General features: G+C 26.5%; 52 protein-coding genes, 1 tRNA gene, 2 rRNA genes, 1 pseudogene and 2 riboswitches. Of the genes and pseudogenes, 43 read left to right on the forward strand and 13 right to left on the reverse strand.

Translation table 11 applies throughout. The annotated features are described in order from the left end of the window. The 11 genes and pseudogenes from AC07E4_RS02255 to pepF form a co-directional block, all read left to right on the forward strand. Positions 1 to 93: ribosomal RNA gene (locus AC07E4_RS02255) — 23S ribosomal RNA — on the forward strand; the annotation flags it as partial. Positions 94 to 281: 188 nt separating this feature from the next. Next, positions 282 to 399: ribosomal RNA gene (gene rrf / locus AC07E4_RS02260) — 5S ribosomal RNA — on the forward strand. A gap of 29 nt (positions 400 to 428) precedes the next feature. Next, positions 429 to 504 (forward strand) — tRNA-Lys (locus AC07E4_RS02265). A 589-nt stretch (positions 505 to 1,093) separates the two neighbouring features. Further along, positions 1,094 to 1,459, forward strand: coding sequence for a PH domain-containing protein (locus AC07E4_RS02270; RefSeq protein WP_034440105.1), 366 nt, complete (start codon positions 1,094 to 1,096; stop codon positions 1,457 to 1,459). A gap of 1,383 nt (positions 1,460 to 2,842) precedes the next feature. Next, on the forward strand, positions 2,843 to 4,201 hold the full coding sequence (locus tag AC07E4_RS02275; RefSeq protein ID WP_034440107.1) for a TIGR00366 family protein: 1,359 nt from the start codon (positions 2,843 to 2,845) through the stop codon (positions 4,199 to 4,201). Between the two features lie 156 nt (positions 4,202 to 4,357). Further along, positions 4,358 to 6,517: a cell wall-binding repeat-containing protein gene (locus AC07E4_RS02280; RefSeq protein WP_430830669.1), complete on the forward strand. Its 2,160-nt coding sequence runs from the start codon at positions 4,358 to 4,360 to the stop codon at positions 6,515 to 6,517. Between the two features lie 172 nt (positions 6,518 to 6,689). Continuing rightward, the gene (locus tag AC07E4_RS02285; protein ID WP_478215637.1) at positions 6,690 to 8,867 is read left to right on the forward strand and encodes a cell wall-binding repeat-containing protein; all 2,178 of its coding nucleotides are present in this window, start codon (positions 6,690 to 6,692) and stop codon (positions 8,865 to 8,867) included. Between the two features lie 123 nt (positions 8,868 to 8,990). Beyond that, complete coding sequence (locus tag AC07E4_RS02290) at positions 8,991 to 10,364, forward strand: DUF3298 domain-containing protein (protein ID WP_478215638.1); 1,374 nt, start codon at positions 8,991 to 8,993, stop codon at positions 10,362 to 10,364. A 269-nt stretch (positions 10,365 to 10,633) separates the two neighbouring features. Further along, entirely contained in the window at positions 10,634 to 11,089 is a 456-nt protein-coding gene (locus tag AC07E4_RS02295; RefSeq protein WP_430830671.1) for a hypothetical protein, read from the forward strand. An 86-nt stretch (positions 11,090 to 11,175) separates the two neighbouring features. Continuing rightward, positions 11,176 to 12,111: pseudogene (locus AC07E4_RS02300) on the forward strand (glycoside hydrolase family 25 protein); the annotation flags it as partial. A gap of 751 nt (positions 12,112 to 12,862) precedes the next feature. After that, entirely contained in the window at positions 12,863 to 14,668 is a 1,806-nt protein-coding gene (gene pepF / locus AC07E4_RS02305) for an oligoendopeptidase F (protein WP_430830672.1), read from the forward strand. Between the two features lie 42 nt (positions 14,669 to 14,710). Here the strand turns inward: pepF and AC07E4_RS02310 are convergent, their stop codons facing one another. Then, a complete protein-coding gene (locus tag AC07E4_RS02310; protein ID WP_034440113.1) occupies positions 14,711 to 15,589 on the reverse strand; it encodes a DMT family transporter in 879 nt (292 codons plus the stop codon). A gap of 222 nt (positions 15,590 to 15,811) precedes the next feature. On the opposite strand from AC07E4_RS02310, the gene AC07E4_RS02315 reads away from it, so the two are divergent. From AC07E4_RS02315 to AC07E4_RS02325, 3 genes are all read left to right on the forward strand, one after another. Further along, on the forward strand, positions 15,812 to 16,282 hold the full coding sequence (locus AC07E4_RS02315; protein ID WP_034440114.1) for a hypothetical protein: 471 nt from the start codon (positions 15,812 to 15,814) through the stop codon (positions 16,280 to 16,282). Positions 16,283 to 16,467: 185 nt separating this feature from the next. After that, a complete protein-coding gene (locus AC07E4_RS02320) occupies positions 16,468 to 16,824 on the forward strand; it encodes an ArsR/SmtB family transcription factor (protein ID WP_034440116.1) in 357 nt (118 codons plus the stop codon). Between the two features lie 24 nt (positions 16,825 to 16,848). After that, positions 16,849 to 17,142, forward strand: a complete 294-nt coding sequence (locus AC07E4_RS02325; protein WP_034440118.1) for a hypothetical protein — start codon at positions 16,849 to 16,851, stop codon at positions 17,140 to 17,142. A gap of 34 nt (positions 17,143 to 17,176) precedes the next feature. On the opposite strand, the gene AC07E4_RS02330 is transcribed toward AC07E4_RS02325, so the two are convergent. The 6 genes from AC07E4_RS02330 to hemA all read right to left on the reverse strand — a co-directional run bounded on the left by AC07E4_RS02330 (position 17,177) and on the right by hemA (position 22,306). Continuing rightward, positions 17,177 to 17,656, reverse strand: coding sequence for a CBS domain-containing protein (locus tag AC07E4_RS02330; RefSeq protein ID WP_034440120.1), 480 nt, complete (start codon positions 17,654 to 17,656; stop codon positions 17,177 to 17,179). Positions 17,657 to 17,796: 140 nt separating this feature from the next. Next, positions 17,797 to 18,486 (reverse strand): CbiQ family ECF transporter T component, encoded by a 690-nt coding sequence (locus AC07E4_RS02335; RefSeq protein ID WP_034440122.1) that lies wholly within the window; start codon positions 18,484 to 18,486, stop codon positions 17,797 to 17,799. Continuing rightward, positions 18,471 to 18,749, reverse strand: coding sequence for an energy-coupling factor ABC transporter substrate-binding protein (locus AC07E4_RS02340; protein WP_034440124.1), 279 nt, complete (start codon positions 18,747 to 18,749; stop codon positions 18,471 to 18,473). The genes AC07E4_RS02335 and AC07E4_RS02340 overlap by 16 nt, the downstream gene beginning before the upstream one ends. Position 18,750: 1 nt before the next feature. Further along, positions 18,751 to 19,467: an energy-coupling factor ABC transporter permease gene (locus AC07E4_RS02345; protein WP_034440126.1), complete on the reverse strand. Its 717-nt coding sequence runs from the start codon at positions 19,465 to 19,467 to the stop codon at positions 18,751 to 18,753. A gap of 182 nt (positions 19,468 to 19,649) precedes the next feature. Next, the gene (hemL, locus tag AC07E4_RS02350) at positions 19,650 to 20,933 is read right to left on the reverse strand and encodes a glutamate-1-semialdehyde 2,1-aminomutase (RefSeq protein WP_034440128.1); all 1,284 of its coding nucleotides are present in this window, start codon (positions 20,931 to 20,933) and stop codon (positions 19,650 to 19,652) included. Between the two features lie 146 nt (positions 20,934 to 21,079). After that, entirely contained in the window at positions 21,080 to 22,306 is a 1,227-nt protein-coding gene (gene hemA / locus AC07E4_RS02355) for a glutamyl-tRNA reductase (protein ID WP_034440130.1), read from the reverse strand. 219 nt (positions 22,307 to 22,525) lie between these two features. Then, positions 22,526 to 22,703: riboswitch (cobalamin riboswitch) on the reverse strand. A 398-nt stretch (positions 22,704 to 23,101) separates the two neighbouring features. Between hemA and AC07E4_RS02360 the strand changes: the two genes are divergently transcribed. The 22 genes from AC07E4_RS02360 to AC07E4_RS02465 all read left to right on the forward strand — a co-directional run bounded on the left by AC07E4_RS02360 (position 23,102) and on the right by AC07E4_RS02465 (position 42,910). Continuing rightward, positions 23,102 to 23,623 carry a GNAT family N-acetyltransferase gene (locus AC07E4_RS02360; RefSeq protein WP_478215639.1) on the forward strand — a complete coding sequence of 174 codons (522 nt, stop codon included), beginning with the start codon at positions 23,102 to 23,104 and terminating at the stop codon, positions 23,621 to 23,623. A 53-nt stretch (positions 23,624 to 23,676) separates the two neighbouring features. Then, positions 23,677 to 24,219 carry a phosphodiesterase gene (yfcE, locus tag AC07E4_RS02365; protein WP_478215640.1) on the forward strand — a complete coding sequence of 181 codons (543 nt, stop codon included), beginning with the start codon at positions 23,677 to 23,679 and terminating at the stop codon, positions 24,217 to 24,219. Positions 24,220 to 24,646: 427 nt separating this feature from the next. Next, a riboswitch (cobalamin riboswitch) is annotated at positions 24,647 to 24,830 on the forward strand. A 194-nt stretch (positions 24,831 to 25,024) separates the two neighbouring features. Then, entirely contained in the window at positions 25,025 to 26,524 is a 1,500-nt protein-coding gene (locus AC07E4_RS02370) for a cobyric acid synthase (protein WP_034440134.1), read from the forward strand. A 46-nt stretch (positions 26,525 to 26,570) separates the two neighbouring features. After that, positions 26,571 to 27,587 carry an adenosylcobinamide-phosphate synthase CbiB gene (gene cbiB / locus AC07E4_RS02375; RefSeq protein ID WP_478215670.1) on the forward strand — a complete coding sequence of 339 codons (1,017 nt, stop codon included), beginning with the start codon at positions 26,571 to 26,573 and terminating at the stop codon, positions 27,585 to 27,587. Between the two features lie 30 nt (positions 27,588 to 27,617). After that, positions 27,618 to 28,709, forward strand: coding sequence for a pyridoxal phosphate-dependent aminotransferase (locus tag AC07E4_RS02380; protein ID WP_034440135.1), 1,092 nt, complete (start codon positions 27,618 to 27,620; stop codon positions 28,707 to 28,709). A gap of 15 nt (positions 28,710 to 28,724) precedes the next feature. Beyond that, the gene (locus tag AC07E4_RS02385) at positions 28,725 to 29,357 is read left to right on the forward strand and encodes an NAD(P)-dependent oxidoreductase (protein ID WP_478215641.1); all 633 of its coding nucleotides are present in this window, start codon (positions 28,725 to 28,727) and stop codon (positions 29,355 to 29,357) included. Beyond that, on the forward strand, positions 29,326 to 30,207 hold the full coding sequence (hemC, locus tag AC07E4_RS02390; protein ID WP_034440137.1) for a hydroxymethylbilane synthase: 882 nt from the start codon (positions 29,326 to 29,328) through the stop codon (positions 30,205 to 30,207). The genes AC07E4_RS02385 and hemC overlap by 32 nt, the downstream gene beginning before the upstream one ends. Positions 30,208 to 30,219: 12 nt before the next feature. Beyond that, entirely contained in the window at positions 30,220 to 31,683 is a 1,464-nt protein-coding gene (cobA, locus tag AC07E4_RS02395; RefSeq protein WP_478215642.1) for a uroporphyrinogen-III C-methyltransferase, read from the forward strand. Positions 31,684 to 31,749: 66 nt separating this feature from the next. After that, positions 31,750 to 32,718, forward strand: coding sequence for a porphobilinogen synthase (gene hemB, locus AC07E4_RS02400; protein WP_034440139.1), 969 nt, complete (start codon positions 31,750 to 31,752; stop codon positions 32,716 to 32,718). 11 nt (positions 32,719 to 32,729) lie between these two features. Then, positions 32,730 to 34,055 (forward strand): cobyrinate a,c-diamide synthase, encoded by a 1,326-nt coding sequence (locus AC07E4_RS02405; RefSeq protein ID WP_478215643.1) that lies wholly within the window; start codon positions 32,730 to 32,732, stop codon positions 34,053 to 34,055. 47 nt (positions 34,056 to 34,102) lie between these two features. Then, positions 34,103 to 34,729 (forward strand): precorrin-8X methylmutase, encoded by a 627-nt coding sequence (locus AC07E4_RS02410; RefSeq protein ID WP_034440143.1) that lies wholly within the window; start codon positions 34,103 to 34,105, stop codon positions 34,727 to 34,729. Positions 34,730 to 34,732: 3 nt separating this feature from the next. Next, the gene (cbiD, locus tag AC07E4_RS02415) at positions 34,733 to 35,827 is read left to right on the forward strand and encodes a cobalt-precorrin-5B (C(1))-methyltransferase CbiD (RefSeq protein WP_034440145.1); all 1,095 of its coding nucleotides are present in this window, start codon (positions 34,733 to 34,735) and stop codon (positions 35,825 to 35,827) included. Positions 35,828 to 35,830: 3 nt separating this feature from the next. After that, on the forward strand, positions 35,831 to 36,430 hold the full coding sequence (gene cbiE / locus AC07E4_RS02420; RefSeq protein WP_034440147.1) for a precorrin-6y C5,15-methyltransferase (decarboxylating) subunit CbiE: 600 nt from the start codon (positions 35,831 to 35,833) through the stop codon (positions 36,428 to 36,430). 31 nt (positions 36,431 to 36,461) lie between these two features. Next, positions 36,462 to 37,028 carry a precorrin-6Y C5,15-methyltransferase (decarboxylating) subunit CbiT gene (gene cbiT / locus AC07E4_RS02425; protein ID WP_034440149.1) on the forward strand — a complete coding sequence of 189 codons (567 nt, stop codon included), beginning with the start codon at positions 36,462 to 36,464 and terminating at the stop codon, positions 37,026 to 37,028. A gap of 38 nt (positions 37,029 to 37,066) precedes the next feature. Beyond that, positions 37,067 to 37,750, forward strand: a complete 684-nt coding sequence (locus AC07E4_RS02430; RefSeq protein WP_034440150.1) for a cobalt-factor II C(20)-methyltransferase — start codon at positions 37,067 to 37,069, stop codon at positions 37,748 to 37,750. 105 nt (positions 37,751 to 37,855) lie between these two features. Beyond that, positions 37,856 to 38,632: a precorrin-4 C(11)-methyltransferase gene (gene cobM / locus AC07E4_RS02435; protein WP_478215644.1), complete on the forward strand. Its 777-nt coding sequence runs from the start codon at positions 37,856 to 37,858 to the stop codon at positions 38,630 to 38,632. Then, on the forward strand, positions 38,613 to 39,602 hold the full coding sequence (gene cbiG, locus AC07E4_RS02440) for a cobalt-precorrin 5A hydrolase (RefSeq protein WP_478215645.1): 990 nt from the start codon (positions 38,613 to 38,615) through the stop codon (positions 39,600 to 39,602). The genes cobM and cbiG overlap by 20 nt, the downstream gene beginning before the upstream one ends. Positions 39,603 to 39,620: 18 nt before the next feature. Beyond that, complete coding sequence (gene cobJ, locus AC07E4_RS02445) at positions 39,621 to 40,343, forward strand: precorrin-3B C(17)-methyltransferase (protein ID WP_478215646.1); 723 nt, start codon at positions 39,621 to 39,623, stop codon at positions 40,341 to 40,343. Positions 40,344 to 40,461: 118 nt separating this feature from the next. Then, the gene (locus AC07E4_RS02450; protein WP_478215647.1) at positions 40,462 to 41,235 is read left to right on the forward strand and encodes a cobalt-precorrin-6A reductase; all 774 of its coding nucleotides are present in this window, start codon (positions 40,462 to 40,464) and stop codon (positions 41,233 to 41,235) included. A gap of 114 nt (positions 41,236 to 41,349) precedes the next feature. Next, the gene (locus tag AC07E4_RS02455) at positions 41,350 to 41,853 is read left to right on the forward strand and encodes an ECF transporter S component (protein ID WP_034440158.1); all 504 of its coding nucleotides are present in this window, start codon (positions 41,350 to 41,352) and stop codon (positions 41,851 to 41,853) included. A gap of 20 nt (positions 41,854 to 41,873) precedes the next feature. Next, on the forward strand, positions 41,874 to 42,644 hold the full coding sequence (locus tag AC07E4_RS02460; protein ID WP_478215648.1) for a sirohydrochlorin cobaltochelatase: 771 nt from the start codon (positions 41,874 to 41,876) through the stop codon (positions 42,642 to 42,644). 140 nt (positions 42,645 to 42,784) lie between these two features. Next, positions 42,785 to 42,910 carry a hypothetical protein gene (locus tag AC07E4_RS02465; protein WP_278245495.1) on the forward strand — a complete coding sequence of 42 codons (126 nt, stop codon included), beginning with the start codon at positions 42,785 to 42,787 and terminating at the stop codon, positions 42,908 to 42,910. A 383-nt stretch (positions 42,911 to 43,293) separates the two neighbouring features. Here AC07E4_RS02465 and AC07E4_RS02470 read toward each other — a convergent pair whose 3' ends face one another. After that, positions 43,294 to 43,626: a hypothetical protein gene (locus AC07E4_RS02470; RefSeq protein WP_034440164.1), complete on the reverse strand. Its 333-nt coding sequence runs from the start codon at positions 43,624 to 43,626 to the stop codon at positions 43,294 to 43,296. A 531-nt stretch (positions 43,627 to 44,157) separates the two neighbouring features. On the opposite strand from AC07E4_RS02470, the gene nagB reads away from it, so the two are divergent. After that, the gene (gene nagB, locus AC07E4_RS02475) at positions 44,158 to 44,883 is read left to right on the forward strand and encodes a glucosamine-6-phosphate deaminase (RefSeq protein ID WP_478215649.1); all 726 of its coding nucleotides are present in this window, start codon (positions 44,158 to 44,160) and stop codon (positions 44,881 to 44,883) included. Positions 44,884 to 44,929: 46 nt separating this feature from the next. On the opposite strand, the gene AC07E4_RS02480 is transcribed toward nagB, so the two are convergent. Together AC07E4_RS02480 and AC07E4_RS02485 are read right to left on the reverse strand one after the other, a co-directional pair. Next, positions 44,930 to 46,816, reverse strand: a complete 1,887-nt coding sequence (locus tag AC07E4_RS02480) for a type I glutamate--ammonia ligase (protein ID WP_034440168.1) — start codon at positions 46,814 to 46,816, stop codon at positions 44,930 to 44,932. A 518-nt stretch (positions 46,817 to 47,334) separates the two neighbouring features. Next, complete coding sequence (locus AC07E4_RS02485) at positions 47,335 to 47,880, reverse strand: pyruvate kinase alpha/beta domain-containing protein (protein ID WP_034440170.1); 546 nt, start codon at positions 47,878 to 47,880, stop codon at positions 47,335 to 47,337. Positions 47,881 to 48,244: 364 nt separating this feature from the next. Between AC07E4_RS02485 and AC07E4_RS02490 the strand changes: the two genes are divergently transcribed. From AC07E4_RS02490 to AC07E4_RS02505, 4 genes are all read left to right on the forward strand, one after another. Then, positions 48,245 to 49,939: a M3 family oligoendopeptidase gene (locus AC07E4_RS02490; RefSeq protein WP_034440172.1), complete on the forward strand. Its 1,695-nt coding sequence runs from the start codon at positions 48,245 to 48,247 to the stop codon at positions 49,937 to 49,939. Positions 49,940 to 50,016: 77 nt separating this feature from the next. Further along, positions 50,017 to 50,610 carry a HutD family protein gene (locus AC07E4_RS02495; protein ID WP_051540047.1) on the forward strand — a complete coding sequence of 198 codons (594 nt, stop codon included), beginning with the start codon at positions 50,017 to 50,019 and terminating at the stop codon, positions 50,608 to 50,610. Between the two features lie 537 nt (positions 50,611 to 51,147). After that, positions 51,148 to 51,504, forward strand: coding sequence for a NifB/NifX family molybdenum-iron cluster-binding protein (locus tag AC07E4_RS02500; RefSeq protein WP_034440174.1), 357 nt, complete (start codon positions 51,148 to 51,150; stop codon positions 51,502 to 51,504). A gap of 100 nt (positions 51,505 to 51,604) precedes the next feature. Next, the gene (locus AC07E4_RS02505; RefSeq protein ID WP_478215650.1) at positions 51,605 to 51,949 is read left to right on the forward strand and encodes a RidA family protein; all 345 of its coding nucleotides are present in this window, start codon (positions 51,605 to 51,607) and stop codon (positions 51,947 to 51,949) included. A gap of 31 nt (positions 51,950 to 51,980) precedes the next feature. Here the strand turns inward: AC07E4_RS02505 and AC07E4_RS02510 are convergent, their stop codons facing one another. The 3 genes from AC07E4_RS02510 to trhA form a co-directional block, all read right to left on the reverse strand. Then, positions 51,981 to 52,121, reverse strand: a complete 141-nt coding sequence (locus tag AC07E4_RS02510) for a hypothetical protein (RefSeq protein ID WP_187372125.1) — start codon at positions 52,119 to 52,121, stop codon at positions 51,981 to 51,983. 106 nt (positions 52,122 to 52,227) lie between these two features. Then, a complete protein-coding gene (locus AC07E4_RS02515; protein ID WP_478215651.1) occupies positions 52,228 to 53,097 on the reverse strand; it encodes a DMT family transporter in 870 nt (289 codons plus the stop codon). 103 nt (positions 53,098 to 53,200) lie between these two features. After that, positions 53,201 to 53,845, reverse strand: coding sequence for a PAQR family membrane homeostasis protein TrhA (gene trhA, locus AC07E4_RS02520; protein WP_034440180.1), 645 nt, complete (start codon positions 53,843 to 53,845; stop codon positions 53,201 to 53,203). A 435-nt stretch (positions 53,846 to 54,280) separates the two neighbouring features. Here trhA and AC07E4_RS02525 point away from each other — a divergent pair, with 435 nt between their 5' ends. Then, positions 54,281 to 54,874: a DUF1836 domain-containing protein gene (locus AC07E4_RS02525; protein WP_034440182.1), complete on the forward strand. Its 594-nt coding sequence runs from the start codon at positions 54,281 to 54,283 to the stop codon at positions 54,872 to 54,874. Between the two features lie 849 nt (positions 54,875 to 55,723). Further along, positions 55,724 to 57,511 (forward strand): aminopeptidase P family protein, encoded by a 1,788-nt coding sequence (locus AC07E4_RS02530; protein WP_034440184.1) that lies wholly within the window; start codon positions 55,724 to 55,726, stop codon positions 57,509 to 57,511. Positions 57,512 to 57,671 lie beyond the last annotated feature (160 nt).

A 57,671-nucleotide genomic window follows, 5' to 3' on the forward strand; every position in this document is an offset into this window, starting at 1 on the left:
GACTCCTGGAAGACTACCAGGTTGATAGGTGAGGGGTGTAAGCATGGTAACATGTTCAGCTGACTCATACTAATAAGTCGAGGGCTTGACCTAAAGATAATCACTGTGCAATTTTCAGAGAACAAATTATGTTTTCTAATAATTTCTATATATTATTTATAGAAATGAATTAAAATAAATGGTATGGTTAACATATTATTAGATAATATTAAAAAAACAAATAATCCGTAAAAGTCAACAAGTCAACAAATAAACAAATTTTTTTAGTATTATCGTCTTTATCTGGTGATTATAGTTTTAAGGGTAACACCCCTTTCCATTTCGAACAGGTAGGTTAAGCCTTAAGACGCTGATAGTACTGCATGGGAAGCTGTGTGGGAGGGTAAGTTGTCGCCAGGTAGAATAGGTCAAGGTAACTTGACCATTATGGTTCACTAGCTCAGTCGGTAGAGCACATGACTTTTAATCATGGTGTCCGGGGTTCGATTCCCCGGTGAGCCACCAAAACTCAGCATTTATGCTGAGTTTTTTTGTTGTATAGAAATTTACAGTTTTTAATTGGTTACAATATAGGATTCTAAGTTTGAAGTTTAAATAATACATTTATCAATTGAAAAACTTTTTTATTTCATCAAGGAATAGGACTTATTTAAATAAGTCATGTTTCCTTTACTAACATTATTATCATTTAATATTTGAATAACTTAAAGTTGAGAATTCTAATTAGTTTAATTGAAGATTGAAAATGAATGTAAAAATTAGATTTCCAATTTTAAAGAATGATTTTTTATTAAATTTGCAGAGCAAATTAATTGAAAACAATATAAAAACGTAGTTTTTTTAAATATTAGGAATGAAATGAGTAATATTAACCATAACTGACAATTGTAAATTTTCAATTGTCAACTGGTTCCAAATATAAATATAGTAATAAATTGTAATATCTCTAGTATCATTTGAGAAAGAGATTACTTTGAATTTTAACTTGGAACCCTATATAATATATTTTAAGTATAAAACTTAGTATATAGTATAAAACATTAGGTTAAAACTATATAATCTAAGTATTAAAGAGGGGAGTACGTTTTTTATTATGGGTAGAATAGAAAATTTGTTAAGTTTAGTAAAAGAAAGATTGGAAGATGGGGAAGAGATAATAAATTATGTAGATGGAGCTTTGGAAAGAAATATAAATGGAAAAGGTTCATTAAAAACCGGTATATTAGTTGCAACCAATAAAAAAGTAAGATTTTTAGGAAAAAGATTTTTTAAGGTATATGATGATTTCATTGAATATAAGGATATATATAATGTGGAGATCAATGAAGAAAAACTTGGATATAGAATATTTTTTCATAATAAGAAAAACTCTTGCACAATGAAGTATGTAGAAGGAAAAGACATAAAAGGATTTGTTAATTATATAAAAGATAAAAAAGGAAAAATAAAAAATAAATAGTAGGAATAAGTAGACTTTTTAAAGCATAAATATAAAATATATAAGATATATAACTATAAATAAATCTTATAGAGTATAAGAAATACTATTTAATTTATAGAATTAAATTTTAAATTTTAATATATTATAAATCTAAGTTAATATATTAAAATCACTAAATGCTTTTTTAGAATTCTTATTTTTCCTATAAGTATAGGTCTAAATAATATGATAAAGTAATCATTTTTTATAATAAGAAAGTTAAAAGTATAGGTGAATTTAAAAATAGTTATGTATTAGACCTAGTTAATATTAATAAATTATAATAAGAAATATGAAGACACTACAAGATATTTAATACTTAATATATTTAAAAATATATTGTATTAAATTAAATTTTATTATTAGAATATGTATGAATAAAAGATCCTAAGGTTTATGATGATGTAGAAGACAAAGTTAGAAAAATTATTATTAAATTTATTATTAAATTAGCCATATTAGCTATATATGAAATTGTGTTAAAATTTAGTAGGTTACTCAATAGAAGGAGATTGATCTATTTGAAATGTAGAAAGTTAACATAAGGGAGAAAGGAAGACCTTATACTCCCTTATTTAAACTTTTCAAACTAAGTAAATACATATGAGAAAATAAGCTTTAATTAAAAAATTTTTTAATAGTATTATTCTTTAAAGTTACTAAGGTTTTAATTGAGAATTTAAACTCTAAGTTTTAATCTATATTTTAAAATGGACAATGAATGTAAAAATTTGATTTTCAACTTACTTATTGCAAATATAAAAAATGGGAATAACTTGTAACTCTAGAATTATTATTTGATAAACATATTATTTAAATCTTGAACTTAGAATTGTATAAAAATTAAATATAATCTTAAAATATCACTTTTAAGTGATATTTTTTTATTTTTTAGATATAATATATTTATTTTATAAATTGAGCATAAATAGAAGTATATCATTTGATTTAAAACTTATATATAGTTTAAATATAAATAATAGTAATATATAGAAAATCTTGAATATAGCCATAAACACAGAATAAATCATGTAGATTAATGTTTAGTATATAGTTTATCAATTGATAGTAATACTAAATGAGAGTATAATAAATAAGAATTCAAGTATTATTCTAAATATTTAGAATATAAAATTAACTATATAGTTTAAGTTTTATAAAGATATGTTTTAATAAACATATACTCAAATTCCAAAAGGGGAGATTTTATTTGGAATTCTATAGTTAAATAAGATTATATTAATATATAATTTGGAACTAGTATTTTTATTATTACGAATGTAAAGATTTACATTATGAGTTATATAAATATAGTAGAATTATTATGTACTTATTTACTATTTTTAATTAGGGGGAATCAAAATGTTTAAAAAATTTACAAACGGATGTGTAAAATTGGTACAAAAATATTTACCAGATCCGTTTATTTTTGCAGCGGCACTTACTATTCTTGTATTTATTCTAGGTACAATCATTACAAAACAATCGCCTTTTGCAATGATTCAACATTGGGGAAATGGATTTTGGTCATTATTAGCATTTTCAATGCAAATGGCATTAGTATTAGTATTGGGACATGCTTTAGCAAATGCTCCAGCATTTAATAAATTGCTAAAGAAGTTAGCTAGAATTCCTAAAAATCAATTTCAAGCAATTATATTAGTTACTGTTGTTTCATTAATAGCTTGTTGGGTTAACTGGGGATTTGGTTTAGTTATAGGTGCAATATTTGCAAAAGAAATAGCTAAACAAGTTAAGAAAGTTGACTATAGACTTTTAATAGCTTCAGCTTATTCAGGATTTTTAGTTTGGCATGCTGGACTTTCAGGATCTATACCATTAACAGTATCAGGTGGTGGTGATGCGGTTAAAAAACTTACAATGGGCGTAATTGATAAACCTATACCTACAAGTCAAACACTTTTTAATCCAGCAATGATATGTATTCTAATTGTTTTACTAATAACATTACCACTTGTAAATAGAGCTATGCATCCTGGTGAAAAAGATGTAGTTGAGATTGATCCATCTTTATTAGATGAAGCTAAAGAAGAAGTTGCAAGTGTTACAGCATTAACTCCAGCAGATAAAGTGGAAAACAGTCCAGTAATATCTATAATTCTTTGTGTATTAGGATTTATATATATAATATATTACTTTATAAACAATGGTGTAAACTTAAATCTGGATATAGTAAATATGATATTTCTATTTTTAGGTATATTACTTCACAAAACACCTAAAAACTATGTGAATGCTATTGGAGAAGCAGCAAAAGGTTCAGCTGGTATAATACTTCAATTTCCATTCTATGCAGGTATAACAGGAATGATGATTGGTCAAAGTGCAGCAGGAATATCTTTAGCTGGAAGTATTTCACAAGCATTTGTTTCTATTTCTAGTAAAACTACTTTCCCACTATTTACATTCCTAAGTGCTGGTATAGTTAATTTCTTTGTTCCTTCAGGTGGTGGTCAATGGGCAGTTCAAGCACCTATAATGCTTCCAGCAGGACAAGCATTAGGAGTTTCACCAGCAGTAACTTGTATGGCAATTGCATGGGGAGATGCATGGACTAATATGATACAACCATTCTGGGCATTACCAGCATTGGGTATAGCAGGATTAGGAGCTAAAGATATAATGGGATATTGTCTAGTTGATTTATTGTATTCAGGAGTTATAATAACTTTGGGATTCTTGCTTTGTGCATTTATATAAATATATAAGTTATAAATTTTATGTAATAAAAGTGATTAGTGTTAGTACTAGTCACTTTTTTTAGTACATATAATTTGAAAAGTAAAAAGAGGATAATGCTAAATTAATATAGAATTATAGCATAATAAGATATTAAAAGGAGAATAGGAGAATAAAATGTTTAAAAAAAGTAATTTAAAAAAAATTTCATTATTAATTTTGACAGTATTCTTACTTAATATGACAAGTATATTAAGTGTTTATGGAATAGATGAAAATACTGTTATCAAAGAAAATAATATAGTTAATAAAGAAATAAAAATGGAAGCTTTAACTTTAAAGGTTGGAGAAAATTTAGATCTAAATTATTACATGCATGAAAAAATTCAAGGATTGAAATGGGAAACTTCTGATAAGAATGTAATATCATTAAATGAAAATGGAATAATAGAGGCTAAAAACAATGGAACGGCAAATGTATATGCAATTAGTAGTAAAGCACGATATAAGTTTTTAATTATAGTTAGCAATGAGTTCAAAGCTAAAAAGTACTATAGTAATTTAATAGAAAGAAAAAATCCAGATGATAAGTATAGGGTTTTTATAGATCCAGGACATGGAGGAATTGACCCAGGAACAACAGGACCAACAGGACTTAAAGAAAAAGACGTTACATTAGATATATCTAAAAGAGTTCTAAAAAGACTTGAGGAAAATGATAAAATAATTGCTAAGTGTAGTAGAACTACTGATGTTGAATTTGATAAAGATGAAGATAAAGATTTACACATTAGATCTAAAATGGCTAATGATTTTAATGCTGATGTATGTGTATGTGTACATGTAAATTCTTTTGGAAATCCAGAAGTTAATGGTACAGAAACATATTATTATGAATCATATAATGATACGGATATTGGATCAATACAAAGCAAAAAATTAGCTCAATATGTGCATAATAATTTGATAAATAATTTAAAATCAAATGATAGAAAGTTAAAAGAAGGTAATAATTTAGTGCTTATTAATTCTACCAATATGCCTTCAATTTTATCAGAAATAGATTTTATAAGTAACCCTGAAATTGAAAATAAAATGAGAAGTGAAGAATATAAGGAAAGTGTAGCTAATTCTATTTATGTGGGAATATTAGAATATTTAAATATAGATAATGAAAAGCATATAAGTGTAGAAAATGTTAAGTTAAATAAACATGAACTTACATTAAAAAAGGGACAATCAGAAAAATTATCACTTACAATAGAACCAAGCAATGCTACAGATAAAAAAATAAGATGGAGCACTAGTAACAAAGATGTAGCAATGGTAGATCAAAGTGGAAATATAACTGCAATTAGCAAAGGAACAGCTATAATAAAAGCAATATCTGAGGATAGTCAATGCGAAGATAGTTTAAATTTAAAAGTAACTGACGATATAGTTGCACAAAGAATTTCAGGATTAAATAGATATAAAACTAATTATGAGATTAGTAAAAAAGGTTGGAAAGATGGAGAATCAGAATATGTAGTAATAGCTAGTGGAGAAGATTATGCAGATGCACTATGTGCAGTACCATTAGCTTCTCAATATAAAGCACCAGTATTATTAAGTCAAAAAGATTCTATAAGTAATGAATTAATAAATGAGATAAAAAGATTGGGAGCAAAAAAGGCTTTTATCATTGGTGAAAAAGGTGCGATATCAAAAAAAGTAGAGGATGAAATTGCAAAAAATAATTTAGAAATTGAAAGATTAGGTGGTAAGAGTAGATATGAAACATCTATTTTAGTAGCTAAAAAAGTAAACAACAATGGAATAGCTACTGTAGTTACAGGAAATAATTATCCAGATGCTGTATCAATAGCTTCAATAGCTGCAAGCTTAAAGAGTCCTGTAATTTTAACAAATAAGGATTATTTGCCAAATGAAGTTAAAAATTATATGGATATTGAAAAGTTTAATAAAACATATGTAATAGGTGGAGAAGGTGCAGTTTCTTTAAATGTAGAAAAACAATTATCAAATACTAAAAGGATTTCAGGAAAAAATAGATATGAAACCAATAGAAATATTATAAATGAATTTCAGGAGTATATAGATTATAATGATGTGTATTTAGCTATCGGTAGTAATTATCCAGATGCATTATCTTGTAGTGCATTAGCAGGTAAAAATAGAAATGCTGTAATGCTAACAGATGGAAATACAAACAATTTTGAACTAAAGAATTTTATTGAAAGTAAAAAAAGTGATATATCTGAAGTATTTGTTATAGGTACAGATAAATTAATAAGTAATGAGTATTTATTAAGAAATGGATTAAATATAAATTAAAGTATAAATTAAATTTTGATGAATAAGTTTAACTTATTCATCAAAATTTTATTAGCTTTAAAATAATATAAAATTTTTTTAAATTTAATTAAAAACTTTGCATTAAAAAAGTTTTTAAATTATAATTTTAAGGAGAGTGTTTTTATAGAAAAAGGAAGAAGGAGGAGATTTTTTGAAAATACTAAGCAATAATATTAGGAAAATTAAAAAATTATCAGCACTAATTTTAATTTTCATTTTTATGAGCTTTTCATTTATGCCAACAGTTACATTTGCTATGGAAAATGATATATATAACTTTGAAAGTGAAATATTAAAGTATGATGGTAATTATAGTGCTGAAATAGAAGCACTAGGATTACAAGTTGGAGAAACATCTGACTTAAATCGTTACATTGACGAAAATATAGTATCAAGGTGGTTAACATCTGATAAAAATATAGTATCAGTCAATGATAAAGGTATAGCAGAAGCAAAAAATAATGGTATGGCAACTGTATATGGTATATCAGAAGGTGTAAATTATGTATTTACTTTAATTGTAAAAGATTTTAATAATCCAATAACATATTATAGTAATGAGGTAAAAAGTGATTTAGAAACTCTAAAAAATGGAGGGAAATATAAAGTCTTTATAGATCCAGGTCATGGTGGAAGAGATCCTGGCGCTATAGGACCAACAGGTCTTACAGAAAAAGAAGTAGTATTGGATGTAGGATTAAGAGTAATAAGGAAATTAGAAGCTAACAGCAATATAGAAGTTAAAGCTAGTAGAACAACAGATGTTGCAATAGGACCAGATTTATTATCAGATTTAGGTGGAAGAACAAATATGGCAAATGCATTTGGTGCAGATGTATTTGTATCTATACATGCAAATTCAGCAACACCAGCTGCAATTGGAACAGAAACTTATAGCTACATAGAAGCTAATGATGGAAATGTAAGCAAAAATTTTGCATCTAAAGTTCAAAATAATTTAATAAAAAATTTGGGAACAGTAAATAGAGGTGTAAGAGAAGCTGACTTTTTTGTTTTAAGAGAAAGTAGTATGCCTGCAATTTTGGCAGAGTTAGAATTTATAAGTAATCCATCTGCTGAAGCAAGAATGAAAACAAGTGAATTTAGACAAGCTGCAGCAAACTCAATATATGATGGAATAATACAACATTTAGGGGTAAGCAATACTCCAGTTACAAAAGTTACAGGAGTAAATTTAGATAAAGCTAGTACAGTTTTAATTAATGGAAATACACAAAAATTAGTATCTACTGTAGTACCTTCAAATGCAACTAATAAAGAAGTAACATGGACAAGTAGTAATACAGCAGTTGCAACTGTAGATTCAAATGGAAATGTAAAGGCAATATCTGAAGGAACAGCTGTTATATCAGTAACAACTAAAGATGGAGGATTTGTAGCTAAAAGTAATGTAAAAGTTATGGATCCTATAAGTGGAAATAGAATTCATGGATTAACTAGATATGAAACAGCCTACGAAATTAGTAAAAAAGGTTGGAAGGATAATGAAGGAAAATATGTAGTTTTAGCTAGTGGAGAAGACTATCCAGATGCATTATGTGCTGTACCATTAGCAACTAAGTATAATGCACCAATATTACTTACTAGAAAAGACACATTAGATACAAAATTAGTAGATGAACTTAAAAGACTTGGTACATCTAAGATATTTATAGTAGGTGGATCAGGTGTTATAAGTGAAAATATACAAAATCAACTAAATAAACTTAATATAACTACAGAGAGAATAGGTGGAATAAATAGATATGAAACATCTATCTTAGTAGCAAAACATATAGATCATAGAGGTGTCATAGCTGTAGCAACAGGGGAAGATTATCCAGATGCACTATCTATAGCATCAATAGCAGCGGGATCTAATATGCCAATAATATTAACACCTAAAGATAGTATGTTAGATGAAACTAGAAATTATATAAATGATGAGAAATTCCATAGAACATATATAATTGGTGGAGATGGTGTTGTATCTAACAATGTACAATCACAAGTACCTAATCCAAAGAGAATTTCTGGATTAGATAGATATGAAACAAATCAAAAGGTAGTTGAAGAATTCTATTATGATATAAACTTTAAAAATGTTTATGTAGCAGTAGGAAACAATTATCCAGATGCATTATCTGTAGCAGCCTTAGCTGGAAAAAATGGAAATGCAGTTATCTTAGCAAACTCAGTATCAAGTAATACAGCTATTTCTGATTCTATAGGAAATGGATATAAGTATATAGAAAATCTATCTATATTAGGATCTAAAAGCATAATAAGCGATGAATATCTAAATATGAATGGAATAGTTGTTAAATAAATCAAGAGATTTAAAAGGCATAAATTAATTTTATGCCTTTTAATTTTTAGAAATTTAATAAATTTTATTGAGTAGTACAAACAATTATTGGACACAATAACTTTAATAAGGAGGTAGAGACTTATGAAGTACATAGTGTCAATAATAATTGCTTGTTTAATGCTAAATATGAATGTTTTAGCATTAGATGAAAATGAAAAAAATCCAACTGTGGAAGTTAATCCACCTAGACTTGTAAATGCTCAGCCATATAATCAAAGTGTAATATCAAAAAATATAAATTATACTAATGATTATATAGATGTTGATATTAAAATTCCCATTATAAAATATGGAAATAAAATAACAGAAAAAAGTATGAACAAAGAATTATCTAAAGAGATTTTAGAGTTAGAGGAAAAGTTAAATAAGGAAGCTAAAGAAAATTATACAGCTCAAAAGGATGGAGAATTTAGAAAATATTCTTTTAAAACAGATTTTCAGGTTGAATATGAAAATAGAAATATAATAAGTATTATAGAAAATATATATTATTATACTGGCGGAGCTCATGATATGATTCTTAAAAATTCATATAATTTTGATATGAATACTGGAAATTTAATATATTTAAAAGATCTTTTTAAAAATGATGTAGACTATAGAAAAATTATAGTAGATGAAGTAAAGGAAGAAATAAATAAAGAACCAGGATTATATTATGATAATGTTGCATCATCAATTAATGGAATACCTATAAATCAAAGGTTTTATTTAACTAAAGATGGAATTATAATATATTATGACTTATATGATATTGCACCATATGTATCAGGTATTAGAGAATTTACAATACCATATTCAAAAGTAAAAGATATGTTAAAAGAAGATATAAGTGTGAAGGTTGATAATGTTATGATAAATAAAAATGAAGAAATTAAAGTGGAAGATAATATAAATGAATATATATACTATCCTCAAATGGAGAACTTGAAAAATCCTATAATACAAAATAAAATTAATACAATAATTAAAAATGATATTAAGGATTTTATCAATAAAAGTAAAAATAGCTTAAATGGTTCTAAAATAGGGGTATCTGTATACAACATAGATTACTTTTTGAATGATAATATAATAAGCTTAGATTTAACGTATTCAGCAAATGATGGAACAGTTACAAATTATATATTATATGATAAAGGATATAATTTAGATTTAACTACTGGTGAAAATTATAAATTAAAAGATGTATTTAAGGATAACTTTGATTATGTCACTAATATAAACAATATAATTAAAAAAGAAATAGAGAAAAACAACTCTAATTCTGAATATAAATATGATTATAATTTTAAAAGCATAAAAGAAAATCAAGAGTATTATATATATAGGGGCAATCTAGTAGTCATGTTTGAAGCTGGAGAAATATTGTCAAAGGATTTTGGAAATGTAAAATTTTATATACCAATGAGTATATTTGATAATAATGTAAATCCAGTATTTAAAGAAAAGTAGATAAGTAAATATTAAAATTATATAAAGAATTAAATAAAAAAAGATATTTTCTTGGACTAGAAAATATCTTTTTCTATTTAATTTTTAAAAAAATTATCTTTCAAATGATGATAGTAGCAATAAATTTTACAATATGTTAAATAAAATTGTAAAATAAATGAATAGTTTAAAAACATTTAGTGTTAAGAAAATATTAATAAAAAAAGAAATATTACAAAAATTGTAAAACGTGATATAATTGAACTAAATTATACAAGGAGGAGTAATAAATGTATAAATTTTCAAATTCAATTTTTATCCCAAGTAAGTTAGAAAATGTATTCTCAGTTTTTAGTGAATTAAGATTTTTGTGTGTCATTTGGGATTATATTATAAATATAGAATTAATAACAGAAGGAAAAATTAATGAGGGAAGTAAAATAAAATTTATAATGTTGAATGATAGTAATAAAATAAAAAATACTGCAGAAGTTATAGAGTTTTTGCCTAATAAAGCATTAGGTATTATTAGTAAAAAAGCAGGTACAGAAGTTATATACAGATACTCATTTGTTGAAAAAAATGGTGGTACTGAAATTCAATATTTAGAGGAAGTAAATCTTGAAAATTATCAGCAAGATTTAGCAGAACAAATTTTTGAGATAATAAAAGAAGAAGATTATACACAATTAGAAAAAATTAGAGATTATTTTTATGGATTTGATAATAATGTAATTAATGGTTAATAAACTAATATTTTAAATAAAATGTAACAATATTTGCTATAAAATAATATTATATAAGTGAATTAATTTATTTTATGGAGGAATATATGCAAAATAGGAGTCCGGAAAATATAATTGGTCCAGATGTAAATGAATATAGAGGCAACATAGATTATAAATTATTAGCAACAAAAACACCATATGCTTATGCAAGAGCATCAGGATCAGGAACTGGTAGATTTAGAATAGATAGAAAATTTATTGACTATGTAAAAGGATTTAAAACAGTAGGCATAATAAGTGGAGGATATCATTACGCTGTGCCATCATATGATTTGACTACAGCAGATAGACAATGTGATGATTTTATTGGTGCATTAGAAGATGCTTATGGCATTGGAAATTATGGTGAATTATTTCCAGTTATAGACATAGAAACTCCTATAGATAAGTCAATTTCTACAGATGCTCTTCTAGATTGGGTTGATAGATTTAGAAAGAGATTTGAAAGAAAAACTAGAAGGGTTTTAATGATCTATACAGGTGCTTTTTTTATAGACTTATATAATAATTTTTATCACTCTAAAAAAGGATATATATTATCTGATATGCCATTATGGATAGCTATGTATCCTGAAATGCCAGGAAATCCTCTTTACCCTAAAGATCAAGGTGGATGGACAAGATGGACAATATGGCAATTTACTCAAACTGGAAATATAAGTGGTGTAAATCCACCAGTGGATTTAAACTATGGTCCTAAAAATTTAGACTATTTAGTACAACCTAGAAATGTTACAGGATTAAAAGCATATCATCAAAATAACAATATATATGTTTCTTGGAACAAGAACACAGATGAAGATTTAAATGGATACAATATATTCTTGAATTCAGAATATGTAGGCAGTGCTGGAAAGAATGCAACAAAATTCACTATAAAATTAAGCCAACCATTTAATTCTAAAGCTACTTATCAAGTAACAGTTGAAGCTTTTGATCAAAGTGGAGATTTTTCTAAAGAAAGAGCAAAAGTATTAGTACAAAATAGAAGTGAAATAACTTCTTATGATTTACCTAATGAAAATAAAGAAATAGAAAAAGAAAATCATAGTGATATAAGAAAATCAAATTATTTTAATTCAAAGCCAAATGAACATTTTGAAGCATATTATGATGAAGATGATGATTTATATTACTATCCTGTTAAAATTCATCATCCATATGAATATGATAATAAAACACAAATGAGAGGACATTCAGATGGATTAGTTTACAAATATAAGTTAAAGGATGAAAAAAATTTAGACGAAATATTTGAAGAAAATCAAATAGAAGAAGAATATAATTATAGTGATAATGAAGATTTAAATAGTGAAATAGATGATATAAAAAATACAAATTATAATGTATTAGAAAGAGAAATAGACAATGATTTAGCAAGGACTTATAGTTATAAATTAAGAAAAGATGGCGATGAAGAAAAATTAAGTGATGATTATTGTGAATATGATTATATGTACACTAATAGTGAAAATTCAAGATACAAAAATAAATTTAGAAGTGATTTTGAAGAATTAAACTATGGAAAAGATTTCTATAGCAATAAAGATGAAAATAAAGGAAAGAAAAATCATAAGAAAAAACATAAAAAGCATAAATAATTAAAAAATAAAAGGTTATTTTAGAAATGAATAACCTTTTATTCTATTTTAAGCAAAGATAAAAAAATAAGAGGAGATTTTATAAAAGTATAGAATTTATAATATTAATGTACAAATTAGGAGGAGAGTTATGGAAAGAGTAGAAAAATTAAAAAAAAGAAGTGAAGTTGAAAGTAAATACAAATGGAATGTAGAAGAAATGTATGAAAGTGATGAAAAATGGGAAGAAGATTTTCAAAAAGCTAAAAAACTTTGTCCAGAACTTTTAAATTATAAAGGTAAACTAAAAAATGGTGAAGTGTTATTAGAGTACTTAAATAAATTTGTAGATACATCTATATTAGTAGAGAATTTATATGTTTATGCACATTTAAGAAATGATGAAGATCAAACTAATTCTAAATATCAATCAATTTTAGATAAGATAAAAAGTTATTATTCAGAGTTTTCCAGCATAATATCTTTTTTTGTTCCAGAAGTATTAACTTTTTCAAAAGAGGAATTAGATGGAGTAATAAAAAAAGTAGATGGATTAGAATTGTATAGAAAGTTCCTTGAAGATATACTAGAGGAAAAGCCACATGTATTAAGTGATAAGGAAGAAAAGATTTTAGCATCAGTTAGTAATTGTTTAGATGCACCATATAATACTTTCAGTATGCTTACAAATGCTGACATGGTTTTTGGAACTATAAAAGATGAAGATGGAAAAGATGTAGAGCTTACTGCTGGTAATTACTCAGTTTATATTAAGAGCAAAAATAGAGATGTTAGAAAAAGTGCATTTAAATTGTTATTTGAGACATATGGAAAATTTAAAAATACATTAGCATCAACTTATACTGCTGCAAATAAAAATTTTATATTTATGTCAAAGTCTAGAAACTATAAATCAGCACTTGAAAGCTCATTAAAGCCTAATAAAATACCATTAGAGGTGTATCATAATGTAGTTGATACAGTTAATAAAAATTTATCTGTACTACATAAATATGTAGCACTTAAGAAGAAATTATTGAAGTTAGATGAAATTCACATGTATGATTTATATGTTCCAAATATAGATGCACCTAAGTTTAATATAAGTTATAATGAAGCTGTAGATTTATGTGTAGAGGCTTTAAATCCATTAGGTAAGGAATATTTAGATATATTTAGAAGTGGTATAAAAAATGGATGGGTAGATGTTTATGAAAATAAAGGAAAAAGAAGTGGAGCATACTCTAGTGGAAGTTATACAAGTATGCCATATGTGCTTTTAAACTATAGTAATCAAGTTAATGATGCATCAACATTAGCACATGAGATGGGACACTCTATACATTCATATTATTCAAGAAGTAACCAACCATATATATACTCAGATTATGTATTATTCTGTGCTGAGGTTGCATCTATAACTAATGAATGTTTATTTATGAATTATCTAATAAGCAATGAAAAAGATAAAATGAAAAAATTATACTTAATAAATGAAGAGTTGGAAAGCATACGTACAACTGTGTTTAGACAAACAATGTTTGCAGAATTTGAACTTATAACACATGAAAAAATAGAAAATGGAGAAAGTTTGGTATCAGAAGATTTATGTAAAATTTATCATGATTTAAATCAAAAATATTTTGGACCAGAAATGATTGTAGATGAAGAAATAGATATGGAATGGGCAAGAATCCCACATTTTTATAGTGATTTTTATGTTTATCAATATGTAACAGGATTTGCAGCAGCAAACTCATTCTACAGTATGATATTAAATGGAACAGAAAAAGATGTAGAAAGATACAAAGATTTCTTAAAAGCAGGTTGTAGTGATTATCCAATAAATATACTAAAAAAAGCGGGAGTAGATATGGCTACACCAAAACCTCTTGAGGATACTATAGAAAGATTTGAAAAATTATTAGAAGAATTAGAAAAAGAAATACAAGATTAGAAAAGAAAGCGACTAAACTAGTAAAATGTTTAGTCGCTTTTTTTAGTATTTCTTTTTCAAAAAGCTAAGCTTTGTTTCAGTAATTATTATAGCAATAAATATTAATAGGCAACCTAGAATCATATTTAAACTAAATTTATCTTTAAAAATAATTATAGATAAAATGGAACCAAACACACTTTCAAGTGAAAGTATTATAGCTGCATGAGATGCTGTTGTATACTTTTGAGCAATATTTTGAATTATAAAACATAACATAGTGCTAAAAATCACCAAGTATAAAATTGAAGGCATAACTTTAATACTTAGAGTTGGTTTAGGTTCAAAGATAATTGCAACAATAAATGATAATATACTTGCAGTTATAAATTGAACTATTGTAAGACTAAGTGGTTCAGTTTTTTTTGCATATATATCAGTTGCAATGATTTGAGCAGCAAACCCAATACCACATAAAAGTGTTAAAATATCACCAAAATTGATGTTTATATCCTTTTGAAGTGTTAACATACCAATACCTATTATACAAATAAAAGCACCTATAAGAGCATATTTGTCAGGTTTATATTTAAATATAAGCCAATTAAAAAATGGAACTAGTAATACATATGTTGCAGTTAAAAAAGCACTTTTACTAGCTGTTGTATATACAATTCCAACAGTTTGAAGAGCAAACCCCAAAAACATAAAAAAGCCTATAATAATACCTTGAAATATAGAGTTTTTATTTAAATGTTTTAAGTACTTAAAAAATAATATTACCATAAATAACGATGCCAAAGAAAATCTTAATGTCATTTGATAAAATGGTGATATTAAATTTACAGAATCTTTAACTGCAATAAAACCGCCACCCCATATAATAGCAACAATTAGAAGAGCAATATCAGAAATTAAAGCTTTATTTTTTGATATTTTCATAACAACATATCCTTTCTGTAATAATAAAAAATGTTAAGTTTTAGGGAAATATTAAAAAATAGCAAATAATAAGTCAAAATATATATTCTACAAAAAAGAATTAATTCCTTTAAAATAAATAAAATTCAATATTTTTTGATTTTATAGAAAATTATATGGATAAAATTTAGAAAATATTATATAATTATAGTAGAAATGTAAAAATTGCTTAGGGGGACTGTAATGGATATTAATAGTGAAACATTTTATTTATATCAGATAGCAGAAGTAAACTTACCGAAGAAAAGAATGTCAATTTCTAATTTAAATGCAAAGGATTACAAGTTTGTAAATGAAAAGTGTATAGATGAAAATATACATAGGATAACTAAGAGTTTCAAAGAAAATGATATTAAATTAGAAAAGGATATTCCTATTATTGAAAAGGGAGATATAATTTTACCATTAAAGCAAGACTTCAGATCAACAAAATTATCTATAGCACTAGTACAAGAAAATAGCATAATGCTTTCAGATAATTTTGCTATAATTAAAGCAAAGGAAAAAAGTAGTAGTGAAAAAATATTATCTTTATTTGAAAATGAATTTGTAATATCACAAATAAAGCCACTATATACAGGAAAGGATTATTTTAACATAACAATAAATGAAATAAATAACATACAAATACCTATAGAATTTATTAATGACTAATAGTATTTTAAAACATATAAATTTATTATTTTAAATTGTATTAAAATAGATGGTGTTACACCATCTGTTTTTTTGCAATTTATAAGACTTATTCAGATTTATTTGGCTTTTTATGATATAATAATTTATTATATGGATATAATTTGTATTGGTATGCTTTAAAATTTACTACGAGGAGTGATAAAATGGAGGAAAATATAGAAACATGCAATTGTGTAGAAATACATAAAGATATAGTAGAATCAGTAAAAAATAACATTCCTATGGAAGATACATTAAATAGATTATCTGAATTATTTAAAGCACTAGGCGACATGACTAGAATAAAAATAATTTATGTATTGTTTCAAAAAGAAATGTGTGTATGCGACATTGCAGAAACATTAGAAATGACACAATCAGCTATATCTCATCAGTTAAGAGTATTAAAAAGTGCAAGGCTTGTAAAGTTTAGAAAAGATGGAAAAGTGGTTTATTATTCATTAGATGATGATCATGTAAAATACATCTTTGATAAAGCTTTAATGCACGTAAATGAATAATTATTATAGGAGTAATATATTATAATGAGAGAATATTTACCAGTTATATGTGGGGGATTTACGGCTTTAGTTTGGTTAAAATATTTATATAACAGTCTAAAAGAAAGTAAAGATAAAAAATACATACTATACATGATATTAACAGTACTTATACCAATAGCATTAATACCTCAAATTAGAGAAAATACAGAAAGAAAAAATATTATGATTTTTGTTATTACTATGAATGTGGTAGCAATTATAGTATTTAATCTTATAAGAAGCTTTAAAAAACATTATAAAGAAGCAAAAGAATTATATGATAATAAAAGTAAATAGATTTAAATAAAAAAACTCAGTATTAACTGAGTTTTTAATTATTAGCAACATCTTCAAGTTCAAGATCTAAATCTAGTAATTGATAAGCTTTTGAACTTTTTATATTATTATCATTAAAAATACGATCATAACAATAAGAAATTATATCACTTCTTTTTATAATTCCTATAAATATATTAGAATCATCAACTACAGGAACAAAATTTTGAGATTTTGCTGCAATAATTAAATTTTCTATATTTGAGTTTATTGAAACAGCCTTTGCTTGAACATGTCTAGGCACATCTTTTATTAATATTTTTTCAGTATTTTTCAAATTAATATCAGGGTCATTCTTTATTTTCCAAAGAATATCACCTTCCGTTAAAGTTCCAATATATTTTCCTTTATCATCTACTAGTGGAATAGCAGTATATCTATGATATTCCATACGTTCCATGGCTCTACGTAATGTAGAAGTTATTTTTTCATGGACTACTTGACTTTTTGGAGTAAGAAAAAAAGCAATATTCATGAAATCATCCTCCAACTAATATAATATACTTAAATTTTATTTAACTCCCTATATAATATATTATACCATTTAATGTGGCATTTTGGTTACAAAACAAATAAATAAACAATATTATCATGTTTTGAAATAACATTGTTTACTTATATTAACATTAGTAAGAAGATAGTATATGTAAATGTAAAGAGACACATTTTATAATTTATAATAAATTCATATGACTTATAATAATGATAGCCCTTATAACAACGACTATTTAAGCTATCTCTTATTAAAGGCCAACGCTTAAGTGTGTTTGAAAACAGAAGACCAGCAAGTTTTCCCATATTGAAAAGTTGACTTTTAAAAGAGTTAAAGCCATTTCTAGATTTCATTGCAGTATATATACTAGAAGCTTCATCATTAATTAATAATATATATGTTTCCATACCTTTGGCAATATCACATATGTCTCTTAAAGAATCAAATTTAGATAATAATCCAATAATATGATCAAGTGGAGTAGTAAGTGCCAAATATGATATACATAATCCACCGGATATACCTTTTAATACTATAACTACTATATATTCAATATTATAAATAAAAATAAATGTGATTGATGATAATATAGCAAAACTAAAAGTTGTAAGAGCAAATTTAAAAACTATACTTCTAGGATTATTGGCAATGATATGTAATATTAAAAAAACAATTATATTTATAGCTATAGGGAGAGGTTTATTACAAAAACCAACTAAAATCATTGGAAAAAGGCATAGACACAGTTTCTCAACTGGATGCCTATGACTTTCTTTACTAATTTTAGAATAAGCTATTATTGTTTTGAGCATTTAGATTTCTTTCCTATATAATAACCAATAAATCCTGCACCAATAGCTGCTTGTAATGAGAATAATAATGTTTCAATTTCACCTGATGGTGGTTCCCAAAAGCTACTAGCCCAAGGTTCATAGCTACTATCAATTTCTGAAATAACTTCTTCCATTTGATCATCTCCACCAACAAACTCACTTCTAGAACCATAATAAACAAGCGGTCCAGCTACAAGAAGAACACACAGTAAAACAAGTATTATAATATTTTTTTTCTTCATATTACATCATCTCCTCTAAAGTTTGTAATTCGTTTTTAGAATGATTAGCTAAGAACTCAAAAACTATAACAGTAAATATTCCTTCTATTATTGCAAGCGGAACTTGAGTAACTGCAAATATAGAGAAGAATTTTGTAAATGCAGCTAATACATTTCCACCAGAGTGACATAACGCCATTTGAATAGAAGTTATTAAGTATGTAGATAAATCACCTAAAAATGCTGCTAAGAAAATAGCTAATTTTTTATTTTTTTTCTTTAATAATTTATATATAAAGAATGAAACAAAAGGACCAACTATTCCCATTGAAAATACGTTTGCACCTAATGTTGTTAGACCACCATGAGCAAGTAATAATGCTTGGAATAGTAAAACTAAAGTACCAATAACACTCATAGCAAATGGTCCGAAAATTAAAGCACCAAGAGCTGTACCAGTAGCATGAGAACTACTTCCTGAAACAGATGGTAATTTAAGTGCTGATAAAATAAAACAAAATGCAGCAACTAAAGCAAGTAACATTTTTAAATCTTTATTAGTGCTAGTTTTTTTCTTAATACTTTTAATTCCTACTATAACAAATGGAATTGAAAGTGCAAAATAAACTGCACACCACATAGGACTTAAAAAACCTTCAGCTATGTGCATTCCAAAGGCTGTGCTAGGCACTAAAAGTAAAAGAAATAGTGTTAAAAACATAAAAGTTTTCTTTCTCATAAAAAATACCCCCTTATAAATATGAATTAAATGTTATAATTTCAATAAAATTACAGCAAGAAGCACACAAAAATAATTACTATAATTTTATAAAATACTATAGTATAAAAAAATGGGAGTTAAGAGGGAATGGACTTTGAGGTAAAACCTAATAACTCCCTAAAAATAAACAAAATTAAATTTTATATTTCAAAAGTTTCAAATGCATGTAAGTACTTATCAATATCTTCTTCAGTATGTTTAACTGATAAGAACATAGCTTCAAATTGAGAAGGTGCAACATATATTCCATTCTCTAGTAAATGAAGATAGTATTTATTAAATAATTCAGTGTTGCAAGTTTTAGCATCTTCATAATTTCTAACTTCATCTAAATCAGTAAAGAATACAGTCATCATAGCACCGCATCTATTTATAGTTAATGGAATGTTCTTTTCTTTAGCTATTTTAATCATTCCAGCTTCTAATTTTTTACCTAATTTTTCAAGGTGAGTGTAGTACTCTGGGTGATTATAAAGTTTAGTAACTGCTGCAAGTCCAGCTGCCATAACTACTGGGTTTCCAGACATTGTTCCAGCTTGGTAAACAGGACCAACTGGAGAAAGTTTCTCCATAATTTCTTTTCTTCCACCATATGCACCACAAGGTAGTCCACCACCCATAATTTTTGCATAAGTTACTATATCTGGAGTTACATCAAATAATGTTTGAGCGCCTTTATAAGCAACTCTAAATCCACACATAACCTCATCAAATATTAATAATGAACCATGTTTTCTACAAAGTCTTTCAAGTTCTTTCATAAATTCAGGTGAAGCTTTTATAACACCCATGTTTCCAGCTACTGGCTCAAGAATGACACCAGCAATATCATCACCATACTTTGTAAATATTTCAGTTATACTTTCAATGCTATTATAAGTAGCTATTAAAGTATTTTTTATGCTATCAGTAGGAACACCGGCACTTCCAGGAATCCCTTCAGTCATTACTCCAGAACCAGCACTAACTAAAAAGTCATCAAAGTGACCGTGGTAGCAACCAGCAAATTTTATTATTTTATTCTTTTTAGTATAACCTCTAGCAAGTCTAACAGCACTCATAGTAGCTTCAGTACCAGAGTTAACCATTCTAATTAAATCTATGTTATCTAGAGTTGTACACAAATGTTTTGCAAGTTTTAACTCTAAATCTGTTGGTGCTCCAAAAGCAATAGATTTAGATACTGTATCTTGTATAGCATTTATAATATCTGGATCATTGTGACCAAGTAGCATTGGACCCCATGCCCCTATAAAATCTACATATGTATTTCCATCTTCATCAGTAATAGTTCCGCCATTACCAGTTTTTATTACTGGTGGAGTTATTCCCATATTTGTTAATGCTCTAACAGGACTGTTAACTCCGCCTGGTATGTATTTTTTTGATTCCTCAAAAATTTCAGTGCTTTTTTGTAAATTCATGATAAATCCTCCCGTGTTTAATTGATATTATTTAAACATCAATATGTATTTAAAATAATATAAGTTTTATTGTAACCTATATGCTTTTCTTTATAATTATACATTATTAAGTGCAAATGATAAAAAAATACAAAAATTTTTATGTGTTAATTTTTATCAGAGAAAATTTTACTTATTATATATAGTGCTTCTTCTCCATTACCATTTAAAGTTTCTTCCTTTAAAACTTCAATTGCTTTATTAACATAAGCATTACTAGTACTTTTTATTAAAGTTTCTACTAATTTATCATTGTCTTTAGTAAACTTTTTTTGCTTGTAAGTTTTAAACCGTGGGTTATAAATATTAGAACTATACTCAACCATTTTCATAATATGTGGAGATAGACTTCTAAGTTTATACCAATTTAAATATTCATACATATGAGTCTTTATAATATCATAATGTTCATTCATAATATTTTTTCTTAAAGTTTTGTTTTTTTCATCTATAAGATGAATCATATCAATATCATATAATTTGATATGAGATAAATTATCTATAGCGGTATCAATATCTCTAGGAACAGCAAGGTCAAAAATTAGAAGTTCATTTAAATTTTCAACATCACTTTTATGTACTACAAACTCTTTAGATGATGTACAACTAATTAAAACATCTATAAAGTTTAAGTAAGTATTTTTACTTTTAATATCTATTACTTCTATTTTAGAATTAATGTCTTGTAGAAGCATATCATTTTTAACTTTTTCAACATTTCTACAAGCTATGTAAAGTTTATCATAATTATTTTCATTACCTGTAAGAGTTTTAAAACATAGCTTTCCAACATCTCCAAATCCAATAATCATAAAATTACGTTTATTACTGCTAATAGCTTCTTTAATGGCAATTGAAGAAGAAGAAACAGGTATTTTATACAATGCTGTTTTTGTTCTAAATTCTTTTCCACAAGATATAGCAGTTAAAAATAATCTACCAAGTTCACCTTTTATAGTGTTAAGTTCTAATGATTTAAAATAAGAATCTCTTACTTGACCTAAAATTTGATCTTCACCTAAGATTTTAGAATGAAAACCAGAACAAAGTTCCATTATATGACGAACAGTATTTTCACCAGTAGATATAAAAGTATATTTTTTATCATCTAAGTTCCAATCTAACGTTCTAAATATGTTGTCTAATAAAAGATCATCATTTTTTTCACAAGAATTAAAATAAATTTCTGTTCTATTACATGTTGATAGTATTATAACTTCATCGAGAAAAATATTTAATTTTAGTAAGTAATTTTCAAGTTCAGAAGAATTAATACTAAATCTACTACGTATATCTAAAGATACATCTTTATTTAATCCTATTACTCTAAACATTTGTGAATCATCTCCCAAATAGTATTGTAAGATTCAAGTTACTTATAATAAAATAACTTAAAATCTAAAGGAGAAACAAACTGCAAAGGCAGAAGTCTGTTTCTATAATCTTAATTAATTATAATATATTTATGAAAAAACAAAAAAACTCACCAAAGTGTGAGTTTATATAAGCAAGCATTAAGATTCAATAAACGACACTTTTCTTCCGCCCGAAGTTGTGTGATAGAATTTACGGCAGGTCTCCTGACTTACGGGTCACTCTCCTTTTACCTTCCCAAGTAAAACTTACTCAGTGGTCAAAATTTGTCTCCGTTACAGTAGCGGGGGCTGTAGTGGATTTGCACCACTTTCCCTATTAAACTATAAATTTAGTACCATAAATAGTATAACCATATTAAATTTTAAATAAAATTTTTTGTCAAGGAAAGTATAACATATAATATTAGAAAATAAAAGATAGTATAAGGAAAAAAATATTAAATTGTAAAATAGTTTTAAATTTTAAGTTTAATTCAAAAATTAGAAAAATATATTGAAAAATTAACTAATAAATAAAAAATAATTTATTTGTTTTTGTATTTTAAATTAAGATATAAATATTTATGATATAATTAATTATATGTAAAAATATAGTAAAAACAATAAAGTATAAAAGGTTTATATAGAGATTACGATATTTTAAGTAAAGAAGATGAACTAATACTTTATAATCACCATAGCTTATTAAGAGTCTACATGACATAAAGTTCCATAACTAAAATTATCTAAATTTTTAATAAATGGGGTGAAAGTATGATAAATAAAATTATCAAAAAAGGAAAAAATGTTTATATAAAAAAACCAAAATTTAATGAGCTTAACTATATAAAAACTTTATGGAATGATAAAGAAACCATGGGTGATGTTGGTGGAGTTATAAATTTTGATGAGGAAAGATGGATATCATGGTATGAGAGAATGATATATCCAGGTGACAATAAGAATTTTTACACCCTTATATATAATTTTCAAGACATGCCTGTAGGGGAAGTTAGTTTTCATGGGTATGATGATGAATTAAAAAGTGCAGACTTAAATGTAAAAATACAAAGTAATTTTAGGCGAAGAGGATATGGAGTTGAAGCAATAAATTTAATATTAGATTATTACTTCAATGAATTTGGTGGAGAAGTTATTTTTGACAATGTAATGAATATAAAAGGAATTGAAGCACTAAAAAAAGTAGGATTTTCAATAGTAGAAGAAAAAGAAAATGAAGTTTTATTTAGAATGACTAAAGAAGAATTTAATGCAATGAAAATAGATAAAAGTTAGAAAAATATAGTATTATTCTATTAGTTAAACTTATGAAAAGGAGAATTGAAGGAATGAAATTATTTTTTATGTCAGATATTCATGGATCATTAAAATACGCAAAATTAGGAGTAGATGCATTTATAAAAGAGAATGCTGATTATATGGTTATTTTAGGAGATGTTTTATATCATGGCCCAAGAAATCCATTGCCAGAAGAATATAATCCAAAAGAAGTTGCAAATCTTATAAATAAATATAAAAATAAAATTATAGGTGTAAGAGGAAATTGCGATGCAGATGTAGACCAAATGCTTTTAGAATATCCTTGCATGATGGATTACAATGTGATTCTAGCTGATAATAAGAGAGTGTTTATAACACATGGGCACATATACAGTGAAAAAAATATGCTGAACATAGCTGAAGGCGATGTATTAATATACGGACATACTCATATACCAGTAGCTAAAAAGGAAAATGATATTTATGTAATCAATCCAGGTTCAATATCTTATCCAAAAGAAAATAATCCGCATAGCTATGGAATATTAGAAGACAATGTTTTTTATATAAAAGATATATGTGGTAATGTAATAAAATCTATAGAACTTTAAAAATTTAAGGTATAGTACTAAAATTAATAATTAACGATAAAACTGAAGTATCAGTTTTAAAAATAAATCTTTATAATAATTTGTGGAACAAATTAGTTAAAAACTATGATTAGTAAGAATACTATAATGGGGAATTTATTCTCCAAAATAAACTTTTTATGGATAAATATTATATTAATTTTATTTGAAACACAAATAAAACATTGTAGCGAGGATTTCAATCCCCGGGGATATCCACCATCATTGTTAATTGATAAATGTTAATTGTTAATTGGTTTCAATCATGATAATAAAATAAACTGTAAGATTAATATTATCATTTGATAAAGATGTGATTTAAAATTTGATATTGGAACCCTATAGTGTGTTACTTGACAGGTTTTCCATTTAATTTTATAATCAAAACGTAAATAATTAAAATAATAACAATGTAATATTGTGTTTAGGTGCTTATACATAAGTGAAAAGGGAATATGGTTAAATTCCATAGCAGCCCCCGCTACTGTAATTGATGACGAGTCTTAAAAAACCACTTATTTTGAGATAAATAGGGAAGGATAAGACAAGGATGACTCATGAGCCAGGAGACCTGCCTAAATTAGAAAAGCTTTCGGAGGGAAAGAACTATTTAGTATATAATTTATTTAATTATACAAATAGATATGCCCTTTATGGCATATCTATTTATTTTATGCAAAATATTGAAAATGCATTTTAAATTTTCAATATTTATACTAAATTTAGTGTATTTAAAATTTAAATACTAAAAATAGAAAATTCTCAGTATTAGAAAGGATGTTTAATCATGGCAAAAATAATGGTTCAAGGAACGGCATCTTCCGTTGGAAAAAGCATATTAGTAACAGCACTTTGTAGAATATTAACTCAAGATGGATATAAGGTATGTCCATATAAATCTCAGAATATGTCTTTAAATTCATACATAACTTTAGATGGTAAAGAAATGGGACGAGCACAAGTCCTTCAAGCATATGCATGTGGATTAGAACCAGAAGCATATATGAATCCAATACTTTTAAAGCCAACTAGTGACAAAAAATGTCAAATAATAGTTAATGGTGAAGTTTATGGAAATAGTACTGCGATGGAATATCATAATATGAAACTTCAATTTAGAGATATGTTAAAAAGAGATTTTGAAAAATTAGAAAAAGAGTTTGATGTTATAGTTATGGAGGGGGCAGGTAGTCCAGCAGAAATAAATTTAAGAGATAGAGATATAGTTAATATGGGAATGGCAGAACTTGTAGATGCCCCAGTATTATTAGTTGGAGATATAGATAAAGGTGGAGTATTTGCATCATTAGTTGGAACTTTAGTGCTTTTAAAAGATGATGAAAAAGAAAGAGTAAAAGGTACAATTATAAATAAATTCAGAGGTGATGTGGATATACTAAAACCAGGTATAGATATGCTTGAAGATATATCTAAAAAAGATTGTATAGGCGTTGTACCACATTTTAGATTAGCTTTAGAAGATGAAGATGGAGCTGTTGAGTTAAATAAAGAAATAACAGACAAAATAGATATAGCAGTTATAAAATTACCTAGAATATCAAATTTTACAGATATAGATGCTTTAAAAATTGAGGAAGATGTATCAGTAAGATTTATAGAGTCTGTAGATGATTTTAAAAATCCAGATTTACTAATTATACCAGGAAGTAAAAACACAATAGAAGATTTAAATGCTCTAAAAAAGAGTGGGCTTTTTGATAGAATAAAAGAATATAGCAAAACTGGTGAAGTTGTAGGAATTTGTGGTGGATATCAGATGTTAGGTAAAAAAATTAATGATCCTAACAGAGTAGAAAGTGAAAACCTACAAACAGAGGGATTAGGTCTTTTAGATGTTGAAACTACTTTTGAAGATAAAAAAGTTACAACTAGAGTTGAAGGACATGTAATAGATAAGAATAATTTTATAACAGATAGAGAAAAAATAAATGTATATGGATATGAAATACATATGGGCGTTACAAAATTAGGTGAAAATGCAAATCCTTTATTTGAAATAACAAGTGAGAATGAAGAGAAATGTAGTCATGTAGATGGTGTTATAAATAATGAGAAAAATGTTATAGGTACATATTTACATGGAGTTTTTGATAATGTAGATTTTAGAGAAGTTATAGTAAATAAATTAAGAAGTAAAAAAGGAATAGAATGTAAAGAATCTTCTACATATGAAAATTTAAGAGAAGAAGAATTAAATAAATTAGCAGATATAGTTCGTGCATCTTTAGATATGGAAAAAGTATATAAAATTATGGGACTAAAATAATGTCCTAGTTATAGTTAGGTGTGATATTTTGTTTAATTTTAATTTAATGAATAATATTATTTATGTATTTGTAGCCATGATTATAGACTTTATATTAGGTGATCCTAATTGGCTACCTCATCCAATAATATATATAGGAAAACTTATAAGTAAAATAGAAAAGAAATTTAGAGATAAATATGGTAACAATGAAAAATTGAAAAGAGCTGGAGGAATTATGGTTATAATAGTATGTTTAGTGACTTACTTTATACCATATATACTCCTAAGATTTGCACTTATAAGTAGGCCAATTTTTCATATATTAAATGTATTAATAATCTGGACTACACTTGCAGCAAAAAGTTTAGATAAAGCGGCTATGGAAGTATATTATTCTTTGCAAAAAGATGATATAGATGATGCAAGAATTAAGCTTTCATATATAGTTGGAAGAGATACTAGTGGACTTTCTAAGCATGAAATAATAAGAGCAGATATAGAAACAGTTGCGGAAAATGCTTCAGATGGAATAATTGCACCTATATTTTATGCATTAATTGGTGGTGCACCACTTGCAATGATGTATAAAGGTGTAAATACTATGGATTCTATGGTTGGATACTTAAATGAAAAGTATAAGAATATAGGATTCTTCCCAGCAAAGGTAGATGATGTATTTAATTTTATACCTGCAAGATTAACAGGGCTTCTTATGTGTTTATGTGCTTTTGTTGTTAAGGGAAATATAATTAAGAGTTTTAAAATTATGATTAGAGATAGAAAAAATCATAAAAGTCCTAATTGTGCTTACCCAGAAGCAGCAACAGCAGGAGCATTGAAGATTCAACTTGGTGGAACAAATGTATATTTTGGAGAAGTTGTTTATAAACCAACTATTGGAGATAATATAAATGAGTTAACAGAAGAACATATAAAAAAATCAGTAAAGCTTATGTATGCAAGTGAAGTATTATTAGTTCTTATAATGGTTATTGTACTAATTTCAATATATGCATATATGATTTATTTAATAATGGAGCTTTTTAGATTAAAGTCTAAATATGTTATGAATTTATTTTAAATAATAATTTCAAAGATTGAGGTGGTGTTTTTGAAACACGGAGGAGATATTTATAGTGATGGAATACTAAAGGGCAAAACATTAATAGATTTTAGTTCTAATATAAACCCTTTAGGTGTTCCTAAAAGTTTTAGTGAGCATATAGAAGAAGCTGTATCAATGCTTACAGTTTATCCAGATATAAAGTATAGAGCTTTAAAAAGTAATATAAAAGAGTATCTAGATAAATCTTATAGTTATTTTGGACAAAATGAAAGAAAATTTGGATTTAATGATAAAAACATATTACTTGGTAATGGTGCATCGGAAATTTTGGATTTAGCAATAAAATCATTAAAATCAATAACTATTGTGGTTCCTTCTTTTGTTGAGTATGAAGATAATGCAAGAAAGCATGGAGTAACTTTAAAATATTCATATTTAAAAGAAAACTTTAATTATGATTATGAAGATATATTAGAAAAAGTAAAAACTACAGAGGGATTGATTATAGGAAATCCTAATAATCCTAATGGATGTAAAATTGATAAAGAAAAATTTAAAGCTATATTAGATTATTGTGAAGAAAATAAAAAAATTATTTTAATAGATGAAGCATTTATTGAGTTTACACTGGATATAAATAATAGCTTTATAGATCTTGTTAATGATTATAATTGTTTATTCATAGTAAGAGCAATAACAAAATTTTATGGGCTTCCAGGAGTAAGATTTGGATTTGGAATAACAAAAAATGAAAAAATCATTGATTATTTTAATTTAATGCAAAATCCTTGGAATGTAAATTGCTTTGCAGAAGTGGCTGTAAAGTATTCATTAAAAGACATAGAATACATAAAACAATCTATAAATTGGATAAGAGTTCAGAGAGAGATGATGCTTAATGAATTAAAAAATATTAAATTTATAGATAAAGTATATAATACATATGGAAACTATATACTTATTAAACTTAGAGATATTAATTGTAATGAATTATATGAAAAATTAAAAGAACAAGAAATAATAATTAGAAAATGTGATAATTATAAAGGTTTAGATAATAAATTTATAAGAGTCGCTATAAAAGATGAAAATTTAAACTTAAAATTAATAGATGCACTAAAAAGCATAAAAATGTAATAAAAGGTGTTTTGTATGAATGATGAATTGAGCTTTATATCAGTAAAATCAAATAAGTTAAAAGTACTTATTATAGGTGGAGGAAAGGCTGGTTTTATAAAGGCTAAGTCTTTCCTAAATAAAGGTGCATGTGTAAAAGTAATATCACAAGAATTTTGCAGTGAATTTAAAAGTTTATTAGAATATGAAAGACTTTCACTATCTAGTGAAATGTATAGTGAAAGTTTGATAAATCAATGTCATATAGTAGTTATTGCTACCAGTGATAAAAACTTAAACGATACAATAAGGAATCATTGTGAAAAAACTTATAAAATCTATATAGATACTACGGAAGTAGAGAAAAGTCTTTGTATAACTCCAACAATGGGAGAAAGCAAAAATATAGTATTTGCACTTCATACTAAAGGGAAAAGTCCAAAAACATCTGTTTTTGTAAGAGATATTATGAGCGAGAGTTTAATGAAATATGATGATTATGTAGAGTTTTCTTTGAAAGTACGAAATTCAATGGATGATATGAAGAAAAAAATAGAAGTCATGAATTTTATAAGCACAAAAGATTTTTTATACTTTTTTAATAAAGGATATGGAGAAAAAATTTTAAAATTATTTTATGGAGGTCTTAGCCTTGAAGATAGCAACTAGAAAAAGTAAATTAGCACAAGTTCAAACAGAGTATGTAATGGAACTTGTAGAGAAAACTCATAATGTAAAGTGTGAAAAAGTATTAACAGATACTTTAGGAGATAAAAGATTAGATGTAACACTTGATAAAATAGGGGGCAAGGGACTTTTTATAAAAGAGCTTGAAGTTCTAATGCTTGAAGGAAAAGCGGATGCAGCTGTGCATAGTATGAAAGATATGCCTTATGAATTGCCAGAAGGGTTTATAATAGCAGCAAGTCCAATACGTGAAGATGTTAGAGATGCATTTGTTTCATTAAATGGAGTTAAGTTTAATGAGTTAAAAAATGGAGCTAAAATAGGAACAAGTAGTAGAAGAAGAGCTACTCAATTGAAGGCATTAAGACCTGATTTAGAAATTGTTCCAATAAGAGGAAATGTTCAAACAAGACTTGATAAAATAGAGAAAGAAAATTTAGATGGAATTATATTAGCAGCAGCTGGATTAAAAAGACTTGGCATGGAATGCATAATAACTAACTATTTTGATGTTAGAGAAATAGTTCCAGCTATAGCACAAGGTGCATTAGGAATAGAGGTTCATGAAACACTTAAAAACAAAGAAGTATTTACATCATTAAATGATGAAAGAACTAGAATATGTGTAGATGCTGAAAGAAGTTTTATGAAAGCATTAAAGGGTGATTGTCATTCAACAATAGGTGCATATGCTGAAATAAAAGATGATAATATGAATATCATTGGAATATATGAAGTAAATGGGAAACTTGTAAAAAAAGAAGTTAATGGGAAAGTAGAAGATAATATAAAATTAGGAGAGGAACTTGCCTCTTTAATATTAAATTCATAGGAGGAAGTTTATATGAGCAAAGTATATTTAATTGGTGCAGGTCCAGGACATGAAGAACTTATAACGTTAAGAGCTGTAAATGTGCTTAAAAATTGTACAGCTATAATGTATGACAGACTTTGTGGAGAAGGTTTTTTACAATATGTAAATAGCAATGCTGAAATTTATTATTGTGGAAAAGAGCCAGGATGTCATTATAAGAGTCAAGAAGAAATAAACAATATGCTAGTTAAACTTGCAAAAGAAGGACATATTGTTGGAAGAGTAAAAGGTGGAGATCCATATGTTTTTGGAAGAGGTGGAGAAGAAGCACTTTCTTTATTAGAGGAAAACATAGAATTTGAAGTTGTACCAGGGGTAACATCACCTATATCAGTTTTAAATTATGGTGGAATTCCAGTAACGCATAGAGGAATTGCAAGAGGATTTCATATTTTTACAGCAAAAAGCAAAGATAATATGGACTTAGACTTTTCAGTTATATCCAAGCTAAAAGGAACTTTAATTTTTATGATGGGTTTTGAAAAGTTAGAATTAATAACTAAAAGCTTAATTGAAAATGGAATGGATGAGACTACACCTTGTGGAGTAGTTATGAGGGGAACAACATCAAAGCAAAAAAAAGCAATTGGAACATTAAAGGATATAAAGGAAAAAGCTATAGAAGGTGGACTTTCTAATCCTAGTATAATAGTTGTTGGTGATGTTGTTAAGTTCAATGATAAGTTAAATTGGTTTGAAAATAAACCTTTATTTGGCAAAAATATTTGTGTAACAAGAACGAAAGAACAAAGCAAAGAAATAAGAGCAAAACTTGTTGACTTAGGTGCTGAAGTTACAGAAATAAATTCTATAAAGATAAAGCCAACTGGAGAGAATTTAGATCAATATGTAGAAAAATTACCACATTATGATTACATAGTTATAACAAGTGCAAATGCAGCAAAGGTATTCTTTGAACATTTAATAGAAAAAGAAATTGATATAAGAAATATAAAAGCTAAGTTTGTTACAATAGGACCAGCAAGTGATAAAAAAGTAAGACAGTATGGTGTAATTCCTGTGTTATGTGCTAAAGAATATGTAGCTGAAAAACTATTTGAACAAATGAAGGATATCATAAAACCAAATGATAAGATACTTCTTCCAAGATCTAAAAAAGCAAGAAACTTTTTAGTAGAAGCTTTAGAAGATAAGGGATGTATAGTTGATGAATGTCATATATATGAACCAGAAGTTGGTGACAACTTAGGTGTAAATAGATTTTCAGAGTGTGATGCGGTAATATTTACTAGCCCAAGTACAGTAGAAAATATGATAAAGCTAACTAGTGTAGAGGATATAAAAAAGAAAACAGTGGTATCTATAGGACCAATAACTTCTATAAAGCTTAATGAAAATGAAATAGATCATATAGTATGTGATGAAAGTAGCAACGAAGGCTTAATAAATAAACTTATTGAATTATATAATTAAAATATAGAACGAAGAATTAAATGGAAAAACTTAAGAAGTAAGAAAGATTTATAAGGGGTGTTTTTTATGTTAACAGGATTAAGAAGACTAAGAGAAAATGATGCAATAAGATCAATGGTGAGAGAAACTATATTAAATACAAATGATTTTATATTCCCTATTTTTGTTGTTGAGGGAGAAAATATAAAAGAGGAAATATCATCTTTAAAAGGAAACTATCACTGGTCATTAGATAGATTACCAGAAGTTATAGAAGATGTAAAAAAAGCAAAAGTAAGAGGAGTTATAGTGTTTGGATTACCAGATCATAAAGATGAAGTTGGAACTTCTGCTTTTGAAGAAAATGGTATAGTTCAAAAAGCTGTTAGAAAAATAAAAGAATTAGATAAAAATTTATTTGTAATAACAGATGTTTGTATGTGTCAATATACTAGTCATGGACATTGTGGAATTATAGAAGGTGAAAGAGTTGTTAATGATAAGTCAGTAGAAGTAATAGCTAGAATTGCATTATCACATGCAAAAGCAGGTGCTGACATGGTTGCTCCTTCAGATATGATGGATGGAAGAATTGGGGCAATAAGAGATATTTTAGATGAAAATGGATATGATTATGTTTCAATAATGGCATATAGTGCTAAGTATTGTTCAGCTATGTATGGTCCATTTAGAGCAGCAGCTAATTCAGCTCCACAATTTGGCGATAGAAAAACTTATCAAATGGATCCAGCAAATGGTCGTGAAGCATTAAGAGAAATAGAAGCAGACATTGTTGAAGGTGCTGATATTATAATGGTAAAACCAGCAATGATATATTTAGATGTAGTTAAAGCAGCATATGATATGTTTAATATTCCAATAGCAGCTTACAATGTAAGTGGTGAATATGCAATGATAAAATGTGCTAGTGAAAATGGCTTATTAGATGAAAGAGCAGCAGCGCTTGAGATGTTAACATCTATAAAAAGAGCTGGAGCAAAATTAATAATAACATACTATGCATTACAAGCATCAGAATGGCTAAATGAAAATTAGAGAGTGAAGATATGAAAGGTATAGTTATATCATCTAATTGTAGTGGTGGCGGAAAAACCACCACTACTCTTGGAATAATGAAAGCATTAATGAAAAAAGGGTACGATGTCCAAGGATATAAGGTTGGACCAGATTACATAGACCCAGCATTCCATTCACATATTACTAAAAAATCTAGTAGAAATCTAGATTTATTCTTAATGGGTGAACAGGGAGTAAAATCTGCATTTTCAAGGGGAAATGGAGATGTTGCAGTTGTTGAAGGCGTTATGGGAATTTTTGATGGTAAAGGAATTGATAGTAAGTACTCAACAGCACATGTAGCTGAAGTATTAGATTTACCAATTATTTTAATATTAAGTCCTAAAGCACAAAGTGCAACATTAGCAGCTGAAATTCAAGGAATATTAAATTATAAAGATGATTTTGTAAAAAAACCTAATATAAAAGGTGTAATTTTAAATAACATATCACCAGCATATTATAATCTTTTAAAAGAAATTATAGAAAAAAACTGTCATATTAAAGTTTATGGATATATACCAAAAGATGAGGAATTATCTTTAGAATCTAGACATTTAGGTTTAGTACAGTGCAGTGAAATTAATGATATAGATTTTAAAATAGAAAAATGTAGTAATCATATATTAGAAAATATAGATATAGATGAATTAATAAGTGATTTTAAAGAAACTGCTAAATATGAGGATAAATTTCATATAGAAAATAGAAGTATGAAAATTGCTATTGCAAAAGATGAGGCCTTTAGTTTCTATTATAAAGAAAACTTAGAACTTCTATCTGAAATTGGAGAAATTATTTACTTTAGTCCATTAAAAGACAAAGAATTACCAGAAAATATAGATTTTCTATATTTAGGTGGTGGATATCCAGAAGTTTTTGCAAAAGAACTTTCAAGTAATGAAAGTATGAGGTTATCCATAAAGAATGCATTAGATAATGGCTTAAAATGCTATGCTGAATGTGGAGGGCTTATGTATCTTACAGAGGGCATAGAAGATTTAAATGGTAACATTTGTGAAATGGTAGGATTTTTTAATGGAAAAAGTATAATGACTAAAAGACTTCAGAATTTTGGATATTGTACAAATTATATAGATGAAATTAATGGAAGCATTAATGGACATGAATTTCATAAATCTAAAGTTGAACTTAATGAAAATACAATATATAACATTAAAAAAGAAACTTATAATGGAACAATCAAAGAGTGGAAATGTGGATATAAAAAAAATAACACATTAGGTGGATATTGTCACATACATTTCTTTTCTAATATTGCATTTTTGAATTTTTTAATGGATAATAATAATTAGTTAATAAGAATTATACGAAATAATTTCATACAAAGGGAGAATAAAAAATGATTGATTATGTAAAAAGCCCTATGGGAATAGAAGAAAAAAGTTTAGAAATAATTGAAAGTGAAATGGCTCCACATAATTTTGATGAGGCGGAGTTAAAAGTAGTAAAAAGAGTTATACATACAACAGCAGATTTTGATTACCAAAACATAATACATTTTAGTGAAGATGCTATAGAAAAAGCTAAAGAAATATTAAAAAAAGGTGTAACAATATATACAGACACTAACATGGCTCTTTCAGGAATAAGCAAGCCTTCATTAAAAAAATTAGGATGTGACGTTCAATGTTTTGTTGCTAGAGAAGACGTTGCAAAAGAAGCTAAAGAAAGAGCTATAACAAGATCTATGGCTGGTGTTGAAAAAGCTGTAGAAGAAGGCGTAGAATTTTTCGTGTTTGGAAATGCACCAACTGCAATCTATAGACTTTTAGAACTTGTAGAAGAAGGAAAAGCTAAACCTAAGTTTGTAGTAGGAGCACCAGTAGGATTTGTAGGAGCTAAAGAAAGTAAAGAACTTTTAGAAAAGTATGATATACCAATGATAACAATAAGAGGAAGAAAAGGTGGAAGTACTGTAGCTGCTGCAATAATGAATGCGATTATGTATATGATGGTACAAAGATAAAAAATGTTAGATTTATATGTAGAAGCAAACGGAAAAAAATTAAGATGTGGATATACTACAGGATCTTGTGCAACAGCAGCAGCAAAAGCAGCTACAATAATGTTATATGATGAACATAAAACACCATTAAAAAGTATAGGTATAGAAACACCAAAAGGCATTGATTTAAATTTGGAAATACATGATGTAGTATTTGGTGAAGATTATGTAGAATGCTCTGTAATTAAAGATGGTGGCGATGACATAGATATAACAAATGGAATAAAAATTTTTGCAAGGGCTACTAAAAAGGAAAATGGTTATACTTTAAAAGGTGGAAAAGGCGTAGGAACTGTAATGGGAGAAGGTCTTTACATAAAAAAAGGAGAACCAGCTATAAATCCTGTTCCAAGAGCAATGATAGAAAGTCAAGTTAAAAGAGTACTTAAAGAAAATTGTGGTGTTGAAATAACTATATTTATACCTAATGGTGAAGAGATAGCCAAAAAAACTTTTAATCCAAGACTTAATATTGTTGGTGGAATATCAGTTTTGGGAACTACTGGAATAGTTATGCCAATGTCAGAAGAAGCGCTTATAGAATCAGTAAAACTTGAGATTAATCAAAAAGTTGAAAGTGGTAGCAAAGAACTTATATTATTATTTGGAAATATGGGTGAAGACTTTGCTAAAAAATATAACTTACCTACAAAAGATATGGTGATTATATCAAACTTTGTAGGTAAGGCACTGGAATGTGTAGTTTCTAAAAAAATAAAAAAAGTAACTATAGTAGGACACATAGGTAAACTTTGTAAAGTAGCTAGTGGTGCATTTAATACACATAGTAGAGTTTGTGATGTTAGACTTGAAACATTAGCCTTAGAACTTGCACTTATGGGATATGACACAGAACTTGTTAGAAAAGTTTACAGTGAAAAAACTACTGAAGGAGCTGTGGAACTTTTAGGTGATGGTTTTGAAGAATTATATGAAAATATAGGAAGAAAAGTTATAGAGCGAATGAAAATATTCACTTATGGTGAATTAGAAGTTGATGCAATTATGTATTCAATGAAAAGAGGGATATTATTTAGCTCTATAGAGGAAAGAAGGTAAGGTATGGTTTATATTGTAGGATTAGGTCCAGGACATAGTGATTATATATTGCCTATAGCAAAAAAAACTATGGAAAATAGCGAGATAATTTTAGGATTTAATAGAGCAATTGAAAGTATAGAACATATACATGGAGAAAAATTACCTTTAAATAGTTTAACTTCTATTTTAGATTATATAGAAAAAAATAAGAATAAAGAAATATCAATAATAGCTTCAGGAGATCCATGTTTTTATGGAATTACAAATTATATAAAGAAAAATTTTACTGGCAATATAGAGGTAATACCAGGAATAAGTTCTTTTCAATATTTTATGAGTAAGCTTTGTAAAATTTGGAATGGAATTCATTTAGGAAGTTTACATGGAAGAGAAGAAGAATTTTTAGATACTATAAAAAGAGGGCAAAGTGGAGTGTTTCTAACAGATAAAAACAACTCTCCAAGTAATCTTTGTAAATTATTATATGATAACAATTTAGAATGTACTGTTTATGTAGGAGAAAACTTATCTTATCCTGATGAAGTTATAACAAAGGGAACACCAGAAGAGCTTAAAGATAGAGAATTTAGTGGAATTGCAGTAATATATGTAGAAATTTAGAAAAGTAAAATATAAGAAGAGTGGTGAAAAAATGAGATTTATAAAAGATGAAGAATTTATTCGTGGTAATTGTCCTATGACAAAAGAAGAAGTAAGAGTTTTAAGTATAAGTAAAATGGAAATAGATGAAAACTCAAGAGTATTAGATGTTGGAGCAGGAACTGGTTCTATATCAATACAGATGAGTAAAATTTGTACAAACGGTGAAGTTGTATCTATTGAAATGGATGAAGATGCAATAGACACAACTAAAAAAAATATGGAAAAATTTAATGTTAACAATATGACATTAATTGAAAAAGAAGCATTAGAAGCATTAGAAGATGTAAGCGGAACTTTTGATGGAATTTTCATAGGGGGAAGCGGCGGAAATATAAATGAAATTATAGAAGAATATGGAAAGATGCTAAAGCTTAATGGAAAAATCATATTAACATTTATAACTATAGGAAACTTATATAATGCTATAGAAACATTAAAAAGCTTAGGTTATAAAATAGATGTATGCCAAGTAGCAGTATCAAAAACTAAAGGAAAATCTATGATGCTTATAGCAGCAAATCCAATATTTATTATTACAGCAGAGAAAATACAATAATTAAAAAAGAGATAAAACAGATAATTTGGAGGAAAAGTATGAATAATTTAGGAACTTTATATGGAATAGGTGTAGGACCAGGTGGAGAAGAACTTTTAACATTAAAAGCTGTTAAAACTATAGAGAAATGTGATGTTATTATAGCACCAAGTGCTATGAATGGTGGAGTGAGTATAGCTTATGAAACTTGCAAAAATTTTATAAGAGAAGATCAAGAAGTAATTATAAGTCACTTTCCAATGGGAAAACCAGATAAAGAAGAAAAAGTTTTTGATGCATTTAAAACAATAGAAGGATATTTACATGATGGTAAAGATGTTGCATTTTTAACTATAGGAGATGCATTTGTATATAGTACATATATATATCTATTAAAATATATTAAAGAACAAAACTATAAAACAGAAACAGTACCAGGAATAACATCTTTCTGTGCTAGTGCATCTGTAGCAGATAAAATACTTGTAATAGGTGATGAACCACTACTTATAGTTCCAGGATGTAGATTAGATGCAATAAAAGATGAAAAGTACATAGTTATAATGAAATTCTATAATCAAGAAGAAAAAGTATTAAACTACTTAGACGAAAATAAATTTGATTATGTATGTGTACAAAGAGCATATAGAGAAGGCGAAAAGATATTATCAACTAGAGAAGAAATTCTTGCAAATAAAGACTATATGTCACTTATAATAGCACATAGAAACAGTGAATTTTAATAAATAAATTATTTCATTGAAAGTGTAGATTATATATTAGAATTATTATTTAAATGAGAAAAGTTAACTAAAGACTTAGTTAAACAATTTGGAGGTAACAAAGTTATGGAAAATAATATTTATTTTATAGGTGCAGGTCCTGGAGAGCCAGATTTAATTACAGTAAAAGGTAGAAAAGTTTTAGAACAAGCAGACGTTATAATATTTGCAGGTTCACTTGTAAGCAAAGAGCATTTTGAATATTGCAAAGAAAATGTTGAAATACATAATTCAGCATCAATGACACTAGATGAAGTTATTGAGGTTATAAAGAAGTCTCATTCAGAAGGAAAAAAAATAGTTAGATTACATACAGGAGATCCTGCTATATATGGAGCTATAAAAGAACAAATGGATGAACTTGATAAATTAAATATAGGTTATGAAGTAATTCCAGGAGTAAGTTCATTTACAGCAGCTGCAGCAGCTATAAAAAAAGAATTTACACTTCCAAGTGTTTCACAAACAGTAATACTTACAAGAATGGAAGGAAGAACTCCAGTTCCAGAAAAAGAAGATTTAGAAAGACTTGCAGGCATAGGAGCATCAATGGCATTATTCTTATCCGTTGGAATGATTGATAAAGTAGTTAGCAAGTTAAGAAAAGGATACGGAAGAAATGTGCCTGTAGCAGTTATACAAAGAGCTACTTGGGGTGACCAAAAATATGTTATTGGAACTTTAGATGACATAGCAGAAAAAGTAAAAGAAGCTAACATAACAAAAACAGCACAAATTTTAGTTGGAGATTTCATAGATTGCGATTATGAGAAAAGTTTACTTTATGACAAGAGCTTTTCACATGAATATAGAGTGGCAAAAGATGAAAATAGCAATAATTAGTGTAACAAAAAATGGCGATAGTAATTCTTTAGTATTAAAAGAAAAATTACAAGAGTTTAGTGAGAATATAAAAATATATTTTAAATCTGAAGTAAAAACTTTAGGATTAAATAATGTATGCAAAGAAGCAATGACATCTTATGAGGCAGTAATATTTATAAGTTCTACAGGAATAGCAGTAAGAGGAATAGCTCCTTTTATAAAAAGTAAGGATAAAGATCCAGCAGTAGTTGTTGTTGATAATTCTTCAAAGTATGCAATAAGTCTTTTAAGTGGACATTTAGGTGGGGCTAATGAGCTAACAGCTTTAGTGTCAGAAACATTAGGAGCAGAAGCTATAATAACTACAGCTACAGATAACTTAAATATTAAAGCACCAGATTTATTTGCAAAAGAAAACAACTTAATTATAGATAGTTTAAAAGATTGCAAAGACATTGCTGCACTTTTAGTAGAAGGAAAAAAAGTTGCCTTTTATGACGAAGATAATAAATTAGATATACCTAAGGGATATAGAGATTCTTTAGAGGGTGTAGATGGAGTAATGTATGTTACAAATAAACTTAATTTAAATACTTCTAAAAAAACATTAAAGCTTATAAGAAAAAATATAGTTTTAGGTATTGGATGTAGAAAAGATTATGATGAAGATACTATGGAGAAAACTGTATTTGAAGTTTTAGAGAAATATAACTTAGATATAAGAAGTGTAAAAGTTATTGGAACCGTGGAAATAAAAGCAGAAGAAAAGGCTATATTAAGGTTACAAAAAAGATTAAGCTGTGATTTAAATATATTTTCCATAGATGATATAAGAAAAGTAGAACATAAATATGAAGGCAGCGATTTTGTACGAAAAACTATTGGTGTAGGATCAGTATGTGAACCTTCAGTAGAATTAAGTGGAGCAGAAATACTTATAGATAAACTAAAGTTAAATGGAATGACTTTATGTATAGGAAAATTATAAAATTTGGAGGAAGAAATAATGGGAAAATTATATGTAGTAGGAATTGGTCCAGGCGGACTTGATTATATGACTTTAAAAGCAAAAAAAGTAATAGAAGAAGTAGATGTTGTTGTTGGATATACAAAGTATTTAGAAATGATAAAACCACTTCTAGAAAATAAGGAAGTTTTTGCAACTGGTATGCGTGGAGAAGAAGATAGATGTAGAAAAGCACTAGAAATTGCAAAAGGCAAAACTGTTGCAGTTGTAAGTACTGGAGATGCAGGAATATATGGAATGGCAGGACTTATTTTGCAGCTTCAAAATAAAGATGAAGTAGAAGTTGAAATAATACCAGGAGTTACAGCTTCAAGTGCAGCTGCATCTATAATAGGAGCACCACTTATGCATGATAACTGCAATATTAGTTTAAGTGATTTATTAACTCCATATGATTTAATAAAGAAAAGAATAAAATTAGCAGCTGAAGGAGATTTTATAATTTCTCTTTATAATCCTAAAAGTAATGGTAGACCTCATTATTTAAAAGAAGCTATAGAAATTATAAAAGAATATAGAAATGAGGACACTCCAATAGCAGTAGTAAAACATGCATTAAGAGATGGCCAAGAAGTAAACTTATATAAATTAGGTAACTTTACTGATGAAAAAGTAGATATGATGTCTATAGTAATAATCGGAAACACTAACAGTTTCTATAAAGGTGATAAATTCATAACACCAAGAGGATATCACGTTTAAATAGGAGATTTAAACTATTGTACAAAAATTAACAATTAACAATGAACAACGAACATCATTGTTAATTGTCAATTTTCAATTGTCAACTGGTTCCAAATATGAAGGGTTGGTGGTTTAAGTGATAGGTCTTATTTTAGGTACAAGTGAAGGTAAGGTTATAGTAGAAAAGCTTAATAAGTATACTGATGATTTGTTTTTGTCTGTAGCTAGTAGTTATGGTGGAGAGTTACTTCAAAATTATAAGTATAAAGCGTTAAATGAAAAGCCTTTGACAAAAGATGAATTAAAGGAAACTTTAAAAAAGAATAATGTTCATACACTTGTAGATGCATCACATCCATATGCTTTAGAAATTACTAAAAATGCTATGGAAGTTTGTAGTGAATTAAATATAAATTATATTAGATTTGAAAGAAAGTCTATAGTAGAAGATTATATTCATTTAGAAAATGTAGTAGAAGTTGAAAATTATGAAGCTTTATATGATGTATTAAAGAATATAGAAGGCTGTATTTTAAATACTGCAGGAAGTAGAAATATAGATAAAATATTAAATTTAAATCTAGAAAATAGGATAATTCATAGAGTACTACCAACACTAAAAGTAATTACAGAATGTGAAGAAAAAGGTGTAAAAGTAGAAGATATAATAGGAATGAAGGGACCTTTTTCTAAGGAGCTTAATTTAAGCTTTATAGATGAGTTTAAAGTTTCAGCAATACTACTAAAAGATAGTGGAGTAAATGGTGGAACTATTGAAAAGTTAGAAGCAGCAAAAGAAAGAGATATTTTGTCTATAGTAATAGGTAGAAATAAAACTAATTATAAAGTTGTGTTTAACAATGAAGAAGAATTAGTGAATTATATAGTTAAATCCTATTTGAATATATAATTTATAAAATGAAGTTTAAGATTAGAGTACAGTTTATTAAATTACTGTAGAGGAGGTTTTAACCTCTGAATTTGATGTAGTTAAAGTCACAGTTACGAAGGAAGGAAATTTTAGATGAAGGATAACAAAACTAAAAAGTTAGTAATGATGGCAATGTTTATTGCAATAAGTTTTATTGGTGCAAATATTAAAATATTTGGAGGAAGTATAGCATTTGATTCTATGCCAGGATTTTTAGGTGCAATGATGTTAGGACCAGTGTATGGGGCAATTATAGGAGCAATAGGACATCTTTTAACAGCTATAACAAGTGGGTTTCCATTAACTATACCAGTACATAGTGTAATAGCAGTTAATATGGCAGTTACAATGCTAGTCTTTGGATACATATATAATTATTTTAAAGCTAAAAAATCTAAAGTTACAGATATAGTTTTATTAATTGTAGGAACATTATTAAATGCTCCAATATCAACATATATTGTATCATTTGTTGTACCAGCAGAAATGAAAGCAGGAATAATTGCAATGATTCCAATATTAACAGCAGCAGCAATATTTAATATATTACTAGCACTTATTTTAGTTAAGGCTATACCAACAAAATATGTAGAGTAAAAACAAAGGAGATTGGGGAAATGAACAAAGCAATATTAGTTGTTAGTTTTGGTACTAGTTTTAAATGCCAATTAGAATCTTGTATAGAAGCTACAGAAAATAAAATAAGAAATGAATTTAAGGATTTTGAAGTAAGAAGAGCATTTACTTCAAATATGATAATAAAGAAATTAAAAAATAGGGATAATTTATCTATAGATACAGTTAAAGAAGCATTAGATAAATTAAAAGATGAAGGCTTTAAAGAAGTATATGTTCAACCATTACACATAATATATGGTGAAGAATATGACAAAATAAGAGATGGAGTTAAAGTATATAAAGAGGACTTTGAAAAATTAGAACTTGGAACTCCACTTTTATATGATAATGAAGACTATTTTAAAGCTGTAGAAGCATTAAAATCTCAACTTCCAAACAATGAGTCAGTTCTTCTTATGTCTCATGGAACAGCACATAGAGCTAATTCAGCTTATTTCCAATTTGAATATATAGCACATAAAATGGGACTAGAAAAATTATTCTTTGCATCTGTTGAAGGATATCCATTAATAGAAGATGTACTTGAAGATTTAAAAGAAAAAGAAGTAAAAGAATTAACATTAATGCCATTAATGCTTGTAGCAGGAGATCATGCAAAAAATGATATGGCATCAGATGAAGAGGATTCATGGAAATCAATCTTAGAAAAAGAAGGATTTAAAGTTAATACATATCTTAAAGGACTAGGAGAAAATGAAAATTTCCAAAACATATATGTAGATAAAATAAAATCTATGATAAATAAATAACTTAAAGAAGCCATAAATTTATAAGATTTATGGCTTTTAAAATTATAAAAAAATGAAAGTGAAAAATTAGTTGGAATATCACTAAAGGGCATTTTATATTTAAATAAAAAAGACAAGGAATAAGGGGGATTCAATGCAGTTTGCCATATGCAACTGTAATAATAACTTTATTTGGAACTGTATTAATTATGTGTAATAGCATCGTTATTAGCCTTAGAAAACTATTTAAAGAAAGCATAGTAGACTCTGTTAGAGGAATAGAATAACAATATTTATAAAAACAAGAGATAGAAATAAAATTAATTGAAATTTTATGTTTATCTCTTGTTTTTAATTTCTTTAATTTATTTTTTATTTATTTGTAATTTTAATGAAATAAGAAATAGACATATTGAAATAATTATTAAAATTATTTCATATATAAGGAAGTTTGGATTTTTTAATAAATAAAAGAAGATACCAATTAAACCTAAAAATATTCCAAGTGTTAGTAAATACTTTCCAAGGTATCTTTGGACTTCTCCGTAGTAATCATTTTTAGTAGGTAAGCTAGGTTTTCTAGGACTGTATATTATAAAGAGAATGCCAGCAAATAGTGAAAATAATGAAAGAATTATAGAAAGCATTGTATTTATAACAACTCCTTTATTTAAAATTTATTTTTATTATTCAAATTTTTAATTAACAATTTAATATACTTATCCCAAAACAAGATAGATAATATTACAGATGATATAAATACTATGAATTCTACATACATAAAAATACTACTATCTATAAAATAAAACAAAAGTGTACCTAGCAACAACAAAAAAACTCCTAGAATTATTAAAAACTTGCCATAAAAATTTTCTTTTTTAAAAGATAATTTATCATTAGTATTTGAAGAATCATAAGCAAATGTTCTTTCTTTTTTTGAAGGATATAAGCAAAAAATGATTCCTATGAAAATGAAAATTAATCCACCAAAAGCACAAATCATATCAAGACCTCCAAATTATAAAAGTATTGTTACAATTAGTTTATTAAAATATATGAAGTTTGGTTAATAAAATTTAGAAAAATAAGAAAAATGTAGTATAATGTAAATATTAAAAAAGTATAGAACTCCAAGTTAATAGTTTAGTCTACAAATTTATTAATTGATAATTTTAATTCTAAGTTTTGATTTATTTTAAAAAATTCACAATGAATAATTGATAGTGGATATGGAATGTGAAATTTGCAAAATAAAGTAATTGAAAAAAATAGAAAAACATAATTATAACCACTAAATAGACATTGTAATGGGGAATTCATTCTTCAAATTGAACATTTTATAATAAATAGTATATTAGTTTTATTTGAAGTACAAATAAAACATTGTAGCTGGGATTTCAATCCCTGGGATATTCACCATCATTGTTAATTGGTCCCAATATTATAATGGAATGAACTAAAGCTTTAAAATTGTAATTTGATAAAGAGGTTATTTTAACTTTGAACTTGGAATCCTAAAAACAGAGGTGATAAAATGAATATTATAAAATTAAGAAATTACAGGGAAATTAGTTTTGAAGCTGCTAAAATTATAAGAGATCAAGTGCTTTTAAAACCGCAAAGTGTTATTGGATTTGCTACAGGATCTACACCAATAGGTACATATGAAGAGCTAATAAACATTTTTAATAAAGATTTAATAACATTTGAAAATGTAAAATCTTTTAATTTAGATGAATACTATGGTATAAATCCAATGAATAAAAATAGTTATAATTATTTTATGAAAAATAATTTGTTTAATTACATAGATATAAAAGAAGAGAATATAAATATTCCAAATGGATTAGCTGAGGATGTTGAAAAAGAATGTGAGGAATATGAAAGAAAGATACATGAAGCTGGTGGAATAGATTTACAATTGCTTGGAATTGGAAGAAATGGCCATATTGGTTTTAATGAACCTTGTGAAGAGTTTAAAGCACATACTCATTTAGTAGAACTTAAGGACGATACAATAAAAGCTAATTCAAGGTTTTTTGATAGTTTAGAAGATGTACCTACTAAAGCTATTAGTATGGGTGTGAAAACTATAATGAGTGCTAGAAAAATAATATTAATTGCAAGTGGCGAAGAAAAGGCTGAGATAATAAGAAAAACAGTTTATGGAAGTATCACACCTAATTTGCCAGCATCTATATTACAACTTCATGATGATGTTACATTAATTGTAGATGAAGAAAGTGGAAAATATATATAAATTTTATCATAGAAAAAGTACATATAAATTATATGTACTTTTTCTTTTAGATTATGTTTTGTTTATATTTGTTATATAATTTTCTAAGAATAATCATTTTTTCGTCAAGTTCTAATTGTAAATTAGAAACATCTTCTAAATTATTATTCTTTATAGCATTTTTCAATTTTGAAAATAAACTTAAATTATCATAGCTATCTTTCATTAAATATTCTTTTAATGTTTGAACTTTATTCCAATTTTCTACGTCAAATGCACACGAGTCATCATGAGTTAATTTTTTAAACGAACGAATATCTTTTGTATAATGTGGAATTACTCTACCTGTAAGTTCATTTAAATATCTATCAAGAACACCAAGTTTATAACTGTTTATTATGGCGCTAGTTAAAATATCACCATATTTTAAAACTTCTAATTTATCTCTATACATATCAAAAGCATTTAAATTTTCTAGCACTGTTTTTGGCGAAATACCAAAATATTTTTCAAGTTCCATAGTTGAATAATCAGTAAATATATTAGACTCTGTTCTATATTTACGATTTCTTTCTAAGTAAGATGCAGGATTTTCATAGTCTTTAGAAATTTCATTCAATAATTCTTCGCTACATTTATTATTTTTGATAACATAAGTCATTCCATCAAGCATAGAAAGTATACATGCAGTTGTAGCTAAGTAACTATTAGTGTGTGGACAAGGCGATCTAAGTTCAAATCTTGTACTGTAAGGATTATCTCCCTCACGTATAAGAGCTATAAGAACTGTTCTATTTCTTGAAGGAAGATCACTACTTAATCCAAGTGATGTACAAGTACAAACAGGTGCTTCAAAGCCAGGTTTTAACCTTTTAAGTGCATCTATTGAATTTGATATGAAAGGATTAATGACTTCGTAATTTTTCAATACACCCATTAAAGCTCCATAACCTAAAGGACTTATATAATCATCATCATTATGAAATAGATTTATTTTTTTACCATTTCTTAATTTTAAAGTTATACCTAGATGAATATGCTTTCCACTTCCAGCAACATTATCAATAGGCTTTGCCATAAATGTTACTTCAAGTCCATTTTGTCTAAAAATTTCTTTTATTAAATTTCTAACTATTAAATTATTGTCACAACAAGTTATTGCATCAGAATATTTCCAATCTATTTCAAGTTGCTCCATTATATGAGTCAAATTTCCACTATTATCAAGTTGAGCTTTAACTCCACCAACTTCTTTGTGTCCCATTTCAGGCTTAAGGTTATATTTTTCCATAGCCAGTAATGTTTGCTCTAAGGCAGTACGAACAGAACCTTTAGTTCTTTTCCAATATTGTTCTTTTAAAACTTGTGATGTAGAAAGTTCTTCTATATCTGCAAGTTCATTTGGAGTTTTAACCCAAAATTCTAATTCAGTTGCCATAGTCACATCTACATCTAAAATATCTTCAAAATTTATACCATAAAAGTTAAGCACTTTAGAATCTTTGAATTTTTCAAGTAAATCGCTTTTTAAATAAGCTATTGTTTCTTTTAATATGCTTCTTGAATCAACGGCAATTCCTTCGTGGAAAAGAAAAGACGGAATTTTTAATGTTCCAACAGGTTTATTTGTAATAGTATCTATATGTTCATTATTATAATCAACAAACCAAGTTGAATCTAAATCAACTTTAATATCAACTTGAGCATTATTAAGTGTAGCTATTCCAGGTAGATTAACAGATGAACCATCTGTTTTTATAGCTGTACTATGTAAAAATGTATCTAAATCGTCTAAAAATAAATTTACAGGAATTTTTTCGTCTATATCGTTAAAAAGTAAATCAACTCCTAAAAGAGATACGAATTTTATCTCAGGATGATTAATAAGCAATGTTTTAAGATATTCTTTAGTATGTAAATCTTTTGGTATTGTATAAATTAAATCTGTATTCATAAAAAAACATCCCCTTAATTAAAATTAAATTTAATATATAATATATGCAATGTTGCGAACAATGTCAATAAAAAATAAAAAGAAAAATATATAAAATGAAATTTCAAACGAGTAATATTGTATTTTAAGGCTTTAAAGTTGTAAAACAAAACATTTTTTATTTAATAAAAAGAGATGTGTAAAATAAGCTTTAATTATAAAATATTTTTTGATGTAGATTTTAAAAATTTACAATTAATAGTTATAACCACATGTTTTGAGTGTGATTCTATTGATTCCAATGTAAAGAATTAATGTGAAATTAAAAATTTATAACATATGAACAAGTTTAAGAAAAAAAGTAATTAATTTAGAACTTGAAATTAAGAAAATGAAACTTAAAATCATTGAATATGCAAAATGCTTTAAAATAATACGAATGATAAAAAAAATAAAATATAAATGTACGTAAAACAACAAAGTTCAATACTAGTTATTTTACGTACATTTGTAGAATGAAAAAATATATAATTAACAGACTAAAGAATAGGTTTACAAATTATTTCATCAATTTTTGTGTCTAAAATATTATTAGCATGAGCAGATCTTAAAATTAAAGCAGTATCAGCACCACGGCTACTACCACCTATAGAAATAACTGGTTCCATATAAGGAATTAATCCACTGTCACAAGCCATGATAGCTATTTCTACAGCAACTTTAGTTCCTTGACCAAACATTCTTAAAGTATGAGCCATTATTTCTATAGGGGATATACCACCAAATTTTTTAGAAAGTCCTCTTTCAGCACCACTTAAAGCATGAGTTGTAGTTAAAACTTTAAATCCTTTATTTATAAGATTTTTTCTTTCGTCATCTGTTATGTCAATTTTTCCGCCTTCTTGAAAACCATAAGCGTGTGTTACACAAACAATATTTAAGTCATCTGTATTTTTAAAATATTTAGTAGTCTCACCAGTACTAGTTGCAACTACTATATTTTTAATGTTTCTTTCTTTAGCTATTTTTATTGCTAATTCTATAGTTTTTTCTGTATTCTCTATACCAGGTTTATCAAAATACATAATATATACCTCCCAAAATAAATATCTAAAAACATCTTAACATAAAATATAGTTAAAAGTTATTATAGATTATTCTTTTAATGAATAAATTTTAAAATATGTTATTTGTAAACTTAAAAAATATTATTTAATAGAAAAATTAATGACTGTATACATTATGAAATAATAGATACAGTTTAAACATTCATATAATTGGTGTTAAATATTTGAAAAAATAATTATAAAAAAATAATATAATTTAGAAAAATAAAAAAATAAAAAAAATTTCATAAATATATTGGAAAATTTTAAATTTTACTTTAGTATATAAGTGAGGGATTGAAATAAGATTTATTTTAAAAGATAAAGGAAAAGAGGAGAAAGTATGAGATTTGAAGATTACAAATATGAAAGACCTAATTATGAAGAGTACAAAAATAATCTTACTGCATTAATAGAAGAATTTAAAAATGCTAATAGTGCAGAAGAACAAATTGAAGATATGAAAAACATAAATACTCTTAGAAATGATTTAATGAGTATGAGAATAATTTCAAATATAAGACATGATATTGATACAAATGAACCATTTTATGCTAAGGAAAGAGAGTATTGGGATGAATATGATCCATTATATGAAGAGTTAAATTCTAATTTCTATAAAGCATTAGTAGATTCTAAATTTAAGAAACAACTTAGTGAAAAATTTGGAAAACAATTTTTAAACTTAGCAGAGTTTTCAATAAAATCTTTTTCACCAGAAATTATAGAAGATATGCAAATAGAAAATAAATTAGTAACAGAGTATTCAAAATTAATAGCTTCAGCTAAGATTATGTTTAAAGGTGAAGAAAGAAACCTTCCAGGAATTGCACCTTTTACTATAGATAAAGATAGAGAAGTTAGAAAAGAAGCTACTAAAGCTAAATATGATTTCTTTGTAAAAAATGAAGCTGAATTTGATAGAATATATGATGAACTTGTTAAAGTTAGAGATAAAATGGCTAAAAAATTAGGATATAAAAACTACGTTGAACTTGGTTATGTAAGAATGATGAGAAGTGATTATAATCCTGAAATGGTATCAAATTTTAGAAAACAAGTTTTAGATTATATTGTGCCAGTAGCAAATAAACTTTATGAAAGACAAGAAAAAAGATTAAATTTAGATAAATTAAGATGTTTTGATGAAAAATTTGAATTTTTAAGTGGAAATGCTACACCAAAAGGGGAGCCACAATGGATAATAGATAATGGAATGAAGATGTATTCAGAATTATCACCAGAAACTAAAGAATTCTTTAATTTTATGGTTGATAGCAATCTTTTAGACCTTGTAACTAAAAAAGGAAAAAGAGGCGGTGGATACTGCGATTATATTCCAAACTATAAAGCACCATTTATATTTTCAAACTTTAATGGAACATCAGGTGATGTAGATGTGCTTACACATGAAGCAGGTCATGCTTTCCAAGCATATCAATCAAGATGGATAGAAATTCCAGAATGCAACTTCCCAACATTTGAAAGTTGTGAAATACATTCTATGAGTATGGAATTCTTTACATGGCCTTGGATGAACTTATTCTTTAAAGAAGATGCTGATAAATATAAATTTATACATTTAGGATCAGCTATTAAATTTATACCTTATGGAATTACAGTAGATGCATTCCAACATTATGTTTATGAAAATCCAACTGCTACTCCAGAAGAAAGAAAAAATGCATGGAGAGATTTAGAAAGACAATATCTACCACACAAAAATTATGAAGATTGCGATTTCCTTGAAAGAGGAGGATGGTGGTTCCAACAAGGACATATATTCCAAATGCCATTCTATTATATAGATTATACATTAGCACAAATATGTGCACTTCAATTCTGGAAAAAGATGATGGATAACAGAGAAGAAGCATGGAGTGACTATTTAAGATTATGTAGTGTTGGTGGAACAAAATCATTCTTAGAACTTGTAGAATGTGCAAATCTTAAATCACCATTTAAAGATGGTTGCGTTAGTTCTATAATAGATGAAATTGATAAATGGTTAAAAAATGTAGATGATAGCAAACTATAATTAAAAATAGAAAATGAACTCAATAAATTTTGAGTTCATTTTTTTCAATTTAAAAATATAGAAAATGGGGTGTAAATATGAACTTGAAATTAATAAAGAAAGATATGCAAAAGGTTTCTAACTGGAGTGGGGGAAAAACTAATGAAATATATATATATCCTGAAGATGGAAATTATAATGAAAGAGAATTTTTATTTAGATTAAGTTCTGCAACTGTTGAAGTTGAAAAATCTGAATTTACATATTTAGAAGGTGTTGATAGATATATATTGTCATTAGATAATGAATTAGCTATTACTCATAATGAAGATGATGAAATTAAGTTAAAACCATTTGAAGTTCATAATTTTTCAGGAGAAGATAGTACAAAAAGCTTTGGGAAAGCAAGAGATTTCAATCTTATGCTGAAAAATGGTGCAAAAGGGAATGTGAGTATAGTTAATTTAAATAGATTTAAAGAAATAACTATAAATAAAAAAAGTAAGGGAGTAAGTTTTGAATGTTTTTATCTTCCAAAAGAAGAATTAATGTTTAGTGTAAATGAAAAAGAAGGAATATTAAAAAGTGGGGAACTTCTTATAATAGAAACTACAGAAAGAGATGAAAAAATAAAAATTAAATTTAAAAGTAATGGAGTAGTAAATTTGATTGATTCTAAGATAATATTATAGGGTTCCAAGCTGAAAAATGAAATTATTCAAATAATAAATGAGAATATTAGTAGTAAAGGAAACAGTAATTATTTAATTTGTAAAAAGATTATTTTAAATTTCAAATCCTATATAGGAATACAAGTTCAAAAAATTAATTATGCGTATTTCAGTTCACAAAGAGATATTTAAAAACTATATAAAAAAGTAATAGTGATAGTTACTATTAAAACTATGGTTAGTAAGAACATTATGGTGGGGAATTTATTCTCCAAAATGAACTTTTATGGATAAATATTATATTAATTTTATTTGAAGTACAAATAAAACATTGTAGCGGGGATTTCAATCCCCGGGGATATCCAACATCATTGTTAATTGGTTCTAAACTTAAATTATAATACTATATTGGAGGTATATTGAAAAAAACGGAGAAAGGTAAAGAAAACATGAAGAAGTTAATGGCGTATGCCAATATACAAACTTAAAGCAATTTGGTAAATTCATATAGTATTATGGTAATATTAAGTCAATAAAGATATTGTGGAGGTATGAAAAATGAAAATAGCTATGCCAAAGAACGGAGAAGTAATAAATCAACATTTTGGAAGAAGTGAAAGTTTCTATATTGTAGAATTAGAAAATAATAATGTAGTTGAAGGTAAAGAGATATCTGCTTTAGAACTACAACATAATCATGGTGGACTTTCTGAACTTCTTGTTAAAGAGGGTGTATCTGTAGTTATAACAGGTGGAATCGGTAAAGGTGCATATGATGCTTTAAAATTAAAAGGATTAGAAGTTATAAGAGGAGCATCAGGAAATATTGAAGATGTAATTAATGAATATAAATTAGGAAATTTAAAAGACAGACAAGTGATGTGTAATCATCATGGAGAGCATCATCATCAGTAAATTCATTCACTGATATTTGAAAAAATATAAAATGTCTAGTATAATTTGACTACAAGATAATTAATAATAAATTTTTATCAAGTATAGGAGAAATTAGACTATGACAATTGAAAGATTTGAAGGTACTGGAAGAATGAGCCGTTGTGTTATAAATAATGGCACAATATACTTATGTGGTCAAACTTCAGGAGAAGGAAATATGAAGGAACAGACTGCAGGAGTCTTAAAGAAAATTGAAGAGTTATTAGAGAAATATGGCTCAGATAAAAAACACATAATTTCAACTACAATATATGTAAAAGATATGGCTATGTTTAGTGAAATGAATGAAATTTGGGATGCATGGGTTATAGATGGATTTGAGCCAGTTAGAGCTTGTGTTGAAGCTAAAATGGCAAGAGAAGAAATATTAGTAGAAATGTCAGTAATAGCTGCTGTAAAATAGTAAAATGAGAAGATTTTAGTCTTCTCATTTTTTATTGATGTTTTTTTCCTTTTGGATTTGAAATTTTATGACCATTGATTATGCCAACATCGCCACCATCTTTTGGATACATTTTTCTAAGTTCTGCACTAGTTTTATAATCTTCTTTAACTCTACTCTTATTATTATCCATAAGAAACCTCCTATAGTTTGAAAGTTAAAAATTAATTTCTTAATTGAAAGAGGTATAACTTTTAACTTGTTTTTAATAGTATTCCACTAAAGAAGTTTATGTATTCCTAGCTTTTTCTTACAACTTTATCTAGCTTTTTATTATATAGGAACATGTAAAATGATGCAGAAAAAATAATTATATAACCTAAGAAACTAAATTTATCTGGTATTTGATTAAATAATAGCATGCTTATTATTGCTGAAAAAATTATATTAGAATAATCAAAAATTGATATTTCTTTAGCAGGTGCATATTTATAAGCAAGTGTTATTCCAAATTGACCAATAGTTGCAAACACCCCTGCTAGAATTAGATAAGAAAATTGTATAAGTGTCATAGATTTATATGTAAGAAGGAAAAATGGCAATATAACTACTGTTGAAAAAAATGAAAAGAAGAAAACAACAGTATAATATTTTTCTTTTCCACCTAAAATTCTTACAAAAGTATATGCAGCAGCTGCAAATATAGCTGAACATAAACCTATTAAATATGGAACCATATCTATATTAAGGGCTGGTTTTATTATAAATAGAGCACCTATGAAGGCTACTATAACAGCTAAAATTTGATTGATTTTAATTTTCTCTTTTAAGAATAAAGCACAAAATATTATTACAAAAAATGGACTAAGTTTATTTAACATATTGGCATCAGAAAGTATTAAGTGATCTATTGCATAAAAGTTTAATATAATTCCTATGGTTCCAAAGGCAGATCTTAATAGTAATGTTTTACGATTTTCCTTTTTACCAAAGAAACTTTCCTTATGATAAACTATCATGAAAAAGGCTATAACACATGAAACTAAATTTCTGAAAAAAGTTTTTTGAAAAGATGGTAAATCTCCAGATAGCTTGACGAAGGTTGACATCATGGCAAATCCAAATGCCGATAAAATTATAAATAAAATACCTTTATTTCTATTACTCATTTTTTAAAATCCTCTCTTTAAAATAATAATCAATATCATTATCCATAAAAACAAGAAAAAATGCAAGGAAAGTACAGAGATTTCCTTACATTTATATTTAAAATTAGATTAGATATTTAAAAATGCACATATAGTGAGCTAAACTTCCAAGCATTACGAATATATGAAAAATTTCATGAGCACCGAAAGTTCTTTTGGAACCTTTTTTCTCTATGCAATATATAACTGCACCTATAGTATATAAGACTCCACCTAAAACTAGAAGATATATAACTTCAGGAGCAACTGTTTTAGATAAAGGAGATAATATAAATACTGCTATCCAACCAAGACTTACATATAAAACAGATGAAACCCATTTAGGACAATCTATCCATTTTACTTTCAATATGATTCCTATTATAGAAAGTGTCCAAATAAATATAAGTAAACCCCACTTTAAGTAAGATTGTAGACCTATAAGACATATTGGAGTATAAGTTCCAGCAATTAATATAAAAATCATAGAGTGATCTAGTTTCTTTAACACTTTTATAACTTTATCAGAAGAAACAACTAAGTGATAAATTGTACTTGCAGTATAAAGAAATATTAAACTTAAACCAAAAATTATAACTCCAACTAAGGAAGAGATTCCCGTTCTATTTATAAACTCTCTATGGATTAGTGAAACTAATCCTATTAAAGAAAATACAGCTCCAAAAAGATGTGTAAAACCACTTACTGGTTCGCGAAAATATTTATTCATTAAAATACCTCCTAATAAATTTGAATGTAGTTTTAAAAACTATGTTTTAGTATATTTATATTATAACACAAATGAAATTAAAATAAACATAAAAAATAATATTTAATAATATAGTTTATCAAAACACAAAATACAATATAAATATTGACATAATGAATCTATAATGTGACAATATACTTAAAAAGAAAATATATTATAAGATTCTAATTTGAAAACTTAAGTTATTCATATTTTATTTGATAAATATAGAAACTAAAATATGAACTTAGAACTCTATATACTAGATAATTAAGTTGAAAATTTAAAAGAATTGTTTATAGAAGATTAATTTTGAATAAATATATTATCCACCATTTAAAAAAATTCATTCTTAAATTTCTTTTGCTATTAGAAATAGAAGTTAAAAATGGTAGAGTTATGATAAGGAGAGGAAGTATGTATAATAAAAATGAAATTTTAAGTGCTTTAAATGAAATGAAACTAGATGATTATATGGAGTTATCTAAAATACCAGATATTGATTTATATATGGATCAAATTATAACATTATTTGATAAAAATTTAGGTGAAAATAAAAGAACTGAAGAAGACAAATTACTTACTAAAACCATGATTAATAATTACGCAAAAGATAAACTTTTAATGGCACCTGACAAAAAGAAATATACAAAAGAGCACATAATATTAATGTGTATAATATATAATTTAAAACAAAGTTTAAGTATTCAAGATATAAAAAAGTTATTTAATCCAATGATTGCTAATTTTGAAGATGAAAATTTAAAAGAAGATGAAAAGAAAAAGTTAAGTAAATTATATGAAAGTTTTTATGAAATTAAAAAAAATGAAATTGAAGATAATTTAAAAAATATTGAGGAAAAGATAAATAATATAAATAATATGGAATCAGATGATTACGGAAAAGTATTTATAACAGTATTAATATTAATTTACTCTGCCAATATTCAAAGAAAGTTAGCAGAAAGAATGATAGATAAATTTTTAATATGTGAAAATGATGAAAAATAGAATTTATTTCAATATGTTTTAAAAGGAAATTTCAACATATTGAAATTTTCTTTTATATAAATAAAAAATATAAAAATAAAACCTTTAAAATGTTTAGAAAATTGTGTAAAATATATATTATAATGTTTCATATAGGGTTCCAAGTTGAAACTTTAAGTTATTCAAATATTAAATGATAATAATGGTAGTAAAGGAAACAGGACTTATTTAAAACGTTATTCATAAAAATCTCAAAGAAACTCTAATAAATTTGCCATTTTATTTCCAAGACTAAACGGCTGAATCGACGTCCTGTCTAGGCAGTCGCTGAACCCGTCCTTGGGTTCAGGTCTTGAAAATAAAACGCAAATTAATAAGATTTTCTAAATTAATTTTTAAAGAAATACTTATTTAAATAAGTCCTGTTCCTTGATGAAATAAAAAAGTTTTTCAATTGATAAATGTATTATTTAAACTTCAAACTTGTAACCCTATATAGGAATCCAAGTTAAAACTTTAAGTTATTCATGTTTCAATTGAGAATTTTAACGCTAATTATTAATCTATATTTTAGAAATTGACAATGGACAGTGAATGTAAAAATTGGATTTCCAATTTTAAAGAATGATTTTTTATTAAATTTGCACAGCAAATTAATTGAAAACAATATAAAAACGTAGTTTTTAGGTATTTCTATTTTAAATATTATGAATGAAATCAGTAATATTAACCATAACTGTCAATTGTCAATTTTCAATTGTCAACTGGTTCCGAATATAAATATAGAAATAAACTGTAAGATTAGTATTATTATTTGAGAAAGAGATTACTTTGAACTTGAACTTGGAACCTTATATAAGGAGGGGTTTTATGAAAAAAATAAATGAGAGATTAGAAGAATTAAGAAGTGTGATGAAAAAGCATAATATAGATATTTATATTATACCAAGTTTTGATTCTCACCAAAGTGAATATGTAGCAGATCATTACAAATGTCGTGAGTGGATTTCAGGTTTTACTGGTTCTGCAGGAACTGTGGTAGTTACTATGGAAAAAGCAGGGTTATGGACTGATGGTAGATATTTTATACAAGCAGCAAATCAATTAAAAAATTCGGAGATAGAATTATTTAAAATGGGACAACCTAATGTTCCAACATATCAAGAATGGATAAAAGATATAGCAAAAGAAAATGCTACGGTTGGATTTAACGGGGAAGTAATTTCAACAGCAATGTATAAGAATATGAAAATAATGTTTGCATCTAAAAATTTGAATTTTGAAACAAAATTTGATTTAATAGATGAAATATGGAAAGATAGACCAGAAATACCTTGTACAGATATTTTTATTCATGAAATTAAATATGCTGGAAAATCTAGAGAAGAAAAGCTAGAAGCAGTTAGGTTAGAAATGAAAAAGAAAAATGCAGATTATTTTATAATATCATCCTTAGATGATATAGCATGGCTTTATAATATTAGAGGAAGAGATGTAAAAGCTAATCCAGTAGTAATTTCATATGCAATTGTTACACTTTATGAAGCGTATTTGTTTGTTGATGATAAAAAAGTATCTAATAATGTTAAAGATGAATTAGAAAAGTCAAATATAATTATAAGAACTTATGAGGAAATTAGTAAAGTTGTATCTGAAATTGAGAAAAATAAAGTAGTATTATATGATCCGAATAAGACAAATGTTATGATAACAAGTTCAATGAAGACTCAATTAAATAAAATTGAATCTTTAAATATAACTACTAAGCTTAAAGGAATAAAAAATCCAGTTGAGATGGAGAACACAAGAAAATGTACTATAAGAGATTGTGTTGCAGAAGTGAAATTTATAAAATGGCTTAAGGAATCTGTAAAAGCAGGAAAAAAAGTTACTGAAATAACAGCATCAGAAAAGTTAACAGAATTTAGAAGTAAAAATAATTTATTTATAGAACCAAGTTTTAATACAATTGCGGGATATAAAGAGCATGCAGCAATGATGCATTATAGTGCTAATGAAGAAACAGATTGTGAGTTAAAACCAGAGGGATTTTTCTTGTTTGATTCTGGTGGACAATATTATGATGGTACAACTGATATTACAAGAACTGTTGTTCTTGGAAAATTAACAGAAGAAGAAAAAAGAGATTTTACATTAGTGGTTAAATCTAATTTGGCATTGTCAAAAGCTAAATTTTTAGAAGGAACTTGTGGATGCAACTTAGATATATTAGCAAGGAAACCGTTATGGGATGAAGGAATAGATTATAAATGTGGAACAGGACATGGGGTTGGATATTTACTAAATGTTCATGAAGGACCACATGGAATATCTAGAGTACCTATAAATATAAAATTAGAAGTTGGAATGAATGTAACAGATGAACCAGGAGTGTATAAGGAAGGAAAACATGGAATTAGATTAGAAAATACATTATTTGTAGTAGAAGATGAAGTTACTGAGTATGGCGGAAGATTTTTAAAATTTGAAAATATAACATTTTGTCCATTTGATTTAGATGGCATAGTTAAAGAAATGCTAACAAAAGAAGAAATAGAATGGGTAAATGATTATCATAAAATGACTTATGAAAAGTTATCACCATATTTAAATGAAGAAGAAAAAGAATTCTTAAAATTAGAGACAAGAGCTATATAGGAATACAAGTTAAAACTTTAAGTTATTCATATTTCAGTTGAGAATTTTAATTTTAAGTTTTAATCTATATTTTAAAAAAATTTTTTTATTAAATTTGCAGAGCAAATTATTTGAAAACAATATAAAAGCTTAGTTTTTATGTGTTTCTATTTTTAGATAT

The organism is Clostridium amazonense (assembly GCF_056431285.1).

Excerpts from the sequence above, each read along its gene's own strand:
- hemB (WP_034440139.1), top strand. The coding sequence starts at position 31,750 with ATGTTAACAGGATTAAGAAGACTAAGAGAAAATGATGCAATAAGATCA.
- cobM (WP_478215644.1), top strand. The coding sequence starts at position 37,856 with ATGGAAAATAATATTTATTTTATAGGTGCAGGTCCTGGAGAGCCAGAT.
- AC07E4_RS02405 (WP_478215643.1), top strand. The coding sequence starts at position 32,730 with ATGAAAGGTATAGTTATATCATCTAATTGTAGTGGTGGCGGAAAAACC.
- trhA (WP_034440180.1), bottom strand. The coding sequence starts at position 53,845 with ATGAATAAATATTTTCGCGAACCAGTAAGTGGTTTTACACATCTTTTT.
- cobJ (WP_478215646.1), top strand. The coding sequence starts at position 39,621 with ATGGGAAAATTATATGTAGTAGGAATTGGTCCAGGCGGACTTGATTAT.
- AC07E4_RS02495 (WP_051540047.1), top strand. The coding sequence starts at position 50,017 with ATGAACTTGAAATTAATAAAGAAAGATATGCAAAAGGTTTCTAACTGG.
- AC07E4_RS02485 (WP_034440170.1), bottom strand. The coding sequence starts at position 47,880 with ATGTATTTTGATAAACCTGGTATAGAGAATACAGAAAAAACTATAGAA.
- AC07E4_RS02455 (WP_034440158.1), top strand. The coding sequence starts at position 41,350 with ATGAAGGATAACAAAACTAAAAAGTTAGTAATGATGGCAATGTTTATT.
- AC07E4_RS02270 (WP_034440105.1), top strand. The coding sequence starts at position 1,094 with ATGGGTAGAATAGAAAATTTGTTAAGTTTAGTAAAAGAAAGATTGGAA.
- cbiG (WP_478215645.1), top strand. The coding sequence starts at position 38,613 with ATGAAAATAGCAATAATTAGTGTAACAAAAAATGGCGATAGTAATTCT.
- AC07E4_RS02480 (WP_034440168.1), bottom strand. The coding sequence starts at position 46,816 with ATGAATACAGATTTAATTTATACAATACCAAAAGATTTACATACTAAA.
- cbiT (WP_034440149.1), top strand. The coding sequence starts at position 36,462 with ATGAGATTTATAAAAGATGAAGAATTTATTCGTGGTAATTGTCCTATG.
- AC07E4_RS02320 (WP_034440116.1), top strand. The coding sequence starts at position 16,468 with ATGGAGGAAAATATAGAAACATGCAATTGTGTAGAAATACATAAAGAT.
- AC07E4_RS02295 (WP_430830671.1), top strand. The coding sequence starts at position 10,634 with ATGTATAAATTTTCAAATTCAATTTTTATCCCAAGTAAGTTAGAAAAT.
- hemL (WP_034440128.1), bottom strand. The coding sequence starts at position 20,933 with ATGAATTTACAAAAAAGCACTGAAATTTTTGAGGAATCAAAAAAATAC.
- AC07E4_RS02410 (WP_034440143.1), top strand. The coding sequence starts at position 34,103 with ATGATTGATTATGTAAAAAGCCCTATGGGAATAGAAGAAAAAAGTTTA.
- AC07E4_RS02385 (WP_478215641.1), top strand. The coding sequence starts at position 28,725 with ATGAATGATGAATTGAGCTTTATATCAGTAAAATCAAATAAGTTAAAA.
- AC07E4_RS02335 (WP_034440122.1), bottom strand. The coding sequence starts at position 18,486 with ATGCTCAAAACAATAATAGCTTATTCTAAAATTAGTAAAGAAAGTCAT.
- AC07E4_RS02430 (WP_034440150.1), top strand. The coding sequence starts at position 37,067 with ATGAATAATTTAGGAACTTTATATGGAATAGGTGTAGGACCAGGTGGA.
- AC07E4_RS02490 (WP_034440172.1), top strand. The coding sequence starts at position 48,245 with ATGAGATTTGAAGATTACAAATATGAAAGACCTAATTATGAAGAGTAC.
- AC07E4_RS02340 (WP_034440124.1), bottom strand. The coding sequence starts at position 18,749 with ATGAAGAAAAAAAATATTATAATACTTGTTTTACTGTGTGTTCTTCTT.
- cbiB (WP_478215670.1), top strand. The coding sequence starts at position 26,571 with ATGAATAATATTATTTATGTATTTGTAGCCATGATTATAGACTTTATA.
- AC07E4_RS02315 (WP_034440114.1), top strand. The coding sequence starts at position 15,812 with ATGGATATTAATAGTGAAACATTTTATTTATATCAGATAGCAGAAGTA.
- AC07E4_RS02525 (WP_034440182.1), top strand. The coding sequence starts at position 54,281 with ATGTATAATAAAAATGAAATTTTAAGTGCTTTAAATGAAATGAAACTA.
- AC07E4_RS02515 (WP_478215651.1), bottom strand. The coding sequence starts at position 53,097 with ATGAGTAATAGAAATAAAGGTATTTTATTTATAATTTTATCGGCATTT.
- AC07E4_RS02325 (WP_034440118.1), top strand. The coding sequence starts at position 16,849 with ATGAGAGAATATTTACCAGTTATATGTGGGGGATTTACGGCTTTAGTT.
- AC07E4_RS02460 (WP_478215648.1), top strand. The coding sequence starts at position 41,874 with ATGAACAAAGCAATATTAGTTGTTAGTTTTGGTACTAGTTTTAAATGC.
- hemC (WP_034440137.1), top strand. The coding sequence starts at position 29,326 with ATGGAGGTCTTAGCCTTGAAGATAGCAACTAGAAAAAGTAAATTAGCA.
- AC07E4_RS02310 (WP_034440113.1), bottom strand. The coding sequence starts at position 15,589 with ATGAAAATATCAAAAAATAAAGCTTTAATTTCTGATATTGCTCTTCTA.
- AC07E4_RS02280 (WP_430830669.1), top strand. The coding sequence starts at position 4,358 with ATGTTTAAAAAAAGTAATTTAAAAAAAATTTCATTATTAATTTTGACA.
- AC07E4_RS02330 (WP_034440120.1), bottom strand. The coding sequence starts at position 17,656 with ATGAATATTGCTTTTTTTCTTACTCCAAAAAGTCAAGTAGTCCATGAA.
- AC07E4_RS02360 (WP_478215639.1), top strand. The coding sequence starts at position 23,102 with ATGATAAATAAAATTATCAAAAAAGGAAAAAATGTTTATATAAAAAAA.
- cobA (WP_478215642.1), top strand. The coding sequence starts at position 30,220 with ATGAGCAAAGTATATTTAATTGGTGCAGGTCCAGGACATGAAGAACTT.
- AC07E4_RS02370 (WP_034440134.1), top strand. The coding sequence starts at position 25,025 with ATGGCAAAAATAATGGTTCAAGGAACGGCATCTTCCGTTGGAAAAAGC.
- AC07E4_RS02530 (WP_034440184.1), top strand. The coding sequence starts at position 55,724 with ATGAAAAAAATAAATGAGAGATTAGAAGAATTAAGAAGTGTGATGAAA.
- AC07E4_RS02505 (WP_478215650.1), top strand. The coding sequence starts at position 51,605 with ATGACAATTGAAAGATTTGAAGGTACTGGAAGAATGAGCCGTTGTGTT.
- AC07E4_RS02290 (WP_478215638.1), top strand. The coding sequence starts at position 8,991 with ATGAAGTACATAGTGTCAATAATAATTGCTTGTTTAATGCTAAATATG.
- hemA (WP_034440130.1), bottom strand. The coding sequence starts at position 22,306 with ATGTTTAGAGTAATAGGATTAAATAAAGATGTATCTTTAGATATACGT.
- nagB (WP_478215649.1), top strand. The coding sequence starts at position 44,158 with ATGAATATTATAAAATTAAGAAATTACAGGGAAATTAGTTTTGAAGCT.
- cbiD (WP_034440145.1), top strand. The coding sequence starts at position 34,733 with ATGTTAGATTTATATGTAGAAGCAAACGGAAAAAAATTAAGATGTGGA.
- pepF (WP_430830672.1), top strand. The coding sequence starts at position 12,863 with ATGGAAAGAGTAGAAAAATTAAAAAAAAGAAGTGAAGTTGAAAGTAAA.
- AC07E4_RS02345 (WP_034440126.1), bottom strand. The coding sequence starts at position 19,467 with ATGAGAAAGAAAACTTTTATGTTTTTAACACTATTTCTTTTACTTTTA.
- AC07E4_RS02510 (WP_187372125.1), bottom strand. The coding sequence starts at position 52,121 with ATGGATAATAATAAGAGTAGAGTTAAAGAAGATTATAAAACTAGTGCA.
- AC07E4_RS02500 (WP_034440174.1), top strand. The coding sequence starts at position 51,148 with ATGAAAATAGCTATGCCAAAGAACGGAGAAGTAATAAATCAACATTTT.
- cbiE (WP_034440147.1), top strand. The coding sequence starts at position 35,831 with ATGGTTTATATTGTAGGATTAGGTCCAGGACATAGTGATTATATATTG.
- AC07E4_RS02275 (WP_034440107.1), top strand. The coding sequence starts at position 2,843 with ATGTTTAAAAAATTTACAAACGGATGTGTAAAATTGGTACAAAAATAT.
- AC07E4_RS02470 (WP_034440164.1), bottom strand. The coding sequence starts at position 43,626 with ATGATTTGTGCTTTTGGTGGATTAATTTTCATTTTCATAGGAATCATT.
- yfcE (WP_478215640.1), top strand. The coding sequence starts at position 23,677 with ATGAAATTATTTTTTATGTCAGATATTCATGGATCATTAAAATACGCA.